A 55,007-nucleotide genomic window follows, 5' to 3' on the forward strand; every position below is an offset into this window, starting at 1 on the left:
GTGACTGGTACTAATAGGCCGAGGGCTTGTCCTCAGTTGCTCGCGTCCACTGTGTTGGTTCTGAAACCACGAACAACCGTTGTAGCCATGGTCACGGCTCCGGTTGACAGTTTCATAGTGTTTCGGTGGTCATAGCGTGAGGGAAACGCCCGGTTACATTCCGAACCCGGAAGCTAAGCCTCACAGCGCCGATGGTACTGCAGGGGGGACCCTGTGGGAGAGTAGGACGCCGCCGAACTAAATTTGATAAGAAGCCTCTGGCTTCGAGCATTTTGCTCGAAGCCAGAGGCTTTTTTGCGTTTGCGGTGACCCCGTTGCCGGGGCCGGGCAGGGCTGAGGGTAAAGTCAGGGGGCATCGTTGGCTCGTTTCCCACAGGAGGCCCCCGGGTGGAGGTCCAGGAGACCCGTGTCCAGACGGACCGGGTGCTCACCATCCCGAACATCCTCAGCATGGCGCGTCTGGTCGGCGTACCCCTCTTCCTGTGGCTCATCCTCAGGCCTGAGTTCGGCGGCCCCAAGAGCGACGGCTGGGCACTGCTGGTGCTCGCGTTCAGTGGCATCAGCGACTATCTCGACGGGAAGCTCGCCCGTCGCTGGAATCAGATCAGCAACCTCGGCCGGCTCCTCGACCCTGCCGCTGATCGGCTCTACATTCTGTCCACGCTGGTCGGTCTGACCTGGCGGGAGATTCTGCCCATCTGGGTCACCGCCGTACTGCTGGCGCGAGAACTGGTTCTCCTGGTGATGGTGGGGATCCTCAGGCGCCACGGCTATCCGCCGCCGCAGGTGAACTTCCTCGGCAAGGCAGCGACGTTCAACCTCATGTACGCGTTCCCTCTGCTGCTGCTCAGTGACGGAAGTGGATGGATCCACGAACTCGCTGCTATTTTCGGATGGGCGTTCGCAGGATGGGGTACAACACTGTATTGGTGGGCAGGGATCCTGTACATGGTCCAAGTCCGCCGGCTTGTCAGGGCGGACTCCGAGGCCGATTGAGCCCGCCGATGGGCGCTGGGTGCAGCCGGATGGTCCGCAACATGACAACTGCGGGTTAATTTGGCGGGCGAAGTCGGCTAGACCGTCGTCTCTTCCAAGGAGGACGCTTCCGACATGAAGGCCGTCGTGATGGCCGGCGGCGAAGGTACCCGCCTTCGCCCTATGACCTCGAGTATGCCCAAGCCGCTCCTGCCGGTCGCCAACCGGCCGATCATGGAGCACGTGCTCAGGCTGCTCAAGCGGCATGGGCTCACCGAAACCGTGGTCACCGTGCAGTTCCTGGCTTCGCTGGTCAAGAATTACTTCGGGGATGGCGAAGAGCTCGGGATGGAGCTCACCTATGCCAATGAGGAGAAGCCACTCGGCACTGCCGGCAGCGTGAAGAACGCTGAGGAAGCGCTGAAGGACGACGCTTTCCTCGTTATTTCCGGCGACGCTCTGACAGATTTCGACCTCACCGAACTCATCAATTTCCACAAGGAAAAGGGCGCGCTCGTCACCGTCTGTCTGACGCGTGTACCCAATCCGCTGGAATTCGGCATCACCATTGTCGATGAAGAGGGCAAGGTCGAGCGGTTCCTCGAGAAGCCGACGTGGGGGCAGGTCTTTTCCGACACCGTCAACACCGGTATCTATGTGATGGAGCCCGAGGTCTTCGACTACGTCGAGGCCGACGTTCCGGTGGACTGGTCCGGGGACGTCTTCCCGCAGCTGATGAAGGAAGGCAAGCCGGTCTACGGCTACGTGGCCGAGGGGTACTGGGAGGACGTCGGTACCCACGAGAGCTATGTGAAGGCCCAGGCCGACGTGCTGGAGCGCAAGGTCGACGTCGAGCTCGACGGATTCGAGATCTCGCCGGGAGTCTGGGTCGCCGAGGGTGCCGAGGTGCATCCCGACGCCGTGCTGCGCGGGCCGCTCTACATCGGCGACTACGCCAAGGTCGAAGCCGATGTGGAGATCCGCGAACACACCGTCATCGGCTCGAACGTCGTTGTGAAGAGTGGTGCCTTCCTGCACAAGGCGGTCGTGCACGACAACGTCTACATCGGACAACACAGCAATCTGCGCGGCTGCGTCGTCGGCAAGAACACCGACATCATGCGGGCCGCACGGATCGAGGACGGCGCCGTCATCGGCGACGAGTGCCTGGTCGGTGAAGAATCGATCGTTCAGGGCAATGTGCGCGTCTACCCGTTCAAGACGGTGGAGGCCGGCGCCTTCGTCAACACCTCGGTGATCTGGGAGTCCCGCGGGCAGGCCCACCTGTTCGGCGCCCGTGGCGTCTCCGGGATCCTGAACGTGGAGATCACGCCCGAGGTCGCGGTGAGACTCGCGGGGGCGTACGCGACGACCCTGAAAAAGGGGTCGACCGTGACCACGGCGCGTGACCACTCCCGTGGTGCCCGCGCGCTCAAGCGGGCCGTCATCTCCGCGTTGCAGGCCAGCGCCATGGACGTACGGGACCTGGAGAACGTGCCGTTGCCGGTGGCCCGGCAGCAGACGGCCCGGGGCAGCGCCGGCGGCATCATGATCCGTACGACACCCGGCGTGCCGGACTCCGTCGACATCATGTTCTTCGACGAGCGCGGCGCCGACCTGTCCCAGGGCAGCCAGCGCAAGCTCGACCGCGTGTACGCGCGGCAGGAGTACCGCCGGGCGTTCCCCGGCGAGATCGGTGACCTGCACTTCCCCTCCAGCGTCTTCGACTCGTACACCGGGTCCCTGCTGCGGAACGTGAACACGACCGGGATCGCCGACGCCGGGCTGAAAGTGGTCGTCGACGCGTCCAACGGCAGTGCCGGTCTTGTGCTGCCCAGCCTGCTCGGGCGGCTCGGAGTCGACTCGCTGACCATCAACCCGGGGCTCGATGAGTCGAGGCCGACCGAGACCGCCGACGCCCGGAGGTCCGGGCTCGTACGGCTCGGCGAGATCGTCGCGTCGGCGCGCGCGGCGTTCGGGGTGCGGTTCGACCCGGTCGGTGAGCGGTTGTCGCTCGTCGACGAGAAGGGCCGGATCGTCGAGGACGACCGGGCGCTCCTCGTGATGCTCGACCTGGTCGCCGCGGAGCGCAGGAGCGGGCGCGTCGCGCTGCCGGTCACGACGACGCGGATCGCCGAGCAGGTCGCCGCGTACCACGGGACACAGGTGGAGTGGACGACCACGTCGCCCGACGACCTCACGCGCGTGGGGCGTGAGGACGAGACCATCTTCGGCGGGGATGGGCGCGGTGGGTTCATCGTGCCCGAGTTCAGCAGTGTGTTCGACGGGGCCGCGGCCTTCGTGCGGCTGATCGGTCTCGTAGCGCGTACGCAGCTGACGTTGAGCCAGATCGACGCGCGGATTCCGCGGGCGCACGTGCTCAAGCGGGATCTGGCGACCCCGTGGGCGGTCAAGGGACTCGTCATGCGGCGGGTCGTGGAAGAGGCCGGCGACCGGTCCGTGGACACCACGGACGGGGTGCGGGTCGTCGAGGCGGACGGGCGCTGGATCATGGTGCTGCCCGACCCGGCGGAGGCCGTCACGCATCTGTGGGCCGAGGGGCCCGACGACGCCTCGGCGCAGCAACTGCTCGACGAGTGGGCGGCCGTGGTGGACAGCGCCGGCCGCTGAGCCCCTCGCTCGACCCGGTCGGCGCCCGTCCCGGGCGCCGACCGGCACGCCGACAGGGCCATTCGGAGGTAGCGGCCACGACGTGCGACGATGTGCGGCATGCCGCAGCAGCCCCCCGTTCGGAGCACCCCCAAGCGCCCTGTGCGCCCCGATGCCTCCATGTCGCTGCTGACCAATGTGATGGACCACAGCCTCGACGACGGGTACGCGGAAGCCACTGCCCGTAGGCGGGCTCTGGGACAGAGCGGACTGCCGAAGACGCTGCGGGCGAAGTTGGGACTCGCGGCCGGCCTTGTGCTCGCCGCGCTCGTGGTGACGGTGGGGGCCGCGCAGGCCCGGGTCGCCGCGCCCGTCGTGGCCAAGGAGCGCGAAGAGCTCATCGACCGTATCGAGCAGGAGACCAAATCCGCCGATACGTTGGAGGGCCGGGTCGACTCGCTGCGGACCGAGGTGGGGGAGAAGCAGCGCGAGGCGCTGAAGAAGCACGGCGGTGAGCAGGGCGAGCTGATGGGCGTGCTGTCGGGCGCCGTCCCGGTGCACGGGCCCGGGGTCAAGCTCGTCGTCGACGACGCCAAGTCGGCCGAGTCCGGTGGCGGGAGCGGGCCGCGGGAGAGCGCCGGGTTCTCCGACACCGGGCGGGTGCGCGACCGCGACATGCAGCGTGTCGTCAACGGCCTGTGGCAGTCCGGTGCCGAGGCCGTCAGCATCAACGGGCAGCGGCTTACGGCACTGTCCGCCATCAGGGCCGCCGGGGACGCGATACTGGTCGACAACAGGCCGCTGGTGCCCCCCTATACGGTGCTCGCGGTGGGGGACGGTCAGCGGCTGAGTACTCGGTTCCAGAACAGTTCCGACGGGATGTACCTGCACGCCCTGCAGGAGAACTTCGGGATCCGGACCAGTATTTCGGCCCAGGACGACATCAAGCTTCCGGCCGCACCCAGCGTGATCGTACGTACAGCACAGCCGAGAGCAGAGCAGAAGGGCACATCGTGATCGCCGTACTGGGCCTCGTCGTGGGAGTCGTGGTCGGGTTGTTCGTCCGGCCCGAGGTTCCGGCGGTGGTCGAGCCGTACCTTCCGATCGCCGTGGTCGCGGCGCTCGACGCGGTGTTCGGCGGGCTGCGCGCCATGCTGGACGGGATCTTCGTCGACAAGGTGTTCGTCGTGTCGTTCCTGTCGAACGTCGTCGTGGCCGCGCTCATCGTCTTCCTGGGCGACAAGTTGGGCGTCGGCGCCCAGCTGTCCACCGGTGTCGTCGTCGTGCTCGGCATCCGCATCTTCTCCAACGCGGCCGCCATCCGGCGGCACATCTTCCGGGCGTGAGGCCGATGAACGCCGAGAACGCCGAGAACGCCGAGAACGCTGAGAACGGCGAGCGTGCTGCGAACGCCGAGAACGCCGGGAAGCGGGAACGGGGCGAGCACGCGCACGCGCACACACACGCGCACCGGCTGCGCAAGGAGTTGCCGGCCGAGGTCGCGCCCACGGAGGGAGCGCCGGAACCGGAGCAGGTCGGTGAGACGCCGCTGACCGGGCGTCAGCGACTCGTGAAGGGGCTGTGGCCGCCGCGCGTGTCGCGCGCTCAACTCACCGTCGCCGTGCTGCTGTTCGTCCTGGGCCTCGGACTCGCCATCCAGGTGCGGTCCAACAGCGACGACAACAGCGCCCTGCGGGGTGCGCGGCAGGAAGATCTTGTTCGCATCCTCGATGAACTCGATGACCGGACTCAGCGTCTTGAGGATGAGAAACAGGGTCTGGAGGACCAGCGCACCGAGTTGGAGAACAGCTCGGACCAGGCCGAGGAGGCCCGCAAGCAGACGGTCGAGAAGGAACGCCAACTCGGCATTCTGGCGGGCACCGTGGCCGCGCAGGGCCCTGGGATCACCATGACCGTCACCGACGCGAAGGGGGCCGTCGAGGCGGACATGCTGCTCGACGCGATCCAGGAGTTGCGGGCGGCGGGCGCGGAGGCGATCCAGGTGAACGACGTTCGCGTCGTGGCCAACACGTACCTGACGGACGCGAGTGGCGGGAAAGGGGTCAGCGTGGACGGGCACAAGGTCGGCCAGCCGTACATTTTCAAGGTCATCGGCAAGCCGCAGGACCTCGAACCGGCGCTCAACATCCCCGGAGGCGTGGTGCAGACGCTGGAGAAGGAGCAGGCCACAGTGGCTGTGAGTCGCTCGCAGAGGATCGTCGTGGACGCCTTGCGGACGGCGAAGCAGCCTGATTACGCTCGGTCGTCCTCGTAGTGGGGCGCGGGTACATGGGGGATGTCGTGCAAGGGCATGAGGTTGCGGGGGGTCGGCGCACCGGAGACGGGGTGCGTGGTGGAAACTGTTTGGCGGATACGGACGTTGTGAGGATGTCCGTGTCAGTGATGTACGCGGATGTAGGCAGTCAGGGTTCGTCCTGCCCCACGGGCGGGTCTGTTTCGGTCAAGGGGAATCGCCCGTGAAGTTGTTTGCGAAGTTGTTCGGCAAGAGTGCGCGTGACGACGCCCGTCATCGCGCGCCGCGCCACGGAGACGAGCCGGAGACGCAGGTGGGCGAGCGCCCGCTGTTCCGGGACCAGGTCGGCGGTGACAATTCGGGCGGACAGGGCGCGTCGTCTGTTGACCGTGCCGGTTCCGGCCGCATAGGTTTCGGGGAACCGTCAACCTCAAGTACGGGTGGAGGGTTTGACTCCGACCCGTACGCGTCCCATGCCCCCGCGGGGCAGCCGCGGCAGGAGGATCCGTCCATGTCGGCCCTGGTGTGTACGAGGTGCGGGAACCGGAACGGCGAGAACAGCCGGTTCTGCTCGAACTGCGGTGCCCCGCTGCGCGGCGGGATCACGCCCGAGGGGCCGTCGGAGACGACGTCCACGATCTCCATCTCGGGCCTCGAGTCGTACGACCCGGAGGCCACCGGCCAGACGCAGCTGCCGGCCCTGTCGCCCGAGGCGCAGGCCGCGGTCGACGCGCTGCCGCTGGGCTCGGCGCTCCTGGTGGTGCGCCGCGGTCCGAACTCGGGCAGCCGCTTCCTCCTGGACGGCGACCTCACCACGGCGGGGCGCCACCCGCAGAGCGACATCTTCCTGGACGACGTGACCGTGTCGCGGCGCCATGTGGAATTCCGTCGCCAGCAGGACGGCTCGTTCACCGTGTCCGACGTGGGCAGCCTCAACGGTACGTATGTGAACCGTGAGCGCATCGACTCCGTGACGCTGAACAACGGCGACGAGGTGCAGATCGGCAAGTACCGGCTGGTCTTCTACGCGAGCCAGCGAGGTATCTGACCCATCAGCGAACCTTCAGGAAGGTCCATGCTTCACACACCGAGGGGCGGTGCCGGAACGGGCACCGCCACCGTGGACGGTCGGCTGATGAGCATCGGCACCGTGCTGAACGCGCTGCGCGACGAGTTTCCCGAGGTCACCATCTCCAAGATCAGGTTCTTGGAGACCGAGGGGCTCATCGAGCCGCAGCGGACGCCCTCGGGCTACCGCAAGTTCAGCCCGGACGATGTCGAGCGACTCGCCCACGTCCTGCGGATGCAGCGGGACCACTACCTTCCCCTGAAGGTCATCAAGGAGCAGCTCGACGCCCTGGAGCCGGGTGAGGCGTTGCCCGTACCCGCTCCCGGGCGGCCCGGCGACGTCACGGACGGCGCCGAGGGAGCTCCCACCGCCGCTCGCGTCGGCCGGGAAGAGCTCCTCGCCGCCGTGGGCATCGAGGAGGAGGAGCTCGACGAGTGGGAGTCGTACGGGCTCATCGTCCCGTTGCCCGAGGGCGGTTACGACGCCTCGGCCGTATCGGTCGCCGAGCTGGTGGGAGAGCTGGGCCGGTTCGGCATCGAACCTCGGCATCTGCGGCTCATGCGGGCGGCCGCGGACCGCGAGGCGGGCCTGGTGGACTCGGTCGTCGCGCCGCTCAAGGTCCACCGTAATCCGCAGACCAGGGCCCTCGCGCAGGCGCGGGCCAAGGAGCTGGCGGGGCTGACCGTGCGACTGCACGCGGCCCTTGTCCAGACCGCGCTCGGGGTCCGTCTGCCCTGATCGCAGGGGCAGGTGAGCACCGTGGGCCCGGCCCTCGGCGCATGCCCGACTACCCAAACCGGCCGGGCACGTCCTAGGGTTGCTGTGTGAACGAGCTCGACGTCGTAGGTGTCCGGGTCGAAATGCCCTCCAACCAACCGATCGTGCTCCTGCGTGAAGTGGGAGGCGACCGTTACCTCCCCATCTGGATCGGACCGGGGGAGGCGACGGCGATCGCCTTCGCCCAGCAGGGCATGGCCCCCGCGCGTCCGCTGACGCACGACCTGTTCAAGGACGTGCTGGAAGCGGTCGGACAGGAGCTCACCGAAGTACGCATCACGGATCTGCGGGAAGGTGTCTTCTACGCGGAGCTGGTGTTCGCGAGCGGCGTCGAGGTCAGCGCCCGCCCGTCCGACGCCATAGCGCTGGCGCTTCGTACCGGGACGCCGATCTTCGGCAGTGACGGGGTCCTGGACGATGCCGGGATCGCGATCCCGGACGAGCAGGAGGACGAAGTGGAGAAGTTCCGCGAGTTCCTCGACCAGATCTCGCCCGAGGATTTCGGTACCAACAGCCAGTGATCGGCAGGAAACGACCATGAGGCGGTCGCCCAGCGGCGGCCGCCTCGGCGCATTCGGCTAGCCTTTCCCCGCGGTGGGATACGGGAAACCACTCCTAGGGTGATTATCACTCGGCGTGGCGAGTGTGGCGTTCGTTGACGCACCCCTTGTGACTGCCTACCGTCGTGTAGGCAGGTCAAAGAGGAGGTCGGCGTGAGAAGCAGCGGCGACGGTACGGCGACGGGCGGTCCGTACTCGTTTCACGGCAGCGCGGCCGATCTCACTCCGCAGCGCCCGCAGGCGGTCTCTGCGGTGGCGGGGGAGAGCGGCCAAGCGGCGTCCGAGGAAGTCGGATACCGGGGTCCGACCGCGTGCGCGGCGGCCGGCATCACCTATCGACAGCTCGACTACTGGGCCAGAACCGGTCTCGTCGAGCCCAGTGTGCGGTCCGCGTACGGGTCGGGGACGCAGCGCCTGTACAGCTTCCGGGACGTCGTCGTCCTCAAGGTCGTCAAGCGTTTACTGGACACGGGTGTCTCGCTGCAGAACATCCGCACCGCCGTGCAGCACCTGCGCGAGCGCAGCCTTGCGGACCTGGAGCGCATGACGCTCATGAGCGATGGCGCGACCGTCTACGAGTGCACGTCACCGGCCGAGGTGCACGATCTGCTCCAGGGCGGCCAGGGGATCTTCGGGATCGCGGTGGGCGTGGTCCTGCGGGACGTGGAGAGCGCCCTGTCGCAGCTGCACGGGGAGCGGGTGGACACCGGTGAGACCCTCGTCGGCCACAACCCCTCGGACGAACTCGCGAGGCGGCGCAACCGCGCTGTATGACGCCCGTTCGGCCGCGTTGTCAGTGGCGTAGGGCAGCATCGGTGGGGTGAGATCCGCGCCGACGATTCTGCATCTCGACATGGACGCCTTCTACGCCTCGGCGGAGCAGGCGGCGAAGCCGAGCCTGCGCGGGAAAGCGGTCGTCGTGGGCGGGCTCGGGCCCCGCGGTGTCGTGGCGACGGCGTCGTACGAGGCCCGGAAGTTCGGGGTGCACTCGGCGATGCCGATGGGGCAGGCGCGGCGGCTCGCTCCCCATGCCGCGTACCTGGTGCCGCGGTTCCGGTTGTACCGGGAGGTCAGCGAGCAGGTGATGGGGCTGCTGCGGGAGCTTTCGCCGCTGGTGGAGCCGTTGAGCCTGGACGAGGCGTTCGTTGATCTGGAGACCGTTGAGGCGGCCTGGGACGAGGCTTCCGCGGAGGCCGTCGGAGTGCGGCTGCGGGCCGACATCCGGCGGGTGACCGGGCTGACCGGGTCGGTCGGCCTCGCCGCCTCCAAGATGCTGGCGAAGATCGCGTCGGAGGAGGCGAAGCCGGACGGGCTTGTGCTGATACGGCCGGGGACCGAGCGGGCGCTGCTCGGCCCGAAGTCCGTGCGGATCCTGCCGGGGGTCGGGCCCGCGACCGGGGACCACCTGCGGCGGGCCGGGATCCTCACCGTCGCGGAGATCGCCGAGGCGGGTGAGGACGAGCTGGTGCGGCTGCTGGGGAAGTCGCACGGCGGGCATCTGTACGCCATGGCGCTGGCGCACGACAACCGGCCCGTGGTCGCCGAGCGGGATTCCAAGTCCGTGTCGGTCGAGGACACGTACGACGTGGACATCCATGACCGGGTGCGGGTCCGTGCGGAGGTGCGGCGGCTCGCAGACCGGTGTGTGGAGCGGTTGCGCGCCGCCGACCGGTCGGGGCGGACCGTGGTCCTGAAGGTGCGGCGGTACGACTTCTCCACCCTGACGCGGTCCGAGACGCTGCGGGGGCCGACCGACGATCCGGGGGTGGTCAGGGAGGCCGCCGCGCGGCTGCTGGAGTCCGTGGACACGACGGGCGGGGTGCGGTTGCTCGGGGTCGGGGTGAGCGGCCTGGCGGACTTCACGCAGGAGGACCTGTTCGCGCAGGCGGCTGCCGCCGAGGAGGACCGGGGCGCGCTGGACGCCGTCGAGGAGGGGGAGCCGGTCGAGGCCGTCGCCGAGGTGGTGGCCGAGCCGGTCGAGCGGCGGTGGATGGCCGGGCATGATGTGCGGCATGCGGAGTTCGGGCCGGGGTGGGTGCAGGGCAGTGGGCTCGGGCGGGTGACGGTGCGGTTCGAGACGCCGTACGCGACGGGTCCGGGGCGGGTCCGGACATTCCTGGTCGACGACCCCCTGCTGGAGCCTGCGGAGCCGCTGCCGCTGGTGGATCCGGGGGGTTAGGGGCAGGGCCGCCGGCTGTCCTGTCGCCGCGATGCGGACTAGGGCGTTTCTGACGGCTCTTGGAACCGTCAGATGCCTGTCACTGGCGTGCTCGGAGGGGCAGTCGGCTCATCACGAGGTGACTCGCGTTGCGCCGACGATCAGTCCTACACCCGACCAAGAGCCATCAGAAACGGCCTAGGGCCAATGCCGTTGCCTTAGCCGCGATCTTGGTGCGTGCACCCCCGAGCGCAGGCGCGGCGCGCATCCTGGTGACATTCTCAAGAACCGCAGGAGTCCACCGTGTCACGGCGGTTCATGAGCCTGGGGCGACGAAGGGCAAGATCGCCCGTAACGCAACGGCATTGGGACTAGGGCCTGTCTTCGAACTCACCTCTGCCCGGGGGCGTTCGGCACGCACTCTCGCCGCACTGGGCGCAAAGCCGAGTACGCCCCGTACGAGGCCCTGCCCCCGGCCCGCCGAGAGCGCACGCACCGAACGCCGCCGGGCCGCCCTCCGGGAGACGAGGGGAGTTTGAAGACAGGGGCCCTAGGCCGGGTCGTCCTCCGTGCCCGCGATGCGGCCGAACATGATGTCCGGGGAATGGGGGGCCGTGATGTCGAGGCCGTAGTGGTGGTAGAGCTGGAGTTCCTGCTCGGGGGAGAGGTGGCGGCCCACGCCGAAGTCCGGGGAGTCCTTGATCAGGGCGCGCTCGAAGGGGACGCGGAGGGTGCCGTCGATCAGTTCGCTGGGTTCCAGCGGGACGAAGGCGTCGCGGCTGAAGAGGCCCGTGCGTATCGCCGCCCACTCGGGGACGCCCGTGGCGTCGTCGAGGTAGACCTCGTCGATCGTGCCGAGCTTGGTTCCGTTGCGGTCGAACGCCTTGCGGCCGATCAGGTTGCGCGGATCGACGTCGGTCAGCACGGGCCCTCCAGATGATCGCAACTCGTCTGTAAGGACTACGAAAGGGCACATTGGGGACGGCGGCCACTCGAAAGGAGGGTCAAGGGGCCGCTGGTAGGCTGACAGACGGCTGCTGACCCCGTGCGGGAGAGTCTCCGAGCAGTTGTCGGAGGCGCCGAAGGAGCAAATCCTCCCCGGAATCTCTCAGGCCCCTGTACCGCACGGACGAGGTCACTCTGGAAAGCAGGGCGGGTGCACGTATTCCGCCCTCACCGACGGTGAAAGCCGGTGTGTTCCGTGATCGTGCGGGGCGGGCCGGTGAAGCTCTCAGGTTGAGATGACAGAGGGGGAGGCCGTCCGGGCACGCACGCCGTGGTGCCCCTCGCAGGTCGCGATGACCAGGAGGCCTCCGCAATGACAGCCAACCGAACTCCGCTCTCCGCTCTGGAGCAGGGAATCCCCTTCGAGCAGCGCCACATCGGTCCGGATGACGCCGCGCAGGCCAAGATGCTCGCGCAGGTCGGCTACGGCTCGCTCGACGAGCTGACGGCGGCCGCGGTGCCGGATGTGATCAAGAGCGCCGAGGCGCTGGAGCTGCCGGCCGCCCGGACCGAGGCCGAGGTGCTCGCGGAGCTTCGCGCCCTCGCGGACCGCAACCAGGTGCTCGGCTCCATGATCGGGCTCGGCTACTACGGGACCTTCACGCCGCCGGTCATCCTGCGCAACGTCATGGAGAACCCGTCCTGGTACACGGCCTACACGCCGTACCAGCCGGAGATCTCGCAGGGCCGCCTCGAGGCGCTGCTCAACTTCCAGACCATGGTCGCCGAGCTGACCGGGCTGCCTACCTCAGGTGCCTCCCTGCTCGACGAGGGCACGGCCGCCGCCGAGGCGATGGCGCTGTCACGGCGCGTCGGCAAGGTCAAGGACGGCGCGTACGTGGTGGACGCTGACGCGCTGCCGCAGACCGTCGCCGTCATCCGGACGCGGGCCGAGCCGACCGGCGTCGAGATCGTCGTCGCCGACCTGAGCGAGGGCATTCCGGCCGAGGTCGCCGAGCGCGGTGTCGTGGGCGTGCTCGTGCAGTACCCGGGGGCCTCCGGTGCCGTGCGCGACATCAAGCCCGTGATCGACCAGGCGCACGAGCTGGGCGCGATCGTCACCGTCGCCGCCGACCTGCTCGCCCTCACGTTGCTGACCTCGCCCGGCGAGCTGGGCGCGGACATCGCCATCGGCACGACGCAGCGGTTCGGTGTGCCGATGGGCTTCGGCGGTCCGCACGCCGGTTACATGGCCGTACGGGAGAAGTTCGCGCGGTCCCTGCCCGGACGGCTCGTGGGTGTCTCCGTCGACGCCGACGGGAACAAGGCGTACCGGCTCGCCCTGCAGACGCGGGAGCAGCACATCCGGCGTGAGAAGGCCACGAGCAACATCTGTACGGCGCAGGTCCTGCTCGCCGTCATGGCCGGGATGTACGCCGTCTACCACGGACCGGACGGTCTGCGGTCCATCGCACAGCGCACCCATCGCTACGCCACACTGCTGGCCGCAGGTCTGACGGCGGGCGGGGTCGAGGTCGTGCACGGGGCGTACTTCGACACCCTTACGGTCCGGGTGCCCGGCGCGGCCGCGGGGATCGTCGGCGCGGCGCGCGAGGGCGGGGTCAACCTGCGGCTCGTCGACGCCGACCACGTGTCGATCGCCTGCGACGAGACCACCACGCGGAGCCGGCTCGGGGTCGTCTGGGACGCGTTCGGTGTCGAGGCGGACATCGAGGCGCTGGACGCCGAGGTGGCGGACGTGCTGCCGCAGACGGTGTTGCGCGGCGACGAGATCCTGACGCACCCGGTCTTCCACCAGCACCGCTCGGAGACCGCGATGCTGCGCTACCTGCGCAGGCTCGCCGACCGTGACTACGCGCTCGACCGCGGCATGATCCCGCTGGGCTCCTGCACGATGAAGCTCAACGCGACGACGGAGATGGAGCCGGTCACCTGGCCCGAGTTCGGGCAGCTGCACCCCTTCGCGCCGGCCGAGCAGGCGCAGGGCTACCTCACGCTCATCCGTGAACTGGAGGAGCGGCTCGCCGAGGTCACCGGCTACGACAACGTGTCGCTGCAGCCGAACGCCGGATCGCAGGGCGAGCTCGCGGGTCTGCTGGCCGTGCGGGGCTACCACCGCGCCAACGGCGACGAGCAGCGGACGGTGTGCCTCATCCCGTCGTCGGCGCACGGCACCAACGCGGCCAGCGCAGTGATGGCCGGGATGAAGGTCGTCGTCGTCAAGACCGCCGACGACGGCGAGATCGACGTCGAGGACCTGCGCGCCAAGATCGAGAGTTACGCCGACCAGCTCTCCGTCCTCATGATCACGTACCCGTCGACGCACGGGGTCTTCGAGGAGCACGTCGCCGACATCTGTGCCGCCGTGCACGACGCCGGTGGTCAGGTGTACGTCGACGGGGCGAACCTCAACGCCCTGGTGGGGCTGGCCAAGCCGGGGCACTTCGGTGGCGACGTCTCGCACCTGAACCTGCACAAGACGTTCTGCATCCCGCACGGCGGCGGCGGTCCGGGCGTCGGCCCGGTGGGGGTGCGCGCCCACCTCGCGCCGCACCTGCCGAACCACCCGCTGCAGCCGGCCGCCGGGCCGAAGACCGGGGTCGGGCCGATCTCGGCGGCGCCGTGGGGCTCCGCCGGCATTCTGCCGATCTCCTGGTCGTACGTGCGGCTCATGGGAGGCGAGGGGCTGAAGCGGGCGACGCAGGTGGCCGTGCTCTCCGCGAACTACATCGCCAAGCGGCTCGAACCGCACTACCCGGTGCTCTACACCGGGCCGGGCGGGCTCGTCGCGCACGAGTGCATCATCGATCTGCGGCCGCTCAGCAAGGCGACCGGGGTCAGCGTCGACGACATCGCCAAGCGCCTCATCGACTACGGCTTCCACGCCCCGACCATGTCGTTCCCGGTCGCCGGGACGCTGATGATCGAGCCGACGGAGAGCGAGGACCTCGGGGAGATCGACCGGTTCTGCGAGGCGATGATCGCCATTCGCGGGGAGGTCGAGCGGGTTGCCTCCGGCGAGTGGCCGGTGGATGACAACCCGCTGCGGAACGCTCCGCACACGGCCGGGATGCTCGGCGGCGACTGGCAGCACGCGTACAGCCGCGAGGAAGGTGTCTTCCCCGCGGGAGTCGCCGCTTCGGACAAGTACTGGCCGCCGGTTCGGCGCATCGACCAGGCTTTCGGTGACCGGAACCTGGTGTGCTCGTGCCCGCCCCTGGACGCCTACGAGGCGTAAGGAGCGGGGAGGGGCAGCGCGGCCGGCCGGGGTGAACGGCTGGTCGCGCGCCCTTTTGGGCCGCTACGCCGCCGTGACCACTGTCAGTGGGCGGTGCGGGGCGATGATGGTGCCGTTGGGGAGCAGCTCACCGGTGTCCTCGAAGAGCAGGACTCCGTTGCACAGGAGGCTCCAGCCCTGCTCCGGGTGGTGAGCCACGGGGAGCGCGGCCTCCCGGTCAGCGGATTCTGCTGTCGGGCACGATGGCTGGTGCTGGCACATGGATGGGTTCTTTCGCTGCGTAGTCAAGTCGATGATGTTGGTGTCCGTGCTGCGGCGTGAAGTCGTGTTCATGGCCGCCCCCCGTTGTCAGTTGGTCGGAACCCAGTGTTGCCCTGTGGGCGTCAATCCGCAGGGATTTCGTTGCAGCGGTCCTCACCGGATGAAGACGCGTCACCCGTGCGGACGGTTCATCCCAACTGCACTGTCCCTTCGGGTGGTTCCGGGTGGCCTGAGTGGGCTAGTCCGGTGGGGCGGGGCCGGGCAGAGCTGTGCCCCGCGACCGGACGGCGGACGGTGCGGGGCACAGGGTCAGGCGAGCAGGGCGGCCCGTGGTGGTGTCAGCCGAAGGGCGAGCACCGGGAGCAGTTCCGCCACGCGGTGCGGGCGGTGGGCCGCGATGCCGGGTGGCGCCGGCGCGAGCGGGATCAGGATGTCGTCGGCGGCAGGGTGCCCGCTGGCGGCGTCGGCGGTGTGGTCGCCGTGCAGCCACAGGGTGAGCATGTACAGCTCCGGGACCGAGAGCAGCCGTGGCTGGTAGGGCTTGGGCAGGGATTCCGCCTGGCGCAGGGCGCGCTCGGTGGAGGAGACGTAGGGGCCTTCGAAGAAGTGCGAGAAGGTCCAGCCGTCCGGGGTGAGCATCGTGTCGGCGGCGGCCACCGCGCGATCCCCGATACGGATGAGGAAGCGCCAGCCCGCGAGGCGGGCGCGCGAAGGTCCGGTGGTTTCCGTGATGCGGTCCAACACGTGGACGGGCAAGGGGAGTTCAGGACTTGCTGGTCCCTGTGCGGCACGCAGGGAAGGGGTACGGGCCTCACGGACGGCGGTGGGCGAACCTAGGGCTGTGAGGACAGTGCGGAGGGCGGGCGCGGGCGCCGGGGGGACATGCAGCGGCATGGTGGGTCGCCTCTCATTCGACAGGCACGTGGTGCGAGGGCGGTGCGGGACGAGCGGACGGCGCTGTCTGCTGCGGGGTCTGCGGGGTGCGCGGGGTGCGCAGCGTTACGCGGGGCAGAGGGGGCGGGGGCCTGGACCTCGGGCGCCAACTCTCTGTCTCGTTCGCGAAGTTTATACGACGTGTGTTCACAAGTTGTTTCCGCTACCAAGGCGGATGGGGTGCACAAGGCGCTATTAAGCCGTCGTCCCCGTGCCGTTTTGTCGGCGCCCATCCGATTTCTCTTGAGCTTTGGCCGCGTGACCTCGGTGTTGCCCGATCGGGCGGTCGGCTGATTCTCGTCGGCGTTTTTCACCAACCGTTCGTAGATTTATCTACGGAACGTGGCATGCCTAAGGAATGTGCCCCCGGGTAACCGCATCGAGCGTACTGTTCCGCGGGTCCGCGCGGGGCCTTATCGATCACATTGCATGGGCATCATCCACCGTGACACGCGGCCGGATCGTCGGGCGGCCCATGCGAGGAGGGAAGCTTCCATGGGGGAGAAGGTCGTTGCCGGCGCGGTCGATCTGGCCGACCGGCGGGACTACCGGCACAAGGTGCGGGACTGTCTCGCGGGGCTCCGGCGACTCCTGGACGAGAAGCGGTTCGACCGGCCCAGGAATCTCATGGGACTGGAGATCGAACTGAATCTCGCCGGGCCCGACGGGACGCCGAGAATGATGAATGCGGAGGTACTCGAGCGAATCGCGAGCCGGGATTTCCAAACGGAACTCGCGATGTTCAATCTGGAAGTGAACATTGCGCCGCACCCGCTCGGCGGCCGCGTTCTCGACCAGCTCGCCGAGGAACTGCGCACCGGGCTCGGCTATGCCCACCGGAAGGCCAATGAGGTCGACGCGGGAATCGTGATGATCGGCATTCTGCCGACGCTGGGCGCGGATGATCTCGTCTCCGCGAACCTGTCGGACGTCGACCGCTACACCTTGCTCAACGATGCGATCGTCGCCGCGCGCGGTGAGGACTTCGTGCTCGACATCGACGGCGTCGAGCGGCTGACCTGCGCGTCCTCCTCGATAGCGCCCGAAGCCGCTTGTACATCCGTGCAGTTGCACCTCCAGGTCACACCGGGCCGGTTCGCCGATGTGTGGAACGCGGCGCAGGCGGTGGCCGCCGTGCAGATCGCGCTGGGGGCCAACTCGCCGTTCCTGTTCGGCCGTGAGCTGTGGCGGGAGTCGCGGCCCCCGCTGTTCCAGCAGTCCACGGACACCCGGCCGCCCGAACTGCAGGCGCAGGGGGTGCGGCCGCGGACCTGGTTCGGGGAGCGGTGGATCGACTCGGCGTACGACCTCTTCGAGGAGAACCTGCGGTACTTCCCGCCGCTGCTGCCGATCCTGGACGAGGAACAGCCGCTGGACGTGCTCGATCGGGGCGGTGTGCCGAACCTCGCCGAACTCGTGCTGCACAACGGCACCGTGTACCGCTGGAACCGGCCCGTCTACGGCATCGCCGACGGCGTCCCGCATCTGCGCGTCGAGAACCGCGTGCTGCCCGCCGGGCCCACGGTCACGGACGTCATCGCCAACGTCGCCTTCTACTACGGCCTCGTACGGACGCTGGCCGACGACCCGCGGCCGGTGTGGTCGCGGCTCTCCTTCGACGCCGCCGCCCGCAACTTCGACGCCGCCTGCCGCCACGGCATCGACGCGCGCCTGGAGTGGCCGCGCCGGGGGCGGTTCGGCGGGACCGAGCAGGTGCAGGCCGTCACCCTCGTACGGGACGAGCTGCTGCCGCTCGCGGCGGCCGGGCTCGACGCGTGGGGGGTCGAACCCGCCGACCGCGACTACTACCTCGGCGTGATCGAGGAGCGGTGCGCGCGACGGACCAACGGCGCGGCGTGGCAGGCCGCGACCTACCACCGGGCGCTGGAGAGCGGCCTCGCGCGCGACGCGGCGCTCGCGGCGACCACGCGCCGGTACGCCGAGCTGATGCACCTGGGCGAGCCCGTGCACACCTGGCCCGTGGGGCTGCCGGAGCCCGCCGTCCCGCTCGGCTGAAGCGCGGCCGAACCGGCTCAGCCGCTCGCGGCGCCCGCCTGGACGATGGCCTTGAGGATCACCTGCTGGATGTCGGCCGGGTCGCTGACCTGGTGGCCCGAGCCGCCGGTCGCCTCAGCGATCTGCTCGATCTCGTCCTTGTCGGTGTCCGGTCCGACGGCGATGGCGATGAGCGGCACCGGGTGCTCGGGGTCGGCGAGGTCCTGGAGCTGGGACACGAGGCTGCTGCGGGAGACCGAACCCGGGTCCTCGTTGACGCCGTCGGTGACCACCACCACGGCGTTGAACTTGCCGCTCTTGTACGACGACGTGGCCTCCTTGTAGGCGGCGAGCGTCGTGTCGTACAGGCCGGTCGCCCCGCCCGGGACCGGCTGGAGGGAGGTGAACGCGGCGGTCAGCCGGGAGCGTTGGGTGCCGGAGCCCTCGCGGTCGCCGAGCCGCTCGGTCGGCACCAGCTTCTTGTAGTCGCGGTTGCCGTCGAGGAGCGTCGAGAACTCCCACAGGCCGATCTCGTCCTCGGAGGTGAACGTCGCCAGGGCCGCCAGCATGGACGCCTTCGTCACCTCCATGCGGGACTCGCCGCGGCCCGGCACCGGGTTCGCCATGGAGGCGGAGGCGTCCACGACCGTGCTGATGCGGGCGCTCTGCACCGTGATCGTCCACATGCCGAGGGTCTCCTCGATCTCCTCCTCGCTCGGCGGCTGTGAGGTGGGCTCCGCGTACGGCTGCGGGGCGCGGGCGCCTGCCTGCTCGGCGACCGCGTCGGGTGAGGCGCCGCCGTCGGTGCGGAAACCGTGCTTCTCCAGGATCGACCGGCCGTCCGGGGCGCCGAGCAGCGTCATGAAGCGGACGGCGGCGCGGCTCTCGTCGGTGGCCAGGGCGTCCGCGTCGACGAGGGAGAACGGGTAGTTCAGCTGGGGCGAGCCGTCCTTCGGATAGAAGAGGTCGAGGGGGTTGCCGGCGCCGGCCCCGGCGTTGTGCGCGAAGGCGGCCTGTTCGGAGAGGATCACCGCCTGGTTGCGGCGCGGGTTGCCCTGCTCGGTGCCGGAGTCGTCGCGGGCCACCGTGTCCATCAACTGCCCGTCGCTGTCGGACGTGCGCTGCGAGAGGACCTTCGCCATGGCGGCGGCCCGGGTGTCGCCGTCGGCGGATCTCTTCGCGGCGCCCGCCAGTTTGCTGAGCGCGAGCAGGCCGGTGGAGCTGCGGGCCGGGTCCGCGGCGCCCAGGCGCAGCTTGTCGTCGTCCATCGCGGCGCCCGTCAACTGCGTCCAGCTGTACGTCTTTTCGGGCCAGCCGAACGCCTTCGCGGCCGACGGCACCATGCCGACGCCGATCGGCGACGCGGCGACGTTCCCGGCGGTCGTGAGCCGGGTCGCCTTGCCGGTCCGCTCGACCCGCTGGACCCACAGGTCCGAGTCCGGCACCCACACCTGGTAGTCCGGCCTGCCCTTCGTGGTCCGTAGCGCGTCGGCGACCTGGGACGACTCGCGGCCGGTGACGGCGACGTCGAGGCAGTCGCCGTCCGACGTGATGTTCTGCTCGCGGGCCCGGTCGGCCGCGGCCCGCAGCGCGGGCGCCACATCCGGTGAGGCGACGACGTCGAGGTGCACCGTGTCGTCGCAGAAGTCGCCGAGGCCGATCAGGTCGCTGCGGACGGCCAGGGCGGTGCCTGCCGCGACGACGAGGACGAGGGCTGTCGCGATGGCCACCGAGCGGCCTCGCGGCCGGGGCCGCGGGGCGCTCGTGGCCGTCCCGTACTCGTCGGGCATGCTGCTGTGACGTCCCATGACGGTGGAGCCTCTCCCTGAGCCGCAAAGGCAGTTGCGATATAAGCGGTGGAGCAAGGGAGGCAGAGGTGTGCCGGACTGCGGCGCTCGCCCCCCGGCCTGTCGCGCGCGATCTTCGTACCTGCATTCGAGACCCTAGTGGGACGACGTGAGGGATGAGACGGGATTACTCAAGTGAAGGCAGGTGTGCAGGTGGAGGCGGGGTCGGTGGCCGGTTCTTTTCCCCATGAGGGGCTCTCGCGACGATTCTTGCGGGACGAGACGCTGCTCGTATTGGGGCTTTCGCTCGGTGCGAGTGGCGTGTCCGCGCTGATCAGCTTTGTCGGATCGGTCACCAAACCGGGTGGTCTGAAGGACCAGGCCGCGACACTCAACGCCTCGGCGGCGCCCGGGCGGCCGTGGCTCGATCTCGCGTGGCAGTTGTTCGGGATCGCGAGCGCCCTCGTACCCGTCGCGCTCGTCGCGCACTTCCTGCTGCGGGAGGGCGGGAGCCTGCGCACGATCGGCTTCGACCGGACGCGGCCGTGGTTCGACGGGGCACGCGGCACCGCGATCGCGGCCGTGATCGGCAGCACGGGCATCGCGTTCTATCTCGCGGCCCGCGGCCTGGGCTTCAACCTCACGGTGGTGCCGGAGGCGCTGCCCGACGTGTGGTGGAAGTACCCGGTACTGATTCTCTCCGCGGTGCAGAACGCCGTACTCGAAGAGGTCATCGTCGTCGGGTATCTGCTGCGCAGGCTCGGGCAGCTGGGGTGGACGCCCGGCACGGCGCTGGTCGCGTCGTCCGTGCTGCGCGGCTCGTACCACCTGTACCAGGGCATCGGCGGGTTCTTCGGGAACCTCGCGATGGGCGTCGTCTTCGCCTACTTGTACCGGCGGTGGGGGCGGGTCGGGCCACTGGTCGTGGCCCATTCCCTGTTGGACATCGGTGCGTTCGTCGGATACGGGCTGCTCGCGGGAAAGGTGGACTGGCTGCCCACCGCCTGAACCCGGGCGCCTGAACCCGAAGGCTACGCGTGGAGCGTGCCCTCGATGACGGTGACCGCGCTGCCGGTGAGCAGGGTGCGCTCGCCGCGCAGCCCTACGCGGACCAGGCCGGAGCGCGCCGAGGCCTGCAGACCGGTGAGGTCGGTGCGGCCGACGCGGTGCGCCCAGAACGGGGCCAGGGCCGTGTGCGCGCTGCCCGTCACCGGGTCCTCGTCGACCCCGACGCCCGGGAAGAAGCAGCGCGAGACGAAGTCGTAGCCCCGGGAAGGGTCCTCGGCGCGGGCCGTGGCGATGATGCCGCGCTCGGAGAGCCCGACCAGCGCCTTGAGGTCGGGGGCGAGGGCCCGGACCGTCTTCTCGTCGGACAGCTCGACCAGCAGGTCGCCGACCGAGCGGCCGGTGTCGTGCACCGAGAGCGGCTGTGCGCCGAGGGCTTTGGCGAGACCGGCCGGCGCCGGTTCCTCGGTGAGCGGTGCCGTCGGGAAGTCGAGGGTGAGCGAGCCGTCGTCGTGCGGGGTGGCGACGAGGACGCCGCTGCGCGTGGCGAAGCGGACCGGGCCCCGGGTCATCTCCGTCGAGTGCAGCACGTGGGCCGTGGCCAGCGTGGCGTGGCCGCACAGGTCGACCTCGGTACCGGGCGTGAACCAGCGCAGGGCCCAGTCCGCCTCGCCGCCCTCGGGCAGCGGGTGCGCGAAGGCGGTCTCGGCGTGGTTGACCTCGACGGCGACGCTCTGCAGCCAGGTGTCGTCCGGGAAGGCGTCGAGGAGCAGGACGCCGGCGGGGTTGCCGGCGAAGGGGCGGTCGGTGAAGGCGTCGACGATACGAATACGCATGTCAGGGACGGTAGGCGACGGCTCCGGGCCGCCGCCAAGGCCAATTCGGCGCGGCTGGCATGGTTCCCCCGGTTCTCCGCCCGCCCCGGCCCGCGAGCAGCGGCGCGCCGCGCCGCGGTCCGAACATGTCGCGGCCCGGATCGACTTCCGCGCGGACGTTTTTCGGGGAACTGGCATCGGGCGTTGCCAAACGAAGTCTTCCGATATATCGTTGAGGCATCGCGATCGGTCAATGATCGCGTTCGATGAATCCCCCGATCAGTTACGAAAGGACTGATTCTCATGCGTACCCACGGACACGACCACGGACATGGACACCACGGGCCCGGCCGCGAAGGCCGGGGCGGTTTCGAGCGCGGCGGCTTCGAAGGCCGGCGTGCGGCGTTCGGACCCTTCGGTCCGGGCTTCGGCCCCGGCCCCTGGGGCGGGCGCGGCGGCCGCGGTGGCGGGCCCCGGGGCCGAGCGCGGCGCGGTGACGTGCGCGCCTCGATCCTGGCCCTCCTCAAGGACCGCCCGATGCACGGCTACGAGATGATCCAGGAGATCGCCGAGCGCAGCGGAGGCGCGTGGAAGCCCAGCCCGGGCTCCGTCTACCCGACGCTTCAGCTGCTCGAGGACGAGGGCCTGATCACCAGTGCGAGCGAGGGCGGCAAGAAGCTCTTCTCGCTCACCGACGCCGGCACCACCGCCGCCGAAGAGGGTCCCGACGCCCCTTGGGAGGAGCCCGGTCGCGGTGTCGACTGGGAGGCCATGAACGAGATCCGGCAGGCCGGCTTCGGTCTGATGGAGGCGTTCGGCCAGGTCTGGAAGACCGGCAGCAAGGAGCAGCGCGAGAAGGCGCTCACGGTCATCAACGACGCGCGCAAGAAGCTGTACCTGATCCTCGCCGACGAGGACTGAGCCCCGTGCGGGCCCAGCCAGGGTTCAGAACACCGAAGAGGCGTCCCGTACGACAGGTACGGGGCGCCTCTTCGCGTACGTACCGTCGTCCGTTCCGTCAGGCCACCAGGCCGGCCAGTTTGCGCAGGGACTCCAGGAGGGCCGCCGTCGCCGAGTCCTTGAGCTTGCCCGCCATGAGGGAGACCGCGGCGCCCGTGAACTCGCCGTCGACGCGGACCGTCGTGGCGTCCCCGTCCGGGACGAGGGTGTAGCGCGTGCCGACGGTCACGCCCATCGGGCCCTTGCCTCTGATCGCGAGGGTGCGGGGCGTCTCCAGATCCTCGACGGTCCAGGTGACCTCGGCCGGGAAGCCCATCAGCTTCATGTTCTCCTCGAACCGGCCGCCGACTTCGAGCGAGGCGGGGGCGCCCTTGGGGAAGCTGGTGTGGGTGGCGTTCCACTCCCCGTACGAGGAGAAGTCCGTGAGCTGCGCCCAGACCTTCTCGGCGGGCGCCTCGATGCGTGCTTCCGCGCTGACTTCGGCCATGCGGCCACCCCTTTTATGTCGAGAGCTGTGTCGAGAGCTGCGGCAAGAGCTGTGTGGGCTGTGGTGTCGCGGAAAGTAGCGGCATGGCCTCGAACATTCAATACTGATGAACCGTCAGAAATGGTCGGCCGGTGACCGCTCAGCCCGCCCGCTCGATCTCCGCCGCGTCGAACAGGTCGTACGCGCGCGGGTGCGGACCCTCGTCGTGGCAGTGCCAGGCGTCCCAGAACAGGTCGGCGCGCAGCGCGTCGTCCGGGGCGTACACGCGATACACGTACTGCCTGCCGTCGATCGCGGGCAGGGCCACGAGCCAGCACCTGCGGTCCATGTCTGTGACGGACGAGAGCCGAGGGGGTCGTGGTTGCGCGCGGGTGCGGGACAAGGCGGCGTGCGTGCTTCGGGGGGCAAAGGTGCGATCTCATCCTTGAGGAGGAGGAGTCGCTCATCCGTGCCCAACTTGTGTCGGACCCGGGAATGCTCCCCACCGGGGATGCCCCCGTGCATCGTGGCTGATGAGGTGGGGTACGTGCATAGCCCTACCCCGTCGGACGCCACCGCGCACGGCCACACAAAGGAAGAAGAAGGTGACGCGCCGCTCAGTGATGAGCTGGCCCTGGTCGTCGCCGGAGCCCGAAGACGAGCGGTGCGGGACGGGGACGGCCGGATCGACACCGCGCATCTGCTGCACTCGCTCCTCGAAGCCGATCCCGAGGTGCGCGCAGCCTTCGCCGACAAGGGGCAGGTCGCACGGCTGCTCGGCTATCTCGTGCAGCGCAGCATCGGTTACGGGCTGCAGTGGCAGGGCGCTGTGGAGGACTCCGGCGCCGTCCCCCTCGTCCGGGGCGCCCCCGGCTGGTCGCCCGCCGCCGCCGCCGCGATGGAGGCCGGTGCCGAGCGGGCCGCGGTCCGCGGGGATGCGCGAGCCCGCGGTGTGGACGTCCTGGCGGCGCTCGCGGCGGACGGGGAGTGCCGCGCGGTCGAGGTGCTCGGCCGGGCCGGCGTGGACGTGGCGCGGCTGCGGCAGCGCCTGAACTGACCGCCGCAGGACGAAGGGGCCGCGGTCCGTCCTGTGAGACAGGGGTCATCGGGGATGAAGGTCCTGACCTGCCCTGTCATGATGTGCCGGTGCACGGGTCAGAGGGGTCTCAAGGGAGTCAGGGGAGTCGGGGAACCAGTGGGCGCGGCTTCGGGCTGGGACTCGCCCTGGTCTCCGCGCTCGCGTTCGGCGGGTCGGGCGTCGCGGCCAAACCGCTGATCGAAGCGGGACTCGACTCCCTCTCTGTGGTGTGGCTGCGCGTCGCGGGCGCCGCCCTCGTCATGCTGCCCCTCGCCTGGCGGCACCGCGCGCTGGTGCGCCGCAGGCCCCTGCTGCTCCTCGGGTTCGGGCTGCTCGCCGTCGCCGGCGTGCAGGCCTGCTACTTCGCGGCGATCTCCCGCATCCCCGTCGGCGTGGCCCTGCTCGTCGAGTACCTGGCACCCGCCCTGGTCCTCGGCTGGGTCCGCTTCATCCAGCACAAGCCCGTGACCAGGGCCGCCGCGCTCGGCGTCGTGCTGGCCGTCGGCGGGCTCGCGTGCGTCGTCGAGGTGTGGTCGGGGCTCAGCTTCGACGCGCTCGGACTGCTCCTCGCGCTCGGCGCCGCCTGTTGTCAGGTCGGGTACTTCGTCCTGTCCGACCAGGGCAGCGACGCGGGCGCCTCCGGCGGCGAGGTGCCCGATCCGTTCGGCGTCATCGCGTACGGGCTGCTGATCGGCGCCGTCGTGCTCACCGTCATCGCCCGCCCATGGGGCATGGACTGGTCGGTGCTCGCGGGCGACGCCACCATGAACGGCACCGCCGTCCCCGCCTGGCTGCTGCTGTGCTGGATCGTGCTGCTCGCCACCGTCGTCGCGTACCTCACCGGCGTGGTGTCCGTACGGCGGCTCTCGCCGCAGGTGGCCGGCGTCGTGGCCTGTCTGGAGGCGGTCATCGCGACCGTCCTCGCCTGGGTCCTGCTCGGCGAGCACCTGTCGGCGCCGCAGCTGTTCGGTGGCGCGGTGGTGCTGGTCGGCGCGTTCATCGCGCAGTCGTCGAAGGCGCCGACGCGGCCGCCGGAGCCCCCAGCCGAACCGGCGGAAACCGCGTTGTCCCGGTCGGGCGGCGCGGTCTAGGGTGCCGATCATGCATGCACACGCGCTCGTTCTGCCGCCACCGGTCGGCTAGGGCCTGTCCGGCCGCTCGGCCGGACCCGGGCACGTTCGGTGATCCGCCGCCCACGAGACCTGCACCTATAGGTGCAGGTCCGCAGGGTGCTGCCTGATCCACCGGACCGCCCGTGGGCGGGCGTCGATCCCTCCGGACCGGACGGATCCGTCTGTCGGGCCCTGGCGCCGGCGGCCGCCCTCTCGAACGCAGCTCTCGACCCGGGGCGCGGCCGCCCGCGCAGGACGGTCCGTGTCCCCGGTCCTCGCTGCGGCGGGACCCTTTCCGTGGAGATCCACGTGTCGAATGCCGTTTCGGCCGGCTCAGCCGTGCCGTGTTCCGCTGTCCGTTCCGCGCCTCAACTGCCCGTCGCGCGCGGCTTGTTGTATCTCGTCGTCGCCGGTGTCGCCTGGGGCACGGCGGGCGCCGCCGCCTCCGTCGTGTTCCGGCAGAGCGACCTGGGCCCCGCCGCCCTGTCGTTCTGGCGGTGCGCCGGCGGCCTCGTCCTGCTCGCGGCAGCCCGGGTGCTGCGGCGCAGGCCCGCTGTCGCACCGGCCGAACCGCTGGGCCGCAAGGCCGTCCGGCTCGTCGTGCTCGGCCTGTGCCTGGCCTTGTTCCAGACCGCCTACTTCGCCGCCGTGGGGATGACCGGCCTTGCCGTCGCCACCGTCGTCACGCTCGGCGCGGGCCCGGTGCTCATCGCGCTCGGCGCCCGGCTGGCCCTGGGGGAGCGGATCGGCCGCGGCGGTGCGATCGCCGTCGCGGGCGCGCTCGGCGGGCTCGCGGTGCTGATCCTGGGCGGCGGAGGGGCGACGGTGCGGCCGCAGGGCGTGCTGTGGGCCCTCGCTTCCGCGGCCGGGTACGCCGTGATGACGCTGCTCACCCGGTGGTTCGGGCGCGCGGGCCGGTCCGGCGGCCAACTGGGCACGACCGTGGGCACGTTCGCGGTCGCCTCGCTCGTGCTGCTTCCTTTCGGCGCGGCCGAGGGCCTGGTCCCGCACACGGTTCAGCACCTGGAGGTCCTGGGCCTGCTGGCGTACACGGCGTCCGTGCCCACGGCGCTCGCCTACGCGCTGTACTTCGCGGGCGCGGCCGTCGTGCGCTCCGCCACGGTGTCCGTGATCATGCTGCTCGAACCGGTGGGCGCGGCCGTCATCGCCGTGACCCTGCTGGGGGAGCGGCTGACCGCGGCCACCGTCGCGGGTACGGCCCTGATGCTGGCCGCGGTCCTCGGTCTCGCCGTGTCGGAGACCCGCTCCGCCTCCGGATGAGCTGAGCCGTCACGCCTCCTGGCGTCGCCGCCGCTGTCCCGCGAGCGCGGCGGCGTCGCCGGGAGTGCCCCGCTCGCCGAGCCCCGCGGCGATCCGGTCCTGGACCTCCTCCGGTTTGTGCCCGGCGTACTTGAACTTGGCCCGCACGCCGGTCACTTCGAGCCGCAGGCCGCGGATGCCGGACAGCATCCGCCCGTACGGCGCCTCGCCCACCGCCACCGTCGCCGAGAGGCCGGGCGGCTGGAAGTGGCCCACCTGCCGGTTGAGCAGCGCGGACTTCTCCTCGGGGTCGTCCACGACATGGGCGGTGCAGCGGAGCTGGACGGCGGTGTACACGCTGGTCGGCGTCCCGTGCTCGGCGGGGGCGCCGGGCAGCGCCTGCCACGGGCCGGGTACGAACGCGTAGTCGTCGACGACGCTGAGCAGCACCTCGGGGCAGGCGTCGAGGGCGGGCCAGACCGGGTTGGGGCGGGCGAGGTGGGCGACGGCCTCGCCGAACTCGCCGCCCGCCGACGGGTCGTACGCGAAGTGCATCGGCTGGACGAAGGGCGGCTCACCGGGCAGTCCGTTGACCGCGAGCTGCCCGAAGTCGTGGGCGGCGAGCCACTGTTGCCACTCGGCGGCATCCCGGGCCGCGTCCCAGGGGTGGATCAGCATCACAGGTCCCGCAGGTACGCGGGCACCTCGATGCCGGCGGCGAGGTCGTCGGCCGGGACGAGCGGGCCGTAGCCCTGCCGGAGGGGGACGACGCCCGTCCAGTGCGGCAGGTCCAGGTCCTCCGGCTCGTCGTTCGGGCCGCCGGTGCGCAGCTTCGCCGACACCTCGGCGAGGTCGAGGCTGAGCACGGCGGTCGCGGCGAGCTCCTTGGCGTTGGCCGGGCGCGAGTCGGCTGCCCGGCCCGGCACCACGTGGTCGACGAGCGCGTCCAGGGCGAGCCGCTTCTCCTCCGGGTCCGTGACCGGGTGCGCGGTGCCGTGGATCACCACGGAGCGGTAGTTGATGGAGTGGTGGAAGGCGGAGCGGGCCAGTACCAGTCCGTCGACATGCGTCACGGTCAGGCACACCGGCAGGCCGGGGTCCCGCTGTCCCGCCATGCGCAACGGCCGCGATCCCGTGGACCCGTGCACGTAGAGGCGCTCGCCGACGCGGCCGTACAGCGTGGGCAGCACGACCGGGGCGCCGTCGCGCACGAAGCCGAGATGGCAGACGTACGCCTCGTCGAGTATCGAGTGGACCTGGGCGCGGTCGTAGGCGGCACGCTCCTTGGAGCGGGTCGGCACCGTGCGCTCCGTGGGGGCGTAGGCGGCGGCTGTCGGCTCGGGGGCCACACTCATGTTGCGAACTCCATTGCACTAGTGCAAACTGCTGTTTGTGCTAGAAGAGTATCGGATCAGTGGGCGGCGCGCGGTCGAGATTTCCGCGAGCGTCGAGCGTGCGGTGGCCGACGGCGACCTGGAACCGGGTCAACTCCTGCCGCCGATGCGGGAGTTGGCCCAGCACCTGGGCGTGAACCCCAATACGGTCGCGGCCGCGTACCGCACTCTGCGTGAGCGCGGGGTCATCGAGACCGCGGGGCGCCGGGGCAGCCGGGTGCGCCCGAAGCCGGCCACGACCGCGCGCGAGCACATCCGGGTGGACGTGCCGCAGGGCGTGCGGGACGTGTCCGACGGGAACCCGGACACCGCGCTGCTGCCCTCGCTCGCCGCGGCCTTCGGCGCCGCGGCCGCCGCCGGGGACCGCGAGCCGGTGCTCTACGGGGACGACCCCCTGGAGCCGGAGCTGGTGCGCCGGGCGCGGGCCGATCTCGACGCCGACGGGGTCCCCGATGGGCCGGTGGCCGTCGCGTCCGGGTCGCTGGACGCGATCGAGCGCGTGCTCGCCGCGCACCTCAAGGCGGGGGACGCGGTCGCCGTCGAGGACCCCGGATGGGGCAGCATGCTCGACCTGGTGCCCGCTCTCGGGCTGCGCCTCGTGCCGGTCGGCGTGGACGACGACGGGCCGCTGCCCGCCGACGTCGAGCGGGCGCTGCGGGAAGGGGCGCGGGCCCTCGTGGTGACCGATCGCGCCCAGAATCCGACCGGCGCCGCGGTGGGCGCGGCGCGCGCGAAGGCCCTGCGCACGGTGCTCGCGGCCCACCGCGACGTGCTGCTCATCGAGGACGACCACGGGCACGGCATCGTCGACCTGCCGCTGCACCCGCTGGCCGGAACCACCCAGCACTGGGCGTTCGTCCGCTCCGTCGCCAAGGCCTACGGGCCCGATCTGCGGCTCGCGGTGCTCACCGGCGACGCCGTCACCGTGGACCGGGTGCGCGGCCGCCAGCGCCTGGGGCCCGGCTGGATCAGCCGCATCGTGCAGCGGGCGGTCGCCGGGCTGTGGGCGGCCGGCGCCGTGGACGCGCGGGCGGTCGCGGCCTCGTACGGGAAGCGGCGCGACGCGCTGATCGCGGCGCTCGCCGAGCGGGGGATCGAGGCCCACGGGCGCAGCGGCATGAACGTGTGGATCCCGGTGCCCGACGAGACCGGCGCGGTGGCGCGGCTGCTGCACGCGGGATGGGCGGTCGCGCCGGGCGCCCGGTTCCGGATGCACGCGGGGCCGGGCGTGCGGATCACCGTGTCCCGGCTGACCGTCGAGGAGATCGAGGCCGTGGCGGACACGGTGGCGGCGGCGGTCGGGCCCGCGCCGACGCGGTCCTACGCCTGACGCGGGCCGGGCCGTTCAGGCCTTGGCGCGGGCCCGGGACCGGGTGAGCGCGGCACCCGCCAGGACGATCACCGCGCCGACCGGGGTCGACCAGCTCAGCGACTCGCCGAGTACGGCGACGCCCGCGGCGGTCGCGATGACCGGGATGAAGTACGTGACCATCTGCGCGGTCGTCGGGCCGACCTCGGCGACCAGCCCGTACTGGATGAGGACCGCGAGGCCGGTGCCGAGCGCTCCGAGGGTGACGATCGACAGGAGCGGGACGACCGCGAAGTGGCTCGGCCAGGACGTGAACAGCGGTGTGACGACGGCCAGTTGGACTGTGGCGATGAGCAGCTGGGCGCCGGTCATCGACAGGTGGGAGTTGCCGGTGTGCGCGAGCGTGCGGCGGAGGTGGATCCAGCCGACCGGGTAGCTGAGCGAGGCGAGCAGCGCCATCACCGTGCCCGTCACGTCCAGGCCGTGGAAGCCCTGCCAGACACCGAGGACCGTCAGGACACCCAGGAAGCCGATGCCCAGGCCCGCGACCCGGCGCCGGGTCGGACGGTCCTCCGACAGCGCGACCAGGGACAGCGCCATGCCCCACAGCGGCGACGTCGCGTTGCAGATGCCGGCCAGCGTCGAGGGGATCGTCTCCTCGGCGAAGGCGAACAGGGAGAACGGCAGCGCGTTCAGCAGAAACGCGGCGACCGCCAGATGCCCCCAGGTGCGGGCGCCGCGCGGCAGCCGCTCCCGCTTCACGGCCATCGCCGCGACGAGCACCAGCGTGCCGAAGAACAGCCGCCCGAGCGTCACCTGGAACGGGGCGTATCCGTCCGTGCCCACTTTGATGAGCAGGAAGCTGAAGCCCCAGATGAGGGAGAGCGCGCCGAAGCGGATGCGCCAGTCGAGAGCGCGGCGAGTGGGGGCGGGGTTCGCGGGGGTCGCCGCGGTGCGGGCGGCGGTGACGGTGCTCATGGACGTAAGGATCGCGCCCGCCGTCTCCTTAGCACAAGCGAGACTTTATGCGCGGTATCGCTTAGCATCGCTTACATGTTGAACTTGGAGCGGCTGCGGGTGCTCGACGCGCTCGCCCGGCACGGATCGGTGAGCGGCGCCGCCGACGCGCTGCACGTCACGACCTCGGCCGTCTCGCAGCAGATGACGAAGCTGGAGCGCGAGGTCGGCCAGCAGCTGCTCGCCAAGCACGGGCGCGGGGTGCGCCTGACCGATGCGGGGCGGCTGCTCGCCGACCACTCCGCACGCATCCTGTCCCAGGTCGAGCTGGCCCAGTCCGACCTTGAGGCGCAGCGCGGGCAGGTGGTGGGCGAGCTGCGCCTGTCCGCGTTCCCCACCGCCGCCCGGGGGCTGTTCCCCGCGGCGTTCGCCGCACTGCGCGCGGCGCATCCGCAACTGCGCGTTCGCTCCCAGGAGCTGGAGCCCGAGGCCGGTGTCGCCGGAGTGCTCCGTGGCGACCTCGACATGGCGATCGTGCTCGACTGGCACAACAAGCCGATGGCGCTGCCCGACGGTCTGGCCAAGGCGAGCATCCTCGACGACCCGGCGGACATCGCGATGCCCGAAGGACACCCGCTCGCGGGCCGCGCCGAGGTCGGTCTGGAGGACTTCGCCGACGACGAATGGATCACCTGGGGCGAGGGTGAGTTCTGCCACGAGTGGCTGCTGTTCACGCTGCGCGCCAAGGGGGTCGAGCCCCAGGTCGGTCACCGCGCGGCCGAGACGCACACCCAACTCGGTCTCGTCTCCGCCGGGTTGGGCGTGTGCGTGGCGCCGCTGCTCGGCCGCGACCCGATGCCTCGGGGTGTGGTGACCGTGCCCGTGCGGCAGCAGGTGCGGCGCCATGTGTACGTGGTGTGGCGGGCGGACGCCGACCGCCGGCCCTCTATCCGGGCGGCGGTGGAGGCACTGCGGAAGGTGGGGGCCGACCTGGGGCGATCGGCCGACCGTGGAAGGGGCTGAAGCAACCCCGCACTCCTAAAGATCCGCCAGCTTGCGGAAGTCCCATGAGGCGATCTTGTCCGGGGTCAGCCGGGCCCAGGCGTGCCGACCGTCGTGGAACATCTCGTCCATCTCGAAGTTTTTCCGCGCGAACAGCCGCTCCGGCGCGCCGAGTTCGGGGCACGGCTCACCCGTGCGCGGGGATTCGCCGACGAATTCGATGCGCCCGGACAACTCGACGCCGCGCAGTTCGCCGTACCCCTCGCCCGCGTCGACCGCCACGGCCACCCGTCCGTCGGCCCGCAGGTCGGCCCAGCGGCGGCTGCGGGCAAGGGAGTAGAACCACATCGACGTCCCGTCCCACACGAACCACAGCGGGCTGACGTGCGGGGTGCCGTCCGCCGACACCGTGGCCACCCGGCAGGTGCGCTGCTCGGTGAGGAACGTGTCCAGCTCCTGCGAGGTCATCATGATCTTCCGACCCCGGCGCTGGGTGCCGGTCATGGGCGCTCCCCCTCCATCGACTGACGGTGTGTCAGGAATGCAGCATGCGGCCTCTTCCGTCCACGCGCAATGGTGGCTAGTCTCCAGCACCCCGGAGGGGCCGGACGTACAGGTACAGGGGGAACCATGGCGACGCGAGAGAACCTGGCCGAGCTGCTCGACCCGGCGAGCACCGTGCTGCTGACCGTCGAGTGCCAACAGGGTGTCGTCGGCACCGAGAGCGCCCTGCCGGAACTCGCCCAGGAGGCACGGTCGTCGGGCGCGCTGGTCAACGTGGCGCGGCTCGTCGCCGCCGCCCATGAGAGCGGCGTCCAGGTGGTGCACGCCGTCGCCGAGCGACGCCCCGACGGTCGCGGCGCCAACCGCAACGGCCGCCTCTTCCGCGCCGCCGAACGTCTCCCCGTACAGCAGCTGTCGGGCTCCACGGCCGTCCGGATCGCGCCGCCGATCGAGGTCGCCGACGAGGACCTCGTCGTCCGGCGCCTGCACGGGCTGTCGCCCCTCGCGGGGACCGACGTCGACCCGCTCCTGCGCAACCTCGGCTGCCGCACGCTCATCGTCACCGGCGTCTCCGCCAACGTGGCGATCCCGAACGCGGTGTTCGACGCGGTGAACCTCGGCTACACCGTCGTCGTCCCCAAGGACGCGATCGCGGGGGTGCCCTCCGACTACACCCCCGCGATGATCTGCAACACCCTCGCCCTCGTCGCCACCGTCACGGCGACACCGGACGTGCTGGCCGCGTGGAAGCGGCCTAGGCGAGGCTGATCGAATCGCCGCTGACCGTGATCTTCTTCTCGGCCAGCGGCCGCGTGGCCGGCGGATTCGTGACGCTGCCGTCCTCGATGGAGAACTTGCTGCCGTGGCACGGGCAGTCGATGGTGCCGCCCTCGACCTTGGTCACCGCGCAGCCCTGGTGCGTGCAGGTGCTCGTGAACCCCTTGAACTCCCCCTTCTTCGGCTGTGTCACCACGACACCCGCGTCCGCGAAGATCTTGCCGCCGCCCTCCGGGATGTCCGAGGTCCTGGCGAGCTCCTCGCTCCCGCCGCCGCCCGCCGACGCGGCGTTGCCCGCCGGTTCGGACGCGCCGTCCTTCGAGTCGCCGCACGCGGTCAGCACGGCGGCGATCCCCGCGGCGCCGACCGCCGCGACGACGGTGCGGCGGGCGGGCGCCGGGCCCAGGGCTGCGGTCTCCTGCGAAGCGGTCATGTTCTCGGTTCCTTTCGATGGGCGGACCTGGATCCCGTGGGGGTACTTTCCCGTACGTGCCGTGATCCCGGAGCGTTCAACGTCTCGCCGATCTCATAACCTGGGCGCATGCTCACCGAAGTCACGGCGACCCGCTATGTCACCCCATTGAGGGAGGGCGGATCGCTCCCCGGCCTGGTCGAGGCCGATGATCTGATCTCGTACGTCATGAAGTTCAGCGGCGCGGGCCAGGGCCGCAAGACGCTTGTCGCCGAGGTGATCTGCGGGCAGCTGGCGCGGCGGCTCGGCTTCCGGGTGCCGGAGCTCGTCGCTCTCGGCCTCGACCCGGTCATCGGGCTCGGCGAACCCGACCCGGAGGTGCAGGAGCTGCTCAAGGCGAGCGGCGGCACCAACCTCGGGATGCGGTTCCTGCCGCGCGCACTCGGCTTCGACCCGCTCGCGTACACCGTCGACCCGCGGGAAGCGGGCCGGGTCGTCTGGTTCGACGCGCTGATCAACAACGTCGACCGTTCCTGGCGCAACCCCAACATGCTGGTCCACGGCGGCGATCTGTGGCTCATCGACCACGGCGCCAGCATGATCTGGCACCACAACTGGCGCGGCGCACCCGCCTGGGCGGCCAGGCCGTACGACGCCACCGACCACGCCCTCGCCCCGTTCGGGCCCGACATCGCCGCGGCCGCCGCCGCACTCGCGCCGCGCGTCACCGAGGAACTCCTCGCGGGGGCGGCCGCCGACGTGCCCGACGTGTGGCTCGCGGACGAGCCGGGGTTCGACAGCCCCGACGCGGTGCGGCGCGCGTACGTCGAGACGCTGGCGGAGCGCGCCGCGACCGTCCACGAGCGCATCGAACTGCCGGCGACCGGCGCGACCTCGGTCGCGCGAACGACCGGCTGGGTGACACAAGGAGCAGCCGGATGAACGAGCGTGACGTCTTCGAGTACGCGCTGCTGCGGGTCGTGCCGCGCGTCGAGCGCGGCGAGCAGATCAACGCGGGCGTGGTCGTCTACTGCCGCGCCAAGTCCTTCGTCACCGCGCTCACTCACCTGGACGAGGCCCGGCTCCTGGCCCTCGACCCCGAGGCCGACGTGGTGGGCGTACGCGCGCTGCTGGGCGCCGTCGAGCGGCACTGCCGGGGCGGCGAGAGCGCGGGGCAGGCCGCGGCCGACGACGCGGGCCGGCGCTACCGGTGGCTGATCGCGCCCCGCTCGACGGTGGTGCAGCCGGGGCCCGTGCACACCGGCCTGACAGCGGATCCGGCGGCCGAGGCGGAGCGGCTTCTCACCCTTCTGGTGCGCTGAGTGATCAGGGGCACGGGGTGGGTACGTTGACACCGGGTGCCAGGGCTTCTAGCGTCACCCGCACAGGGTACTAAGCGGTCGCTCACCCGTTCCGGGCGGCGCGACCGCCCTCTAGGGCGAGGAGACCGAGAGCATGTCCACCACTGAGCAGCGCGTAGCGATCGTCACGGGAGCGGCGCGCGGCATCGGCGCCGCCACCGCGATCCGTCTGGCCGAAGAGGGCCGCGCCGTCGCCGTGATCGACCTCGACGAGGCCGCCTGCAAGGACACCGTCGAGAAGATCACCGCCGCCGGTGGCAAGGCGCTCGCCGTCGGCTGCGACGTCTCCGACGAGGCGCAGGTCGACGCCGCCGTCGCGCGCATCGCCGAGGAGCTCGGCGCGCCGACCATCCTCGTCAACAACGCGGGCGTGCTCCGCGACAACCTGCTGTTCAAGATGAGCGCCCTGGACTGGGACACCGTCATGAACGTGCACCTGCGCGGTGCGTTCCTGATGTCCAAGGCCGTCCAGAAGCACATGGTGGACGCCAAGTTCGGCCGCGTCGTGAACCTCTCCTCGTCGTCGGCGCTCGGCAACCGCGGCCAGGTCAACTACGCCGCCGCCAAGGCCGGTCTCCAGGGCTTCACCAAGACGCTCGCAAAGGAGCTCGGCAAGTTCGGCGTCACCGCCAACTCCGTGGCCCCCGGCTTCATCGTCACCGAGATGACCAAGGCCACCGCCGACCGTGTCGGCATGGGCTTCGAGGAGTTCCAGGCGGCCGCCGCCACGCAGATCCCGGTGGCCCGCGTGGGCCGCCCCGAGGACATCGCCAACGCCATCGCCTTCTTCACGGGCGACGCGGCCGGCTTCGTCTCCGGTCAGGTCATGTACGTCGCCGGCGGACCGCTCAACTAAGCCCGGAGGCAACGGACATGACCACTTCTGAACTCCCGCCCCTGTCCGGCAGGGTCGCCCTCGTCAGCGGCGCCAGCCGGGGCATCGGCTACGGCATCGCCGAGGCCTTCGTCGCCCGCGGCGACCGCGTCTGCATCACGGGACGCGGCGAGGACGCGCTCAAGGAGGCCGTGGAGGCTCTCGGCTCCGACCGCGTCATCCACGTAGCCGGGAAGGCCCACGACGAGGCGCACCAGGCCGCCGCCGTCGACCGCACCATGGAGGCGTTCGGCCGCGTCGACTTCCTCGTCAACAACGCCGGTACGAACCCGGTGTTCGGCCCGATGGCCGAGCTCGACCTGAACGTGGCCCGAAAGGTCTTCGAGACGAACGTCGTCTCCGCGCTCGGCTTCGCGCAGCGGACATGGAAGGCGTGGCAGAGCGAGAACGGCGGCGCGATCGTCAACATCGCCTCCGTGGCCGGTGTGTCGGCCTCGCCCTTCATCGGCGCGTACGGCATGAGCAAGGCGGCCATGGTCAACCTCACGCTCCAGCTGGCGCACGAGTTCGCGCCGAAGGTGCGGGTCAACTCGATCGCCCCGGCGGTCGTGAAGACCAAGTTCGCGCAGGCCCTGTACGAGGGCCGGGAGGCCGAGGCCGCGGCCGCCTACCCGCTGGGCCGGCTCGGCGTGCCCGAGGACATCGGCGGCGCCGCCGCGTTCCTCACCTCGCACCAGGCCGACTGGATCACCGGGCAGACGCTCGTCGTGGACGGCGGCATCTTCCTCAACGCGGGCGTCGCCTGACGTCCCGCGGGGCGAAATTGCGGGCGTCGCGTGACAACGCCTGACAAACGCCCTCGCGTCTCAAGTACCCCGTCGGAACACGTAGTTGAACCGGCGGGGTACTGCGATATGGTCTGCCGACTCTTGGCCTGGCCGATCGAGGAGCGTGCGCGTGTCCCTACGGTTGCTTGCCCCACGCACACTGGCAGTCGCCGCATCCGTCACCCTGCTCGCCGGGTGCGGACTAATGGAATCCGGCGACTCCGACGACGAGAAGCCGATCGTGGTGGGGACCACCAGCGCGCCGAGCACCCTCGACCCGGCGGCCTCCTGGGACGGCTCGTGGGAGCTGTTCCGCAACGTGTACCAGACCCTGGTCGCCTTCCCCTCGGGCGCCGCGGCACCGGAGGCCGACGCGGCCCGCTGCTCCTTCAAGGACACCACCAACCGCGTCTACCACTGCGAGCTGCGCGAGGACATGAAGTTCTCCGACGGGGACCCGGTCGACGCCGCGGCCGTGAAGTACTCGATCGACCGGATCCGCGCGATCGGCGTCAAGGGCGGCCCGAACGGCCTGCTCGGCAGCCTCGACCGGGTCGAGACCCGGGGCGACCGCGACGTGACGTTCCATCTGACCAAGCCGGACGCCACGTTCCCGTTCGTCCTCGCCACCCCCGCGATGTCCATCGTCGACCCGGGGGAGTACCCGGCCAAGGAACTGCGCGCGGACGGCAAGGTCACCGGCTCCGGCCCGTACGCGCTGCGGTCCTACACGGACGACACGAAAGCGGAACTGGTCGAGAACCCCCACTACAAGGGGTTCGCGGACCGCAAGAACGACGCCGTGACGATCCGCTACTTCACGACGTCGTCCGAGATGGTCGCCGCCCTGAAGTCCAAGGAGATCGACGCGACCTTCCGTGGTCTCGCCGCCGAGGACGTCGTGGATCTGCAGGGCAAGCACGACGCCACGGGTCTGCAGCTCGTCGAAGGTGCGGGCACCGAGATCAGCTACCTCGTGTTCAACCCGAAGGACCCCTGGGCGGGCAAGCGCGCCGTGCGCCGGGCCGTCGCCCAGGTCGTCGACCGCGGGGCCATCGCGCACAAGGTCTACAAGGACACCGTCGAACCGCTGTACTCCATGGTTCCCAGAGGCCTCGCGGGCCACACCACCGACTTCTTCGACGACTTCGGCGATCCCAGCCGGGCCAAGGCGGCCGAACTCCTCTCCGGGGCGGGCATCACCGCGCCGGTGCCGCTCACCCTCTGGTACACCACCGACCGCTACGGCTCGGCGACTGAACCCGAGTTCACCGAGATCAAGCGCCAGTTGGAGGCATCGAAACTGTTCACGGTGACCTTGAAGAGCAGGCCGTGGAAGACGTACGAGAAGGGGTACCGCGACGGCGAGTACCCGGTGTTCGGGCGCGGCTGGTTCCCGGACTTCCCGGACGCCGACAACTTCATCGCGCCCTTCGTGGGGCAGGACAACGCGGTGAGTACGCCGTACGTCTCGCCCGTGATCACCGACCAGTTGCTGCCGCAGTCGCGCGGCGAGAGCGACCGGGGCGCCGTGGTGCGGCAGTTCGAGCGCGCCCAGCAGATCATGGCGGACGACTCCCGGCTGCTGCCCCTGTGGCAGGGCAAGCAGTACATCGCGGCCAGCGAGGAGCTCTCCGGCGGCGAACGCGCCCTCGACCCGTCGACGATCATGATGATGTGGGAGCTGCAGCGCAAGACCAGCTGGTGAGGCCCGGGCCGCGCGGTGGTTCGAGGTGCCGGACCGTGATTGTCAGTGGGCGCCGGTAGGTTCGTGGGTGTCAGAAGCGGCTGTGCGGGTGGCGACGCGCGCGTGGCCGTGCAAGTGCCCGTACCCCGGAGGTTGTTCACGTGACCGACACCGCGATGCTGCCCGAGTCATGGCGCGGCGTCCTCGGCGAGGAGCTGCAGGAGCCCTACTTCAAGGAGCTCACCGAGTTCGTGGAGGAGGAGCGCGCGAAGGGCCCCGTCTACCCGCCGCGCGAGCAGGTCTTCGCCGCGCTCGACGCCACGCCGTACGACAAGGTGAAGGTGCTCGTCCTCGGACAGGACCCGTACCACGGGGAGGGGCAGGGGCACGGGCTGTGCTTCTCGGTGCGGCCCGGCGTGCGGACGCCGCCGTCGTTGCGCAACATCTACAAGGAGATGCAGTCCGAGCTGGGCACCCCGATCCCGGACAACGGGTATCTGATGCCGTGGGCCGAGCAGGGCGTCCTGCTGCTGAACGCGGTACTGACGGTGCGGGCCGGCGAGGCCAACTCGCACAAGGGCAAGGGCTGGGAGAAGTTCACGGACGCCGTGATCCGGTCCGTCGCCGACCGTCCCGATCCGGCGGTCTTCGTCCTGTGGGGCAACTACGCGCAGAAGAAGCTCCCGCTCATCGACACCGAGCGGCACATCGTCGTGAAGGGGGCGCACCCCTCGCCGCTGTCGGCGCGGAAGTTCTTCGGCTCGCAGCCGTTCACGCAGATCAACGAGGCCGTGGCGGCGCAGGGCCACGAGCCGATCGACTGGCGCATCCCGGATCTGGGCTGAGCCGCGCCTGACCTGGATTGTCGGTGGCGGCCGTTAGCGTCGGTAGCCGGGACCGGCGCCCGGCCGGTCGGAATCTTGGAGGAGCCAGTGGCCCAGCAGCGCGCGCAGGCGGCGGACGACGCCATGATGACCCGCATCGGGCAGGCGGTCATGCTGGCGCACGCCGGGGACCGCGAAGAGGCGCGGGACCGCTTCCTCGGTCTCTGGTCGGAGATCGGCGAGGACGGCGACCCGCTGCACCGCTGCACGCTCGCGCACTACATGGCCGACACCCAGGACGACCCGGCCGACGAGCTGGCCTGGGACCTGCGCGCCCTGTCCGCAGCCGACGGGCTCACCGGGGAGCGGCTCGCGGCACACGAGGAGTCCCTCGCGCTGCGGGCCCTGTATCCGTCGCTGCACCTGAATCTGGCGGCGGACTACGTGAAGTTGGGCCGCCCCGGAGCGGCCCGCAGCCATCTGGCACGGGCGTGGTCGGTGGTCGACGCCCTGGGTGACGACGGATACGGGGACGGGGTGCGCGCCGCCCTCACCCGGCTGGAACAGCGGGTGGCCGGACTGCCGGTCGAGGGTGACGACGGGGGCGGGGACGGCGGCCGCCCGGGCGGCGAGCCGCTGGGGCCGCCGCGCCGCAGCTCCTGACCGGGGTTTTCGTACGGGCGCGGGGTGGGGTCAACTGCCGTACGCGTTACGGCAGATCACGGACTGCGGGCTGTCCGGGTCCCAGCCGCCGTACTGCCGCCCGAGGGCGCAGACATCGGTCTGGGCGGGAGGCTTGGGCACGGAGCGCGGCGCCGGTTTCGGCGCGGCAGGGCGGGGTGCCGGCTTCGGCGGTGCCGCGCGGCGGGGCGGCGTCACCGCACGCTCGGGAGGCGGCGGCGGGGCCTCGGTGTGCGGGGCGGCGGGGGCGTGGCGCGGCGAGGGGCCGGTGCGCTTCAGGGCCTCCCGCACGGGCGCCTGGACCAGTGGCCGGTCGGCGTGGCCGTCGGGGCGGGGCGCCGGGGCGACGACGGACGGCGGCGGCGTGGCCGGTGCGGTCGGGGTGTGGACGCTCATGCATCCGGACGCGGTGGCGGCGGTGACGGCGGCGGCCGCCGTCACCAGGAGCGCGACTGAGCTGGGCTTTCTGGGCACCCGGGCAACTCTGCTGGACGCGACCGCGATGAGGGAACCGCAGCGGGCGAGGTTGCCCCGCACGGGTGACGGCGGATGCCTCGGGCTTGATGCCTCGCGCCCCGGTTTCTCAGGACTGGTCGATGCCCTGGGTGTCGAGCATGCCGTGCAGCAACTCCCCGTATCCCTTGCGCAGTTCCGCGAGGCTCGGCACAGCCGTGTGGAACGAGCCCGCCACGCACGAGAACATCATCCCCTCGGTCCACGCCACCAGCGACAGGGTGTGCCGTTCGGGGGTCCGCGACCCCGCGGCCCGCAGCAGCTCCGTCAGAGGGCGGCGGAACCGGCTGCCCGTCTCGTCGAAGAACACGCGCAGTTGGGGCCGGCGCGTCGCCTCCAACGCCAACTCGTAACGGCTGACCAGTAGTTGCGGGTTGCTCGTCAGATAGCGGTGCAGAGCGAGGGCCATGCCGTCGATCAGGGCGGGCAGGCCGCTCGCGGGTCCGGGCAGTTCGTCCACCGCGAGCACCTTTCCCTCCAGCACCGCGAGCCGTCGCACGGCCGCTTCGAGCAGGGCGAGCCGGGTGCGGGCGTGGTTGGACGTCGAGCCCTGCGGCAAGTGGGCGACTTCGTCCACCGCGCGGTGGGTCAGGCCGCGCATGCCGCGCTCGGCGAGCAGGACCAGGGCGGCGTCGGCGATCCGGTCGGGGCGGGAGGCCGCCGGGTCGTTCGCGGGGCGGGGCGCGGTGGCGCGGGACGTGGACATGGGGAACAACCTATCGCGGCAACTACAGGTGTAGTACGGTCATGGCATCGCTTCACTACAGGTGTAACGAAGCTGGCCCATGGGGAGGCATCAGGCGTCATGGCATCGGCCGAGGACACACGACCCGCACACGCTCCGGGACCCGCACCCGTATCCGCGAGGCGTACGCCGCAGACCGCGCCCAGGGCCGTCGTCGTCGGGGGCGGCATCGGCGGGCTCACCGCGGCCCTGGCGCTCCATCTGCGCGGCTGGCGGGTGACCGTACTGGAGCGGGCGCGCGAGCTGAAGCCCGTCGGGGCGGGCATCTCCCTCGCGCCGAACGCGCAGCGCGCCCTCGACGTCGTCGGACTCGGCGACGAGATCCGCTCGCTCGCCGCCTGGGAGGGCGACGGCGGCCTGCTCACCCCGAAGGGCCGCTGGCTGTCACGGGCCGATCCGGCCCGCGCGGCCGAGCGGTTCGGCGGATCCCTCGTCCTGCTGCACCGCGCGACCCTCGTCGACAAGCTCGCGGGACGGCTGCCCGCCGGCGTCGTGCGCACCGCGTCCGAAGCGCGTCTCGCCGACGCCGGTGACCCCGCCGAACCGAGCCGCCCCGCCCGGGTCGCCACCCCGGACGGAGACCTGGAGGCGGAATTGGTGGTCGGCGCCGACGGAATCCGGTCGGCGGTGCGCGGTGCCCTGTTCCCGGAACACCCCGGCGCCGCGTACGCCGGATTCACCACCTGGCGCGTCCTCGTACCGCCGCTGGACCACGCCTTCGTCGAGCACGAGACCTGGGGGCCCGGTCAGCTCTGGGGCACGCACCCCTTCGCCGACGGCACGGTCTACGCGTACGCCGCCGCGACGGTCCCCGCCGGAGAAGCCGCCGCGGACGGCGACGAGAGGGCGGAACTCCTGCGCCGGTACGGGAGTTGGCACGATCCGATCCCCGCCGTCCTCGACGCGGTCGAGCCCGGCCAGGTGCTGCGGAACGACGTGCACCACATCGCCGAACCGCTGCCCGCCTTCCACCGGGGCCGCGTCGCCCTCCTCGGCGACGCCGCGCACGCCATGGCCCCGACGCTCGGACAGGGCGGCAACCAGGCCATCGAGGACGCGGTCGTCCTCGCCCACCACGCGGCCCCGGACGCCCCGCCGGACCTGGCCGGTTACACCCGCGAGCGACAGCCGCGCACGGCGATGGTCGCGCGCCGGGCGAGGACGGTCAGCCGCGTGAGCATGCTCGGCAACCGGCCGGGCACCGCCCTGCGCGACGCGGCCGTCCGCGCCGTCGGCCTCGTCGGGCCCGCGCTGATGCTGCGCGGCATGGACGGCGTCGCGGACTGGCGGCCCCCGCAGGAACGGCCGTATATGTACACAGGCGAGCGGGTGTAGCCCCAGTTGCGGCCCCGTATGCTGCCCGAACGGACGGGGCAGGGCTATGGAGGAGTACAGGACGTGAAGGTCGGCTGCATCGGACTCGGGGACATCGCGCAGAAGGCGTACCTGCCCGTGCTCACCACGCGGGCCGGGGTGGAACTGCATCTGCAGACCCGTACGCCCGCGACTCTCGCGCGCGTCGCCGACCAGTTCCACCTCCCCGACGCGCAGCGCCACGCCGACCTGGACACGCTGCTCGCGCAGGGTCTCGACGCGGCCTTCGTGCACGCGCCGACCGCCGTGCACCCCGAGATCGTGACGCGGCTCCTGGAAGCGGGTGTCCCCACGTACGTCGACAAGCCCCTCGCCTACGAACTCGCCGACTCCGAGCGGCTTGTGAACCTGGCCGAGGAGCGGGGCGTCAGCCTGGCCGTCGGCTTCAACCGGCGTTACGCGCCCGGCTACGCGCAGTGCGTCGAGCACCCGCGCGAGCTGATCCTCCTGCAGAAGAACCGGGTCGGCCTGCCCGAGAAGCCGCGCCCGATGATCCTCGACGACTTCATCCACGTCGTCGACACCCTGCGCTTCCTCGTGCCCGGCACGGTCGACGACATCACGGTGCGCTCCCGCGTCGAGGACGGCCTGCTGCACCACGTCGTGCTGCAGCTCGCGGGCGACGGCTTCACCGCGCTCGGCGTCATGAACCGGCTCAGCGGCTCCTCCGAGGAGATCCTCGAAGTGTCGGGGCAGGACACCAAGCGGCAGGTGATCAACCTGGCCGACGTCGTCGACCACAAGGGCCAGCCGACCGTCCGCCGTCGCGGCGACTGGGTCCCGGTCGCCCGCCAGCGCGGTATCGAGCAGGTCGTGCTCGCCTTCCTCGACGCCGTACGGGAGGGCAGGACGCTCAGCGCCCGCGACGCCCTCGCCACGCACGAGCTGTGCGAGCGCGTCGTCCGCGAGGTGGCGCGCGGCACCGCCTGACTCTCACAGCCCGACGCGGGCGGGCGGCGCCCCGGACGCCGCAGCCCGGCGCCTGAGCAGACGTGCCGCCTCCGCCGCGGCCAGCACCGCGAGCACCGTCACGGCCGCGTGCACCGGCCAGTCGCCGAAGCGGACGTACAGCGTGCTGCCGTGGGCCGTCGGCACCTCGTACACGCGGGCCGCACTCGCCGAGGTGGGCAGCCAGGCGCCCGCGCGCTCCCCGTCCGGGCCGTACACCGCGGACACCCCGGTCAGTGTCGCGTGCACCATCGGACGGCCGGTCTCCGCGGCCCTCAGCGCGGCGAGCGACGCGTGCTGTTCGGGTGCCCAGCTGTGCTGGAAGGTCGACGTCGAGGACTGTGCGAGGAGCAACCGCGCGCCGTCCCGCGTCAGGCTGCGCGTCATGTCGGGGAACGCCGACTCGAAGCAGACCAGCGGCCCGATCCGCAGCTCCCGGTTTCCGTGCCGTACGTCCATGACGACCTGGCGCGTGCCCCGCATCCGGTCCTCGCCCGCCGCCTTGCCGACCGATGTCGCCCAGCCGAGCAGTGAGCGTGCGGGCACGTACTCGCCGAAGGGGACGAGCCGCATCTTGTCGTAGCGCTCACCGGTCGGACCGTCGGGGCCGACCAGCACCGAGCTCTTGTATATGCCCCGGCTCCGTGTGCCGGTACCGGAGGCCGGGCGGCGCGCGTCCACGTTGACCAGGACGTCCGCGCCGACGGTCCGGGAGAGCGCCGCGATCCGGCGGGCGAGGTCGGGGCGCTCGGCCAGGTCGAAGCCGACGCTGCTCTCGCCCCACACCACCAAGTCGACGTCCCGCCCGGCCAGTTGACGGGTCAGGGCCTCCTCGCGGTCGAACCGGCGCACACCGCTGTCGTCGCCGCCGATCACGCCGGGCTGCACCACGGCGATGCGGAGCTGCCCGTCGGTCTGCGGGCGCGGGGCCCACGCCCAGGCCGCACCGGTGACGGTGACGGTCGCGACGAGCCCGGCCACCGCGGGGGCCCGCGCCCCGCGCGCGACGACAAGGACCGTGATCCCGGTGTTCACGGTCACCACGAGCAGGCTCACCAGCCACACGCCGCCCACCGAGGCGAGCCGCAGCGTCGGCGTGACCTGCCACTGGCTGGAGCCGAGCAACCCCCACGGCCCGCCCAACCCCTGCCAGGAACGGACCAGTTCGACCATCAGCCAGCCCGACGGGACGGCCACGAGCGCGGCCGTCGCCCGGCCCGGCGTCGGCGCACCGTGCAGCAGCCTGCGCAGCAGCACGCCCCAGGGCGCCCACAGCGCACCGAGCAGCGCCGCTATCAGGACGGTGAAGACGTGCAGGCTCGGCAGCAGCCAGTGGTGCGCCGCCAGCATGAACCCGAGGCCGCCGAGCCAGCCGTCGAGCGCCGCGCGGCGAGCCGTGCCCGCCGAGCGCGCCAGCAGCATCCATGGCACCAGCGCGACGTACGCGAACCACCACCACGACGGCGCGGGGAACGCGAGCGCGGGCAGGGCGCCCGCGAGGAGTGCCGCGCCACCGCGCCACCGGAACGACGAACCGAGCCGCTGCCGCCACCGCTCCATGGGCCCGCGCCTCCCTGTGCGTACGACCTTCGATGTCCCCCGTCGCGTGCCCTCAGTGTGCGCCCCGGAAACGATCAACGACAGTGGGTGCCGGGCGGGGTGGGGAGGCGGTCACGCGCCGGCGGCGGCCCGCTCCGGGGTGCGCCGCCACTTCTCGTGGACGGTCACCCGGTGCAGCCGCCAGCCGCTGTCCGTACGCACGAGTCCGAAGGCGTACCGGCCGCCGCACACGAAGTCCGGTGCGGTGCCGTCGCCGGCGAAGCGCATGGGATTGATGTAGTCGGCCTGGACCTGGGCCGTGTCGCCGATGTCCCGGTCGACGGAGTGGAACCGCACCAGCCGGTTCACGATCAGGTGCTGCCGCATCGGGAACAGCTCCATGGTGGACGTCAGCCAGCGCGCGATCTCCTCCGCGCTGCCCTCCACGCCGCCGGCGTCCCGGTAGTCGGCGCGGCCGTCCGGTGCGAACAGCGCGCGGTACGCCGTCCAGTCGCCGTCGTCCACGGCCACCGCGTACCCGGTCACCAACTCGTCGACCGCGAGACGGTCCAGGACCGTCGCCAGTTCCACACGCTGCGTCATCGGCCAAGTGTCGAGCCCCCGGTGCGTCCAGCCAAGGGGCGTGCGCCATGCGGATTCACGCGGGTAGCATCCGGCCATCGGTGAACCGGTCATCGCACCGCAGTCAACTCACGTCAGTATGGGGGTAGTTGATGAAGAACGACGATCGCAGGGCCGCGTACGGGAAGCAGACGGCCCGCAAGGAACTGACACCGCGCCAGAGGCGTCGCATCGCCAAGAAGGCGGGCCAGGGCAAGGCCTGACCCCGAGGGGCGGAAATCCCCGGGGCGGCCGTACGCGTCGCTGTTACGGTCGCCCCATGTCAACAGATTCGAACACCTCGACGTCTCCGCACCCGGGGCCGGTCACCGCCGACGACGTGACGCGGGCCGTCGAACTCGCCGTGACCGCGCTGCGCCCCGCGCTCGACGCCGACTGGGACGTCCCGGCGGGATCGTTGGAGTGGACGTGCTGGGAGACGGGGGAGCACCTCGCCGACGACCTGTTCTGGTACGCGGCCAAGATCGGTTCGCCGCGGCCCTCGACGGACGAGAGGGAACCCTTCGGCGGGTCACGGCGCCGCCCCGAGGGGCCCCGGAACACCATCACCGCCGAACCGGCCGTCGGACCGGCCGGGCTGCTCCAGGTGATCGAGGGCTGCGGCGGCCTGCTCGCCGCCGTCACGCGGGTGACGCCGGCGACCGCGCGCGCCCACCACGTCTTCGGGATCAGCGACCCCGAGGGCTTCGCCGCGATGGGTGTCGTCGAGACGCTGCTGCACGCCCACGACCTGGCGCGAGGGCTCGGCGTGGACTTCGCGGCGCCCGCCGGCCTCTGCGCCCGTACGCTGCACCGCCTCTTCCCGGACGCCCCCGACGGCGTCGAACCCTGGCCGGCCCTGCTGTGGCTGACCGGTCGTGGTGATCTCCCCGGGCGCGAGCGCGTCGGGAAGTGGCGCTGGTACGGTGCCCCTCGCGCGACATGATCACCGTCCGGGAGGACCCTTTGACCCGCCCTCACATCCCCCGCCGAACCACCCTGGTCACCGGTGGCAGCCGAGGCATCGGCGCCGCCACCGCGCTGCGGCTGGCCCGCGACGGGCACGACATCGCGCTCTCCTACGTCCACGACAAGGGCGCGGCGGACCGGGTCGCCGAAGCCGTGGTCGCCACCGGCGTCCGCTGCGTCGTCCTGCGCGCGGACACGTCCCAAGAGGCTGACGTCGAGCGGATGTTCGACGAGGCGGTGGACCGTCTCGGCCCGCTCACCGGCCTGGTGAACAACGCGGGTGTCACCTCCGCGCTCGGCCCGCTCGCCGAGGCGAGCACCGAGGACCTGCGCCGCGTCGTCGACGTCAACGTCCTCGGTGTCCTGCTGTGCTGCCGCCGCGCCGCCCGGGACATGAGCGCCGCCGGAACGGGCGCCATCGTGAACCTGTCCTCCGCGGCCGCCACCCTCGGCAGCCCCGGCGACTACGTCCACTACGCCGCGTCCAAGGGCGCGGTCGACACGCTCACCCTCGGCCTCGCCAAGGAACTCGGCCCGGCGGGCGTGCGGGTCAACGCGGTGGCGCCGGGCATCATCGACACCGAGATCCACGCGGCGAGCGGCGCACCCGACCGGGCCGCGCAGGCCGCCCCCGGTATTCCGCTGCGCCGCCCCGGCAGCGCGGAGGAGGTCGCCGCGGCGATCGCCTGGCTGCTGTCGGACGATGCCGCGTACACGACGGGCACGGTGGTGAGGGTCGCGGGCGGACGCTGAAGCCGGCTCGCCGCAAGGCGTGACGGACCGGGCGGCGGATCAGGCGGCTTCGTGGAGGCCCTCGGCGCGCACGGCGTCGGCCCACTCCGTCACGAGCAGCGCGTACTGCGCGCGCTGCTCGGTGGAGAGCCGGCCGCCCGCGCGCAGCCACAAGCCCCGGATCTGCTCGTTCACTTCTTCGGCAGACCGCACGGAACCAGGCGTAACAGGCGGCATGTGCCCAGGCTACGTGCACGGCGACCGGAAGGGAACCCTGAGCGAGCACTTGGCTGCGTCAAGTGATCAAGTCCGTAAGGGAGTTGGCGTCCGGGGGTGCGGTCGTGAGAGCGGGCAGCACCGTCGTCGCCAGCAGCGACAGGCGGTCCGCGTCCAGGGAGTCGGGCTCGGCCGTGTAGACCATGACGCGCAATTCGTCGCCCGCGACGGTCAGAATGTCGCAGTCCAGCGTCAGCGGTCCGACCTCGGGGTGATTGACCGTCTTGCGCGCCGCCTCGTGCCGCCCGACAGCCCCGGACTCCCACAGCTCGGCGAACCGGGGGCTGTCCGCCCGCAGTTCGGCGATCAGCTCGCCGAGCCGCGGGTCGGCCGGAAAGCGGCCCGCGGTCGTGCGCAGGTCGAGGACGAGGGCCGCCTCCATCGCGCGCCGGGCCTCGGGGCTCTGCCGCACCCGGCCCGTCGGACCGAGGAACGTCCACCAGGCGCCGTTGCGCCCGTGGCCGCGCCACTCGGGGCGCTCGCCCAGCAAGGCCGTGTACAGCGGGTTCGCCAGGAGCAGCGTCCACGCCGCGTCGAACACCGCGACGGGCGTACCGGACAGCCGCCGCAGCAACCGGTGCACGCTCGGCGTGAGCGTGGCGGGCACCCGGTCGGGGCCGGGCGGCGCCAGACCGGCGAGCCGGAACAGATGCGCCCGCTCGGCCGCGGAGAGCCGCAGCGCACGCGCGAGCGCCTCCACGACCTGGTCCGACGGATGGGTGGCCCGGCCCTGTTCGAGGCGGGTGACGTAGTCGGCCGAGATGCCGGCCAGCAGGGCCAGCTCCTCGCGGCGCAGCCCGGCCGCGCGCCGCTGCCCCGCCGCCGTGAGCCCCACCGACTCGGGCGGGATGCGGTCCCGCCACCGCCGCACCGCGTCCCCAAAGGCCTCGAGGCTCCCGAACTCCGCGCTCACCATGCCCCCACTGTGCACCGAACGGCAGCGATCTTCCTGGTACCGGGAGTCCCAGGAAGACGGGACGGCTGGCTGCGCCGGGGCGCCGGACCGAACCTGGACCCATGACCACGACACTCATCACCGGGGCCAACAAGGGCCTGGGCTTCGAAACCGCCCGCCGTCTCGTCGCCGCCGGGCACACCGTCTACGTCGGCAGCCGCGACGCGGAGCGGGGCCGCCGCGCCGCCGAGGAGCTCGGCGCCCGCCACGTCGTCATCGACGTCACCGACGACGCGTCCGTCGCCGCCGCGGTCCGCGCCATCGACACCGACGGAGGCGGAGTCCTCGACGTCCTCGTCAACAACGCCGGCATCGAGGGCCGCACCGACGGCAACGGCATCGTCGCCCCCGCCGACGAGACCGTCGACACCCTGCGCCCGCTGTTCGAGACGAACCTCTACGGCACGCTGCGCGTCACCCACGCGTTCCTGCCCCTGCTGCGCCGCTCCACCGCCCCCGTCATCGTGAACGTCAGCAGCGGCCTCGGCTCGATGGCCCTGGTCACCGACCCCACGACCCCGGCGTACGGCTACCCCGGCATCGCCTACCCGGCCTCGAAGACCGCGGTGAACATGCTCACGGCGCAGTACGCGAAGGCGTTCCCGGAGATCCGGATCAACTCCGTCGAGCCGGGCTTCACCAAGACCGACCTCAACGGCAACACCGGCGTCCAGACCGTGGAGCAGGGCGCGGAGATCATCGTCCGGATGGCCCAGGTCCCGCCCGACGGACCGACGGGCGGGTACTTCGACGCCCGGGGCCCCGTGGCCTGGTGACGGCTCAGCCGGCGGACTCGGCGGCATGCGGGCTCAGCACACCCATGCTGACCAGCACGAACAGGGCGATGCCCAGCGCGATCCGGTAGTAGACGAACGGCATGAAGCTCTTGCTGGAGATGTACTTCATGAGCCACGAGATCACCGCGTAGCCCACGCCGAAGGCGATCACCGTCGCGAAGATCGTCGGGCCCCACGCGACGTGACCGCCCTCGGTCGCGTCCTTGAGCTCGAAGACACCGGAGGCGAGCACCGCGGGAATGGCGAGGAGGAACGAGTAGCGGGCGGCCGACTCGCGGGTGTACCCGAGGAAGAGACCGCCGCTGATCGTGGCGCCGGACCGGGAGACGCCGGGGATCAGGGCCATCGCCTGGCAGACGCCGTAGATCAGGCCGTCCTTGACGGAGAGGTCCTTGAGCTCCTTGCGGGTGCGGATGGCCCGGTGCCGGCCGCCCGTCTCGTCCCGTGCCGCGAGGCGGTCGGCGACGCCGAGGACGACGCCCATCACGATGAGCGTCGTCGCCGTCAGCCGCAGATCGCGGAACGGGCCCTCGATCTGGTCCTTGAGCGTCACACCGAGCACGCCGATCGGGATCGAGCCCACGATCACGAGCCAGCCCATCTGGGCGTCGTGGTCGCCGCGCATGGTCCTGTCGGTCAGCGAGCGGAACCACGCGGAGATGATCCGCGCGATGTCCTTGCGGAAGAAGATCACCACCGCGGTCTCCGTGCCGAGCTGGGTGATCGCCGTGAAGGCGGCGCCCGGGTCGCTCCAGCCCGCGAAGGCGGCGGTGAGGCGGAGGTGGGCGCTCGACGAGATCGGAAGGAACTCCGTCAGCCCCTGGACGAGTCCGAGAATGAATGATTCGAACCAAGACATGGGGAGATTCGCGATCCAGGGTGCGGGCGGAACCGGCCGCGAACGCGGTCCGGGCAGAGGTCTGCGCGCCCCCGGGAGAGGAACCCCGGGGCGCGTGCGTGGGCAGCGTAGCGCCCGAAAGTGACGGGCTTGCGACAGGGTCCGCCTGAGAGGGCCCGCCTGACATGTCCTGCGGCACGGCTTCTACGGTCCGGCCTCCCGCTGGGCCGCCAGGAGCGCGTCCCCGGCCGGGGCGCGGTAGTACAGCACCGAGCGCCCCGCGCGGCGGCGCCGTACGAGACCGGCGTCGAGCAGCACCTTCAGATGGCGGCCGACCGAGCCGAGGCCCTGGCCGGTGAGGGCCACCAGCTGGGTTGTCGTCAGCGGATGGCCGAGGAGGACGAGGACCTGGGCGCGGGCGGGCCCGATCAGCGCGGCGAGCCCCGAGGGCGGCGCCGCCCGGCCCGCGTCGGCGAGGGCGCCCGCGCACGGGTACACCACGGCGTACCGGTCGGCGGCCGCTTCCCAGGAGAACCAGCCCTGCTGCGGGGTGACGGGGACGAACAGCAGCGCGGACCCGGAGAGGTCGCGCGGCGGATAATCGTGCGCGTTGATCCGCAGCCGCCCGTCCCCGAGCCAGCGCATGGCGGGACGCATGCCGCCGAACGCCGCCGTCCAGCCGCCGACGGTCAACTGCCGGGTACGGGCGACGACATCGGCCTCGATGACGCGGCGCCGCCGTGCCCACTGCGGCCGTACCGTCTCCCGCCACACCCACTCCAAAAGCGCGGCGGTGCGCTCCGCGAGGTCGTCGGCGCGGACCAGGGCGGCGGGCAGCGGACCGGGGGAGGAGACCGCGAGATCGGCGCGTACGGCCTGCGGTGGTGTGGCGCGGATCCGGCCGAGGCCGTCGTCCAGGTCGAGGTCAAGAAGGCCGGCCGGCGTGGGCGTGACGAAGTCGGCGGTCCACGTCGCCCCGAACGCGGCGTCCACCAGCAGCGCCGTCAGCGGGTCCGCGGCGAGGCGCGCACGGTAGGCGGGCAGGTGGGTGTCCAGCCACTGCCGTTCGCCGGGGTGGGCGGCGGTGGGATCCGCCAGCTTCTTCAGGCTCGCGGTGGTCTCGGCCAGCGACGAGACCACGAAGCGACTGCCCGCGAGCGTGTCCGCGTCGACCTGCCAGACGCCCATGGGCACCCCCTTCGCCGCACCGATCCTTTCGCCGGTCCGCGAAACAATAACGCCCGCCGCGCGCGGCCCCGCAGCCTCCTTCCATGCGCACTTACCGGGACCTGTTCACCACACCCGAGTACCCGCGGTTCTTCCTGGCCTGCTCGCTCCAGACCGCCGCCCAGACGGTCGCGGCCCTCGCCCTCGGTTCGCTCGTCTACGCCTCGACCGGGTCGGCGCTGCTCTCCGCGCTCGCCATGTTCGGCCCCGCGCTGGCCCAGGTCGTGGGCGCGTTCACGCTGTTGTCGGCGGCGGACCGGCTGCCGCCGCGCGCGGCCCTCGCCGGACTCCCGCTGTTCCTGGGCCTCGCCACCGCCGCGCAGGCCGCGCCGGGTCTGCCCACGGCGGCCGCGCTCACCCTCGTCCTGGCCCAGGGCGTCCCCGCGGCCCTCGGCGGCGGCGTCCGCTACGGCCTGCTCACCGACATCCTCGACCGCGACGGCTACCTGCTGGGCCGCTCGGTCCTGAACATGAGCACGGGCACCTGCCAGATCCTCGGGTACGCGCTCGGCGGCGTCCTGGTCCAGGCCCTGTCGCCGCGCGGCACGCTGCTGATCGCCGCGGGCCTGTACGGCCTGTCGGCGGCCGTCGCCCGCTTCGGACTGACCCGGCGCCCGGCGCGGGCCACCGGCCGCCCGTCGGTCGCGGAGACGCTGCGCGGCAACGCGCGTCTGTGGTCGTCGCGGCCGCGCCGGTACGTGTACCTGGCCCTGTGGGTGCCGAACGGGCTGATCGTCGGCTGCGAGGCCCTGTTCGTCCCCTACGACCCCCGGCACGCGGGTCTGCTGCTGGCGAGCGCCGCTCTCGGCATGCTCGCCGGGGACGTCCTCGCGGGACGCTTCCTGCCACCCCGCTGGCGGGCCCGTCTCGGCGCGCCCCTGCGACTGCTGCTGGCCACGCCGTACCTGGTGTTCGCGGTGCGGCCCGGCCTGCCGGTCGCCGCCGTCGCGGTGGCGCTCGCCTCGGTCGGGTTCGCGGCGAGCCTGCTGCTGCAGGAGCGCCTCGTGGCGCTGACCCCGGAGGAACTGAGCGGGCACGCGCTGGGCTTGCACACCGCGGGGATGCTCTCGGCGCAAGGGGTGGCGGCACTCGTCGCGGGCGCGCTGGCCGAGGCCACGTCGCCGTCGACGGCCATGACGGTCCTGGCGGCCGTCTCCCTGGCCGTCACGCTCGCGCTGGCGCCCGGTCTGCGCCCGCTGGATCGCCCGGCGCCGCGGCCGGTCGCTCCGTGAAGCCCGTGCCGGGAGCGGCGTCCCGGAGTGGATCAACCCCCTCCGCCCTGTTGACCCCCGTCGCCCCGCCCGCTTAGCGTCGACGGAGGGGAAAGCGCTTGCTATACGGCGCCGCCCCTTCGCGTCAGGTCCCGTCACCGCACCCCGATGGAGTGTTGATCGCGCCCATGCGCAGCGCACCCGCACCGACTCGCTCCGGCCCCCGTACCCACCGCCTCAAGGCCGCCGTCATCGGCACCGGCGGCATCGCCCGCGGCAGTCACCTGCCGGCCCTCCAGCAGCTCGCCGCCGAGGGGGAACTGGACGTCGTCGCGGCTGTCGACATCGACGACGACGCCGTACGCCGGTTCTGCGCGGACGGCGGCGTCCCGCACCCGTACACCGATCTGCGGCGCATGCTCGACGAGCAGCAGCCGGACCTCGTCTCCATCTGCACCCCGCCCACCCTGCACCGCGAACAGACCGTCGCCGCCCTGGAATCCGGCGCCTGGGTCTGGTGCGAGAAGCCGCCCACCCCGTCCCTGGAGGAGTTCGACGCCATCGAGGCGGCCGAGGGGGCGCAGGGCGGCCCGTACGCGGCCATCGTCTTCCAGCACCGGTTCGGCTCGGGCGCCCGGCACGTGCGTGACCTGCTCGCCAAGGGGGAGGTGGGGCGCCCGCTCGTCGCCCACTGCCAGACCACCTGGCACCGGGACACCGCCTACTACTCCGTGCCCTGGCGCGGCCGTTGGGCCACCGAGGGCGGCGGCCCCGCCATGGGGCACGGGATTCATCAGATGGATCTGCTGCTCGACATCCTCGGGCCGTGGTCCGAGGTGCGGGCCATGGCCGGGCGGCTCGTGCACGACGTGGAGACCGAGGACGTGTCGACCGCGCTCGTGCGCTTCGAGAGCGGCGCCCTGGCCACCGTCGTCAACAGCGTCCTCAGCCCCGACGAGGTCAGCCGCATCCGTATCGACTGCGAACGCGCCACCCTGGAACTGACCCATCTGTACGGCTACGGGAACGCCGACTGGACCGTCACCCCGGCGCGCGACGTGCCCGATGAACTGGCCGCATCCTGGCGGGACTTCGGCACCGACGTGCCCAGCTCCCACCTCGCCCAGCTGCGCGAACTCGTCGCCTCCCTGCGCGCGGGCGAGCGGCCGCGCAGCAGCGGGCCCGACGGGCGCACCAGCCTGGAACTGATCTCCGCGCTGTACAAGTCCGCGTTCGCCGACGTCACCGTCCGGGCCGGCGAGATCGGCCCGGGCGACCCGTACTACACAGCCCTGCACGGCGGCGCCCCCGGCTGGGCGCCCACCCAGGAGGCCGGTACCCATGAGTGAACCCCTGCGCGTCGTGCACACCCACGGCGACCGGATCACCGTCACCGAACCCACCACAGGCGTCGACCTGTTCGCCTACGTCTACCGGCCCGAAGCGGCATGGGAGGCCCCGAAGCCGTACCTCCACCCGATCAGGACGCTGAGCGGCGACGTCGTCACCGACTACCGGCCCAACGACCACCGCTGGCACAAGGGCCTCCAGATGACCGCCTCGCACCTCTCGGGCCAGAACCTGTGGGGAGGCAACTGCTACGTCCACGGCGAGGGTTACCAGGCGCTGCCCGAGCGGGTCGGTTCCATGGCCCACGTCGGTTTCGACACGGTCGGCGCTGACGAGGGCGGGCTGATCATCGCCGAGCGCCTGACCTGGCACCCGTACGACGGCGAGCTGTGGGCCGAGGAGTCGCGCCGCATCGAGGTGCGCGACGTCGACCCGGCCGCCGGCTCCTACGCGCTGACCTGGACCAGCGCCGTCACCAACCGCCGCGCCGAGCCCCTGCGGTTCGGCAGCCCCACCACCCATGGCCGTGAACTCGCGGGCTACACCGGGCTGTTCTGGCGCGGCCCGCGCGGCTTCCGCGGCGGCCGCGTCCAGACGGCCGACGCCGAGGGGCCCGGGATCATGGGGACGCAGGCGCCCTGGCTCGCGTACAGCGCGGAGCACGACGGGGCCGACGGGCACGCCACCCTCGTCTTCGAACACGCGCCGGAGAACGACCACTTGGGGGAGCGGGGCGCCCATCCGGCGCACTGGTTCGTGCGCAACGACCCGTTCGCCGCGGTGGCACCCTCCTTCGCCTACTACGACGAACTGGTCCTGGAGCCCGGCGCCACCCTCACCCGCCGCTACCGCGTCGTCGTCGCCGACGGGGCGTGGGAGCGCGACGAGATCGGCAAGTACCTCGCGGAGCACCCGTGGTGAGCTTCGGGGGGCTGCCCGGCGGTGTCGCCGTCTCCCATCTGTCGGTGTACGACTGGCCCGCCGCCGACGGGCTGTGCGGCGGCACCCCGCACATGCATCTGACCTGCACGGAGGGGTACGTCGTCACCGCGGGGAGTGGCGCCGTCCAGACGTTCACCGCCTCCGGTTTCGAGCAGACACCGCTGGAGGCGGGCACCGTCGCCTGGTTCACGCCGGGCACGATCCACCGGCTCGTCAACGAGGACGGTGGCCTGCGCATCGTCGTCCTGATGCAGAACAGCGGGCTGCCGGAGGCGGGCGACGCCGTGCTCACGCTGCCGCCCGCGTACCTGACCGACCCCGACACGTACGCCGCCGCCACGGCCATTCCCGCCGACGCCCCCGAGGCGGAGCAGGAGCGGGTGGCACGGGCCCGGCGCGACCTCGCGATCGAGGGGTACCTGCGGCTGCGCGAGGAGCCGAAGGAGCTCGCGGCCTTCCACGAGGCGGCAGCCGCTCTCGTACACCACCGGCTCGACGCGTGGCGTACCCGGTGGGAGCAGGGGGCCGCCGCCGCGTCCGCCGCGACCGGGCACCAGCTCGACCGGCTCGTGGACGGGGACGCCGGGCATCTCGCCGACGCCGCGGTGCGGTCCCAAAGGCCTTCCGCGCGCGGGAAGTTCGGGATGTGCGGCCGGTTGGACGTGTACCGGACCGACTGAGTCCTGCCGAGAGGTGCGCCGCGCGGTCCGCGCGGCGTGCCCTACGCCTTGTCCCGCAGCTTGTGGCGCTTCAGCCACGCCACCAGCGCGCCCGCCACGCCTGTGACCGCGATGAAGCCCATCGCGATCAGGAACACCGGGGACGTCGGGGTCGACGCACGCGCGCCCGCCACCACGTAGGCCGCCGTGTTCGGGATCGACCCCAGCGCTGTGGCGAGCAGGAACGCGGGCCAGCTCATGCGGGAGATCGACGCGCAGTAGTTGGCCGCCCAGAACGGGATGCCGGGGAAGAGGCGGGCCGCCAGCATCGAGCGGAAGCCGTGTCTGCTGAGCTGGCCGTCCGCCGCTTTCAGCCAGCGGCCGCGCAGCAGCGGGCGCAGCGCGTCCTGGCCGAGCATCCGGCCCAGGCCGAAGGCGAGGCCCGCGCCGAGCACCGTCCCG

At 71.5% G+C, this 55,007-nt stretch carries 57 protein-coding genes, 1 rRNA gene and 1 riboswitch (1 of these 59 running past the window's edge); of the genes, 37 read left to right on the forward strand and 21 right to left on the reverse strand.

Going from position 1 to position 55,007, the window contains the following annotated elements; translation table 11 throughout:
- Positions 1-121: 121 nt before the first annotated feature.
- The 11 genes from rrf (at position 122) to AB0J02_RS16000 (ending at position 10,424) form a co-directional block, all read left to right on the forward strand.
- A 5S ribosomal RNA gene (rrf, locus tag AB0J02_RS15950) occupies positions 122-238 on the forward strand.
- A gap of 149 nt (positions 239-387) precedes the next feature.
- Entirely contained in the window at positions 388-996 is a 609-nt protein-coding gene (locus AB0J02_RS15955; RefSeq protein ID WP_363194262.1) for a CDP-alcohol phosphatidyltransferase family protein, read from the forward strand.
- A gap of 114 nt (positions 997-1,110) precedes the next feature.
- Complete coding sequence (locus AB0J02_RS15960) at positions 1,111-3,606, forward strand: mannose-1-phosphate guanyltransferase (protein WP_363194263.1); 2,496 nt, start codon at positions 1,111-1,113, stop codon at positions 3,604-3,606.
- 90 nt (positions 3,607-3,696) lie between these two features.
- On the forward strand, positions 3,697-4,602 hold the full coding sequence (locus AB0J02_RS15965; RefSeq protein WP_363194264.1) for a DUF881 domain-containing protein: 906 nt from the start codon (positions 3,697-3,699) through the stop codon (positions 4,600-4,602).
- Positions 4,599-4,931 (forward strand): small basic family protein, encoded by a 333-nt coding sequence (locus tag AB0J02_RS15970; protein WP_030901291.1) that lies wholly within the window; start codon positions 4,599-4,601, stop codon positions 4,929-4,931. The genes AB0J02_RS15965 and AB0J02_RS15970 overlap by 4 nt, the downstream gene beginning before the upstream one ends.
- A gap of 5 nt (positions 4,932-4,936) precedes the next feature.
- On the forward strand, positions 4,937-5,860 hold the full coding sequence (locus tag AB0J02_RS15975) for a DUF881 domain-containing protein (protein ID WP_363194546.1): 924 nt from the start codon (positions 4,937-4,939) through the stop codon (positions 5,858-5,860).
- Positions 5,861-5,945: 85 nt separating this feature from the next.
- Positions 5,946-6,887 (forward strand): FHA domain-containing protein, encoded by a 942-nt coding sequence (locus AB0J02_RS15980; protein ID WP_363194547.1) that lies wholly within the window; start codon positions 5,946-5,948, stop codon positions 6,885-6,887.
- 27 nt (positions 6,888-6,914) lie between these two features.
- Positions 6,915-7,646 (forward strand): MerR family transcriptional regulator, encoded by a 732-nt coding sequence (locus tag AB0J02_RS15985; RefSeq protein ID WP_363194265.1) that lies wholly within the window; start codon positions 6,915-6,917, stop codon positions 7,644-7,646.
- An 86-nt stretch (positions 7,647-7,732) separates the two neighbouring features.
- A complete protein-coding gene (locus AB0J02_RS15990; protein WP_005475662.1) occupies positions 7,733-8,206 on the forward strand; it encodes a bifunctional nuclease family protein in 474 nt (157 codons plus the stop codon).
- A 192-nt stretch (positions 8,207-8,398) separates the two neighbouring features.
- Positions 8,399-9,019: a MerR family transcriptional regulator gene (locus tag AB0J02_RS15995; RefSeq protein WP_363194266.1), complete on the forward strand. Its 621-nt coding sequence runs from the start codon at positions 8,399-8,401 to the stop codon at positions 9,017-9,019.
- A 46-nt stretch (positions 9,020-9,065) separates the two neighbouring features.
- Positions 9,066-10,424, forward strand: a complete 1,359-nt coding sequence (locus tag AB0J02_RS16000) for a DNA polymerase IV (RefSeq protein ID WP_363194267.1) — start codon at positions 9,066-9,068, stop codon at positions 10,422-10,424.
- 529 nt (positions 10,425-10,953) lie between these two features.
- Here the strand turns inward: AB0J02_RS16000 and AB0J02_RS16005 are convergent.
- The gene (locus tag AB0J02_RS16005; RefSeq protein ID WP_363194268.1) at positions 10,954-11,328 is read right to left on the reverse strand and encodes a PRC-barrel domain-containing protein; all 375 of its coding nucleotides are present in this window, start codon (positions 11,326-11,328) and stop codon (positions 10,954-10,956) included.
- Between the two features lie 113 nt (positions 11,329-11,441).
- Positions 11,442-11,537: riboswitch (glycine riboswitch) on the forward strand.
- A 184-nt stretch (positions 11,538-11,721) separates the two neighbouring features.
- Here AB0J02_RS16005 and gcvP point away from each other — a divergent pair.
- Positions 11,722-14,607 carry an aminomethyl-transferring glycine dehydrogenase gene (gcvP, locus tag AB0J02_RS16010; protein ID WP_363194269.1) on the forward strand — a complete coding sequence of 962 codons (2,886 nt, stop codon included), beginning with the start codon at positions 11,722-11,724 and terminating at the stop codon, positions 14,605-14,607.
- 63 nt (positions 14,608-14,670) lie between these two features.
- On the opposite strand, the gene AB0J02_RS16015 is transcribed toward gcvP, so the two are convergent.
- The gene (locus AB0J02_RS16015; protein ID WP_363194548.1) at positions 14,671-14,868 is read right to left on the reverse strand and encodes a DUF5999 family protein; all 198 of its coding nucleotides are present in this window, start codon (positions 14,866-14,868) and stop codon (positions 14,671-14,673) included.
- A 309-nt stretch (positions 14,869-15,177) separates the two neighbouring features.
- A complete protein-coding gene (locus AB0J02_RS16020; protein WP_363194270.1) occupies positions 15,178-15,762 on the reverse strand; it encodes a hypothetical protein in 585 nt (194 codons plus the stop codon).
- Positions 15,763-16,296: 534 nt separating this feature from the next.
- Here AB0J02_RS16020 and AB0J02_RS16025 point away from each other — a divergent pair.
- Complete coding sequence (locus AB0J02_RS16025) at positions 16,297-17,817, forward strand: glutamate-cysteine ligase family protein (protein WP_363194271.1); 1,521 nt, start codon at positions 16,297-16,299, stop codon at positions 17,815-17,817.
- Between the two features lie 17 nt (positions 17,818-17,834).
- On the opposite strand, the gene AB0J02_RS16030 is transcribed toward AB0J02_RS16025, so the two are convergent.
- Positions 17,835-19,604: a substrate-binding domain-containing protein gene (locus AB0J02_RS16030; RefSeq protein WP_363194272.1), complete on the reverse strand. Its 1,770-nt coding sequence runs from the start codon at positions 19,602-19,604 to the stop codon at positions 17,835-17,837.
- A gap of 186 nt (positions 19,605-19,790) precedes the next feature.
- On the opposite strand from AB0J02_RS16030, the gene AB0J02_RS16035 reads away from it, so the two are divergent.
- Complete coding sequence (locus AB0J02_RS16035; RefSeq protein ID WP_363194549.1) at positions 19,791-20,591, forward strand: type II CAAX endopeptidase family protein; 801 nt, start codon at positions 19,791-19,793, stop codon at positions 20,589-20,591.
- A gap of 23 nt (positions 20,592-20,614) precedes the next feature.
- Here the strand turns inward: AB0J02_RS16035 and AB0J02_RS16040 are convergent, their stop codons facing one another.
- Entirely contained in the window at positions 20,615-21,424 is an 810-nt protein-coding gene (locus tag AB0J02_RS16040) for a PhzF family phenazine biosynthesis protein (RefSeq protein WP_363194273.1), read from the reverse strand.
- A 282-nt stretch (positions 21,425-21,706) separates the two neighbouring features.
- On the opposite strand from AB0J02_RS16040, the gene AB0J02_RS16045 reads away from it, so the two are divergent.
- On the forward strand, positions 21,707-22,324 hold the full coding sequence (locus AB0J02_RS16045) for a PadR family transcriptional regulator (protein WP_363194274.1): 618 nt from the start codon (positions 21,707-21,709) through the stop codon (positions 22,322-22,324).
- A 97-nt stretch (positions 22,325-22,421) separates the two neighbouring features.
- Here AB0J02_RS16045 and AB0J02_RS16050 read toward each other — a convergent pair whose 3' ends face one another.
- Positions 22,422-22,850, reverse strand: coding sequence for an SRPBCC family protein (locus AB0J02_RS16050; RefSeq protein WP_363194275.1), 429 nt, complete (start codon positions 22,848-22,850; stop codon positions 22,422-22,424).
- 139 nt (positions 22,851-22,989) lie between these two features.
- Positions 22,990-23,178, reverse strand: a complete 189-nt coding sequence (locus AB0J02_RS16055; RefSeq protein WP_363194276.1) for a hypothetical protein — start codon at positions 23,176-23,178, stop codon at positions 22,990-22,992.
- 198 nt (positions 23,179-23,376) lie between these two features.
- Here AB0J02_RS16055 and AB0J02_RS16060 point away from each other — a divergent pair, with 198 nt between their 5' ends.
- The 3 genes from AB0J02_RS16060 (at position 23,377) to AB0J02_RS16070 (ending at position 26,300) form a co-directional block, all read left to right on the forward strand.
- Positions 23,377-23,886 carry a Clp protease N-terminal domain-containing protein gene (locus tag AB0J02_RS16060; RefSeq protein ID WP_363194277.1) on the forward strand — a complete coding sequence of 170 codons (510 nt, stop codon included), beginning with the start codon at positions 23,377-23,379 and terminating at the stop codon, positions 23,884-23,886.
- An 83-nt stretch (positions 23,887-23,969) separates the two neighbouring features.
- Positions 23,970-24,998 (forward strand): EamA family transporter, encoded by a 1,029-nt coding sequence (locus AB0J02_RS16065; protein WP_363194278.1) that lies wholly within the window; start codon positions 23,970-23,972, stop codon positions 24,996-24,998.
- A gap of 360 nt (positions 24,999-25,358) precedes the next feature.
- Positions 25,359-26,300, forward strand: coding sequence for an EamA family transporter (locus AB0J02_RS16070; RefSeq protein ID WP_363194550.1), 942 nt, complete (start codon positions 25,359-25,361; stop codon positions 26,298-26,300).
- 9 nt (positions 26,301-26,309) lie between these two features.
- Here AB0J02_RS16070 and AB0J02_RS16075 read toward each other — a convergent pair whose 3' ends face one another.
- Both AB0J02_RS16075 and AB0J02_RS16080 read right to left on the reverse strand, forming a co-directional pair.
- The gene (locus tag AB0J02_RS16075) at positions 26,310-26,957 is read right to left on the reverse strand and encodes an FMN-binding negative transcriptional regulator (protein ID WP_363194279.1); all 648 of its coding nucleotides are present in this window, start codon (positions 26,955-26,957) and stop codon (positions 26,310-26,312) included.
- The gene (locus tag AB0J02_RS16080) at positions 26,957-27,634 is read right to left on the reverse strand and encodes a pyridoxamine 5'-phosphate oxidase family protein (protein WP_363194280.1); all 678 of its coding nucleotides are present in this window, start codon (positions 27,632-27,634) and stop codon (positions 26,957-26,959) included. The genes AB0J02_RS16075 and AB0J02_RS16080 overlap by 1 nt, the downstream gene beginning before the upstream one ends.
- 37 nt (positions 27,635-27,671) lie before the next feature.
- Here AB0J02_RS16080 and AB0J02_RS16085 point away from each other — a divergent pair, with 37 nt between their 5' ends.
- On the forward strand, positions 27,672-29,003 hold the full coding sequence (locus tag AB0J02_RS16085; protein WP_363194281.1) for an aminotransferase class I/II-fold pyridoxal phosphate-dependent enzyme: 1,332 nt from the start codon (positions 27,672-27,674) through the stop codon (positions 29,001-29,003).
- A 15-nt stretch (positions 29,004-29,018) separates the two neighbouring features.
- Here AB0J02_RS16085 and AB0J02_RS16090 read toward each other — a convergent pair whose 3' ends face one another.
- Positions 29,019-29,960, reverse strand: a complete 942-nt coding sequence (locus tag AB0J02_RS16090; protein ID WP_363194282.1) for a DMT family transporter — start codon at positions 29,958-29,960, stop codon at positions 29,019-29,021.
- 75 nt (positions 29,961-30,035) lie between these two features.
- Between AB0J02_RS16090 and AB0J02_RS16095 the strand changes: the two genes are divergently transcribed.
- A complete protein-coding gene (locus AB0J02_RS16095; RefSeq protein WP_363194283.1) occupies positions 30,036-30,962 on the forward strand; it encodes a LysR family transcriptional regulator in 927 nt (308 codons plus the stop codon).
- A gap of 15 nt (positions 30,963-30,977) precedes the next feature.
- Here AB0J02_RS16095 and AB0J02_RS16100 read toward each other — a convergent pair whose 3' ends face one another.
- Positions 30,978-31,445, reverse strand: a complete 468-nt coding sequence (locus AB0J02_RS16100; protein ID WP_363194284.1) for a pyridoxamine 5'-phosphate oxidase family protein — start codon at positions 31,443-31,445, stop codon at positions 30,978-30,980.
- Between the two features lie 126 nt (positions 31,446-31,571).
- Between AB0J02_RS16100 and AB0J02_RS16105 the strand changes: the two genes are divergently transcribed.
- Positions 31,572-32,213: a cysteine hydrolase gene (locus AB0J02_RS16105; RefSeq protein WP_363194285.1), complete on the forward strand. Its 642-nt coding sequence runs from the start codon at positions 31,572-31,574 to the stop codon at positions 32,211-32,213.
- Here AB0J02_RS16105 and AB0J02_RS16110 read toward each other — a convergent pair.
- Entirely contained in the window at positions 32,200-32,655 is a 456-nt protein-coding gene (locus AB0J02_RS16110; RefSeq protein WP_363194286.1) for a Rieske (2Fe-2S) protein, read from the reverse strand. The two genes, AB0J02_RS16105 and AB0J02_RS16110, sit on opposite strands and share 14 nt — an antisense overlap.
- 108 nt (positions 32,656-32,763) lie before the next feature.
- On the opposite strand from AB0J02_RS16110, the gene AB0J02_RS16115 reads away from it, so the two are divergent.
- The 7 genes from AB0J02_RS16115 (at position 32,764) to AB0J02_RS16145 (ending at position 38,831) form a co-directional block, all read left to right on the forward strand.
- Positions 32,764-33,576, forward strand: coding sequence for a HipA family kinase (locus AB0J02_RS16115; RefSeq protein WP_363194287.1), 813 nt, complete (start codon positions 32,764-32,766; stop codon positions 33,574-33,576).
- Positions 33,573-33,956: a DUF3037 domain-containing protein gene (locus tag AB0J02_RS16120; RefSeq protein WP_363194288.1), complete on the forward strand. Its 384-nt coding sequence runs from the start codon at positions 33,573-33,575 to the stop codon at positions 33,954-33,956. The genes AB0J02_RS16115 and AB0J02_RS16120 overlap by 4 nt, the downstream gene beginning before the upstream one ends.
- Positions 33,957-34,089: 133 nt before the next feature.
- Positions 34,090-34,851, forward strand: a complete 762-nt coding sequence (fabG, locus tag AB0J02_RS16125) for a 3-oxoacyl-ACP reductase FabG (RefSeq protein ID WP_363194289.1) — start codon at positions 34,090-34,092, stop codon at positions 34,849-34,851.
- 17 nt (positions 34,852-34,868) lie between these two features.
- Positions 34,869-35,636, forward strand: a complete 768-nt coding sequence (locus tag AB0J02_RS16130; RefSeq protein ID WP_363194290.1) for an SDR family oxidoreductase — start codon at positions 34,869-34,871, stop codon at positions 35,634-35,636.
- Between the two features lie 226 nt (positions 35,637-35,862).
- Complete coding sequence (locus tag AB0J02_RS16135) at positions 35,863-37,365, forward strand: ABC transporter substrate-binding protein (RefSeq protein WP_363194551.1); 1,503 nt, start codon at positions 35,863-35,865, stop codon at positions 37,363-37,365.
- A 140-nt stretch (positions 37,366-37,505) separates the two neighbouring features.
- Entirely contained in the window at positions 37,506-38,189 is a 684-nt protein-coding gene (gene ung / locus AB0J02_RS16140) for a uracil-DNA glycosylase (RefSeq protein WP_363194291.1), read from the forward strand.
- Positions 38,190-38,276: 87 nt separating this feature from the next.
- The gene (locus AB0J02_RS16145; protein ID WP_363194292.1) at positions 38,277-38,831 is read left to right on the forward strand and encodes a hypothetical protein; all 555 of its coding nucleotides are present in this window, start codon (positions 38,277-38,279) and stop codon (positions 38,829-38,831) included.
- A 30-nt stretch (positions 38,832-38,861) separates the two neighbouring features.
- On the opposite strand, the gene AB0J02_RS16150 is transcribed toward AB0J02_RS16145, so the two are convergent.
- Together AB0J02_RS16150 and AB0J02_RS16155 are read right to left on the reverse strand one after the other, a co-directional pair.
- A complete protein-coding gene (locus AB0J02_RS16150; protein WP_363194293.1) occupies positions 38,862-39,323 on the reverse strand; it encodes a hypothetical protein in 462 nt (153 codons plus the stop codon).
- 109 nt (positions 39,324-39,432) lie between these two features.
- Positions 39,433-40,068, reverse strand: coding sequence for a TetR/AcrR family transcriptional regulator (locus AB0J02_RS16155; RefSeq protein WP_363194294.1), 636 nt, complete (start codon positions 40,066-40,068; stop codon positions 39,433-39,435).
- A gap of 99 nt (positions 40,069-40,167) precedes the next feature.
- Here AB0J02_RS16155 and AB0J02_RS16160 point away from each other — a divergent pair, with 99 nt between their 5' ends.
- A complete protein-coding gene (locus tag AB0J02_RS16160; protein WP_363194295.1) occupies positions 40,168-41,442 on the forward strand; it encodes an FAD-dependent monooxygenase in 1,275 nt (424 codons plus the stop codon).
- Positions 41,443-41,505: 63 nt separating this feature from the next.
- Positions 41,506-42,411, forward strand: a complete 906-nt coding sequence (locus AB0J02_RS16165; protein ID WP_363194296.1) for a Gfo/Idh/MocA family oxidoreductase — start codon at positions 41,506-41,508, stop codon at positions 42,409-42,411.
- Between the two features lie 3 nt (positions 42,412-42,414).
- Here the strand turns inward: AB0J02_RS16165 and lnt are convergent, their stop codons facing one another.
- Both lnt and AB0J02_RS16175 read right to left on the reverse strand, forming a co-directional pair.
- Positions 42,415-43,989, reverse strand: a complete 1,575-nt coding sequence (gene lnt / locus AB0J02_RS16170; RefSeq protein ID WP_363194297.1) for an apolipoprotein N-acyltransferase — start codon at positions 43,987-43,989, stop codon at positions 42,415-42,417.
- A gap of 111 nt (positions 43,990-44,100) precedes the next feature.
- Positions 44,101-44,571, reverse strand: coding sequence for a nuclear transport factor 2 family protein (locus AB0J02_RS16175; protein ID WP_363194298.1), 471 nt, complete (start codon positions 44,569-44,571; stop codon positions 44,101-44,103).
- Positions 44,572-44,869: 298 nt separating this feature from the next.
- Between AB0J02_RS16175 and AB0J02_RS16180 the strand changes: the two genes are divergently transcribed.
- Both AB0J02_RS16180 and AB0J02_RS16185 read left to right on the forward strand, forming a co-directional pair.
- The gene (locus AB0J02_RS16180; protein WP_363194299.1) at positions 44,870-45,535 is read left to right on the forward strand and encodes a hypothetical protein; all 666 of its coding nucleotides are present in this window, start codon (positions 44,870-44,872) and stop codon (positions 45,533-45,535) included.
- Positions 45,536-45,570: 35 nt separating this feature from the next.
- The gene (locus tag AB0J02_RS16185) at positions 45,571-46,311 is read left to right on the forward strand and encodes a glucose 1-dehydrogenase (protein WP_363194552.1); all 741 of its coding nucleotides are present in this window, start codon (positions 45,571-45,573) and stop codon (positions 46,309-46,311) included.
- 39 nt (positions 46,312-46,350) lie between these two features.
- Here AB0J02_RS16185 and AB0J02_RS16190 read toward each other — a convergent pair whose 3' ends face one another.
- Complete coding sequence (locus AB0J02_RS16190) at positions 46,351-46,503, reverse strand: hypothetical protein (protein WP_363194571.1); 153 nt, start codon at positions 46,501-46,503, stop codon at positions 46,351-46,353.
- An 82-nt stretch (positions 46,504-46,585) separates the two neighbouring features.
- Entirely contained in the window at positions 46,586-47,482 is an 897-nt protein-coding gene (locus tag AB0J02_RS16195; protein ID WP_363194300.1) for a helix-turn-helix transcriptional regulator, read from the reverse strand.
- A gap of 101 nt (positions 47,483-47,583) precedes the next feature.
- Between AB0J02_RS16195 and AB0J02_RS16200 the strand changes: the two genes are divergently transcribed.
- A complete protein-coding gene (locus AB0J02_RS16200; protein WP_363194301.1) occupies positions 47,584-48,297 on the forward strand; it encodes an SDR family NAD(P)-dependent oxidoreductase in 714 nt (237 codons plus the stop codon).
- A gap of 4 nt (positions 48,298-48,301) precedes the next feature.
- Here the strand turns inward: AB0J02_RS16200 and AB0J02_RS16205 are convergent, their stop codons facing one another.
- On the reverse strand, positions 48,302-49,177 hold the full coding sequence (locus tag AB0J02_RS16205; protein ID WP_363194302.1) for an undecaprenyl-diphosphate phosphatase: 876 nt from the start codon (positions 49,175-49,177) through the stop codon (positions 48,302-48,304).
- Between the two features lie 183 nt (positions 49,178-49,360).
- Entirely contained in the window at positions 49,361-50,344 is a 984-nt protein-coding gene (locus tag AB0J02_RS16210; protein ID WP_363194303.1) for a winged helix-turn-helix domain-containing protein, read from the reverse strand.
- Between the two features lie 83 nt (positions 50,345-50,427).
- Between AB0J02_RS16210 and AB0J02_RS16215 the strand changes: the two genes are divergently transcribed.
- From AB0J02_RS16215 to AB0J02_RS16230, 4 genes are all read left to right on the forward strand, one after another.
- Positions 50,428-51,615, forward strand: a complete 1,188-nt coding sequence (locus tag AB0J02_RS16215) for an MFS transporter (protein ID WP_363194304.1) — start codon at positions 50,428-50,430, stop codon at positions 51,613-51,615.
- A gap of 167 nt (positions 51,616-51,782) precedes the next feature.
- A complete protein-coding gene (locus tag AB0J02_RS16220) occupies positions 51,783-52,943 on the forward strand; it encodes a Gfo/Idh/MocA family oxidoreductase (protein ID WP_363194305.1) in 1,161 nt (386 codons plus the stop codon).
- Positions 52,936-53,865 carry a PmoA family protein gene (locus AB0J02_RS16225; protein WP_363194306.1) on the forward strand — a complete coding sequence of 310 codons (930 nt, stop codon included), beginning with the start codon at positions 52,936-52,938 and terminating at the stop codon, positions 53,863-53,865. Before AB0J02_RS16220 ends, AB0J02_RS16225 begins: the two co-directional genes overlap by 8 nt.
- Complete coding sequence (locus tag AB0J02_RS16230; RefSeq protein ID WP_363194307.1) at positions 53,859-54,566, forward strand: cupin domain-containing protein; 708 nt, start codon at positions 53,859-53,861, stop codon at positions 54,564-54,566. The genes AB0J02_RS16225 and AB0J02_RS16230 overlap by 7 nt, the downstream gene beginning before the upstream one ends.
- A 41-nt stretch (positions 54,567-54,607) precedes the next feature.
- Here the strand turns inward: AB0J02_RS16230 and AB0J02_RS16235 are convergent, their stop codons facing one another.
- A protein-coding gene (locus tag AB0J02_RS16235) for a TVP38/TMEM64 family protein (protein ID WP_363194308.1) crosses the window boundary here: on the reverse strand, positions 54,608-55,007 show its 3' portion. The gene runs 308 nt beyond the window's last position; 400 of the gene's 708 nt are visible here — the last part of the coding sequence; the start codon falls outside the window, past its right edge — the gene reads right to left on this strand; it ends in the stop codon at positions 54,608-54,610.

The sequence above is a fragment of the Streptomyces sp. NPDC050264 genome, assembly GCF_040655895.1.
In the GTDB taxonomy this organism is placed as follows: domain Bacteria; phylum Actinomycetota; class Actinomycetes; order Streptomycetales; family Streptomycetaceae; genus Streptomyces.

Bases quoted from the DNA above. Each gene is read 5' to 3' on its own strand.
- AB0J02_RS15960 (WP_363194263.1), top strand. From the start codon at position 1,111: ATGAAGGCCGTCGTGATGGCCGGCGGCGAAGGTACCCGCCTTCGCCCT.
- AB0J02_RS15965 (WP_363194264.1), top strand. From the start codon at position 3,697: ATGTGCGGCATGCCGCAGCAGCCCCCCGTTCGGAGCACCCCCAAGCGC.
- AB0J02_RS15975 (WP_363194546.1), top strand. From the start codon at position 4,937: ATGAACGCCGAGAACGCCGAGAACGCCGAGAACGCTGAGAACGGCGAG.
- AB0J02_RS15985 (WP_363194265.1), top strand. From the start codon at position 6,915: ATGCTTCACACACCGAGGGGCGGTGCCGGAACGGGCACCGCCACCGTG.
- gcvP (WP_363194269.1), top strand. From the start codon at position 11,722: ATGACAGCCAACCGAACTCCGCTCTCCGCTCTGGAGCAGGGAATCCCC.
- AB0J02_RS16015 (WP_363194548.1), bottom strand. From the start codon at position 14,868: ATGTGCCAGCACCAGCCATCGTGCCCGACAGCAGAATCCGCTGACCGG.
- AB0J02_RS16020 (WP_363194270.1), bottom strand. From the start codon at position 15,762: ATGCCGCTGCATGTCCCCCCGGCGCCCGCGCCCGCCCTCCGCACTGTC.
- AB0J02_RS16025 (WP_363194271.1), top strand. From the start codon at position 16,297: ATGGGGGAGAAGGTCGTTGCCGGCGCGGTCGATCTGGCCGACCGGCGG.
- AB0J02_RS16030 (WP_363194272.1), bottom strand. From the start codon at position 19,604: ATGGGACGTCACAGCAGCATGCCCGACGAGTACGGGACGGCCACGAGC.
- AB0J02_RS16040 (WP_363194273.1), bottom strand. From the start codon at position 21,424: ATGCGTATTCGTATCGTCGACGCCTTCACCGACCGCCCCTTCGCCGGC.
- AB0J02_RS16045 (WP_363194274.1), top strand. From the start codon at position 21,707: ATGCGTACCCACGGACACGACCACGGACATGGACACCACGGGCCCGGC.
- AB0J02_RS16050 (WP_363194275.1), bottom strand. From the start codon at position 22,850: ATGGCCGAAGTCAGCGCGGAAGCACGCATCGAGGCGCCCGCCGAGAAG.
- AB0J02_RS16055 (WP_363194276.1), bottom strand. From the start codon at position 23,178: ATGGACCGCAGGTGCTGGCTCGTGGCCCTGCCCGCGATCGACGGCAGG.
- AB0J02_RS16075 (WP_363194279.1), bottom strand. From the start codon at position 26,957: ATGCTGATCCACCCCTGGGACGCGGCCCGGGATGCCGCCGAGTGGCAA.
- AB0J02_RS16080 (WP_363194280.1), bottom strand. From the start codon at position 27,634: ATGAGTGTGGCCCCCGAGCCGACAGCCGCCGCCTACGCCCCCACGGAG.
- AB0J02_RS16090 (WP_363194282.1), bottom strand. From the start codon at position 29,960: ATGAGCACCGTCACCGCCGCCCGCACCGCGGCGACCCCCGCGAACCCC.
- AB0J02_RS16095 (WP_363194283.1), top strand. From the start codon at position 30,036: ATGTTGAACTTGGAGCGGCTGCGGGTGCTCGACGCGCTCGCCCGGCAC.
- AB0J02_RS16100 (WP_363194284.1), bottom strand. From the start codon at position 31,445: ATGACCGGCACCCAGCGCCGGGGTCGGAAGATCATGATGACCTCGCAG.
- AB0J02_RS16105 (WP_363194285.1), top strand. From the start codon at position 31,572: ATGGCGACGCGAGAGAACCTGGCCGAGCTGCTCGACCCGGCGAGCACC.
- AB0J02_RS16110 (WP_363194286.1), bottom strand. From the start codon at position 32,655: ATGACCGCTTCGCAGGAGACCGCAGCCCTGGGCCCGGCGCCCGCCCGC.
- AB0J02_RS16115 (WP_363194287.1), top strand. From the start codon at position 32,764: ATGCTCACCGAAGTCACGGCGACCCGCTATGTCACCCCATTGAGGGAG.
- AB0J02_RS16120 (WP_363194288.1), top strand. From the start codon at position 33,573: ATGAACGAGCGTGACGTCTTCGAGTACGCGCTGCTGCGGGTCGTGCCG.
- fabG (WP_363194289.1), top strand. From the start codon at position 34,090: ATGTCCACCACTGAGCAGCGCGTAGCGATCGTCACGGGAGCGGCGCGC.
- AB0J02_RS16130 (WP_363194290.1), top strand. From the start codon at position 34,869: ATGACCACTTCTGAACTCCCGCCCCTGTCCGGCAGGGTCGCCCTCGTC.
- AB0J02_RS16135 (WP_363194551.1), top strand. From the start codon at position 35,863: ATGGAATCCGGCGACTCCGACGACGAGAAGCCGATCGTGGTGGGGACC.
- AB0J02_RS16155 (WP_363194294.1), bottom strand. From the start codon at position 40,068: ATGTCCACGTCCCGCGCCACCGCGCCCCGCCCCGCGAACGACCCGGCG.
- AB0J02_RS16160 (WP_363194295.1), top strand. From the start codon at position 40,168: ATGGCATCGGCCGAGGACACACGACCCGCACACGCTCCGGGACCCGCA.
- lnt (WP_363194297.1), bottom strand. From the start codon at position 43,989: ATGGAGCGGTGGCGGCAGCGGCTCGGTTCGTCGTTCCGGTGGCGCGGT.
- AB0J02_RS16175 (WP_363194298.1), bottom strand. From the start codon at position 44,571: ATGACGCAGCGTGTGGAACTGGCGACGGTCCTGGACCGTCTCGCGGTC.
- AB0J02_RS16180 (WP_363194299.1), top strand. From the start codon at position 44,870: ATGTCAACAGATTCGAACACCTCGACGTCTCCGCACCCGGGGCCGGTC.
- AB0J02_RS16195 (WP_363194300.1), bottom strand. From the start codon at position 47,482: ATGGTGAGCGCGGAGTTCGGGAGCCTCGAGGCCTTTGGGGACGCGGTG.
- AB0J02_RS16200 (WP_363194301.1), top strand. From the start codon at position 47,584: ATGACCACGACACTCATCACCGGGGCCAACAAGGGCCTGGGCTTCGAA.
- AB0J02_RS16205 (WP_363194302.1), bottom strand. From the start codon at position 49,177: ATGTCTTGGTTCGAATCATTCATTCTCGGACTCGTCCAGGGGCTGACG.
- AB0J02_RS16210 (WP_363194303.1), bottom strand. From the start codon at position 50,344: ATGGGCGTCTGGCAGGTCGACGCGGACACGCTCGCGGGCAGTCGCTTC.
- AB0J02_RS16215 (WP_363194304.1), top strand. From the start codon at position 50,428: ATGCGCACTTACCGGGACCTGTTCACCACACCCGAGTACCCGCGGTTC.
- AB0J02_RS16220 (WP_363194305.1), top strand. From the start codon at position 51,783: ATGCGCAGCGCACCCGCACCGACTCGCTCCGGCCCCCGTACCCACCGC.
- AB0J02_RS16225 (WP_363194306.1), top strand. From the start codon at position 52,936: ATGAGTGAACCCCTGCGCGTCGTGCACACCCACGGCGACCGGATCACC.